The sequence below is a fragment of the Pseudomonas sp. NBRC 111130 genome (genome assembly GCF_001320485.1).
Classification (GTDB): domain Bacteria; phylum Pseudomonadota; class Gammaproteobacteria; order Pseudomonadales; family Pseudomonadaceae; genus Aquipseudomonas; species Aquipseudomonas vlassakiae.
The window spans coordinates 1-57,501 of sequence record NZ_BCBG01000011.1; the positions used below are offsets into that span (position 1 = coordinate 1).

Consider the following 57,501-nt stretch of genomic DNA (forward strand, 5'->3'; position numbering starts at 1 on the left):
GGGCGGGTGGGGTGGATCTAGGCATTAGTGCTCCGGTACGCCGAGCGGCTGCTCGGACGGTTTGTCAGTGGGGGCAGGCAGTGGCTTCTGTGGCACTTTCGGGCCAACGGTGACAATCACCAGCTTATCGGCTGCCAGGTGCTTGTTCATCGCTGCCTTGACCTGTTCGACGGTCAGCGCCTGGGACTGCTGCATGAAGTCCTCCAGCCAGGTCAGGGGCAGGTTGTAGAAACCGATGGCGCCGAGTTGGCCGACGATGCTGGCATTGCTGGCATTGGACAACGGGAAGCTGCCGGCCAGCTCGCGTTTGGCGTCGTCCAGCTCCTGCTGGGTCGGGCCGCTCTTGAGGTAGTCGGCAAGGATGTCCTGTACCAGCTTGAGCGTGCCTTCACTGAGTTCGGCGCGGGTCTGCAGGTTGATCATGAACGGGCCACGCACCTGCATCGGGCTGAATACCGAGTACACGCCGTAGGTCAGGCCGCGTTTTTCGCGGACTTCGCTCATCAGGCGGGTGCCGAAGGCACCGCCGCCGAGGATCTGGTTGCCCAGCGAAAGGGCCGGCCAGTCCGGGTCCTGGCGGTCGATGCCAAGCTCGGCGAGCATCAGGTGCGTCTGCTTGCTCGGGAAGTCGATATGGGTGACGCCAGCCCTGGGCTCGACCGGCTGGGCCGGTTTGGCCAGTGCCGGGCCTTTGGGCAGGGCAGCGGAGACCTGGGCGGCGACGGCCTCGGCTTCCTCGCGGCTAAGGTCACCGACCAGGGCGATCACCGCGTTGCCAGCGGCATAGGCCTTGGCGTGGAAGGCGCGCAGCTGCTCAAGAGTGATGCCTGGTACGCTCTCGGCGCTGCCATCGCTTGGCTGAGCGTACGGGTGATCGCCGTAGAGCTTACTGAACAGCGCCTTGCCGGCGATCTTGCCAGGGTTTTGTTTCTCATACTCGAAACCGGCCAGCAGCTGGTTCTTGATGCGTTTCAGGGCGTCTTCCGGGAAGGTTGGCTTGCCGGTCACTTCGGCGAACAGCTGGAGGGCGGGCTCGCGTTTGTCCCGGGCGCTCAGGCTGCGCAGCGAGGCCACGGCCATGTCGCGATAGGAACCGTTGCCAAAGTCAGCACCCAGGCCCTCGAAGCCCTCGGCGATGGCGGTCACGTCCTTGCCGGCCACGCCCTCGTTGAGCATGGCGTTGGTCAGGCTGGCCAGGCCAGGGGTGTGGCCGTCCTGGCTGCTGCCAGCGGCGAAAGTCACGCGCAAGTCGAACATCGGCAACTCGCGGGCCTCGACGAACAAGACCCGGGCGCCTTCGGCGGTGGTCCAGTTCTGGATGTTCAGCTGGCGCCTGCTGGGTGCCTTGCCGTCAAGCTCGGCCAGCGATTGCAGGGTGTTGGCCGGGCGGGCGGGGCTGCTTTCGGCCTCGGAATGTGCCGGCCGGGCGAGCACGGCGGCCACGGCCACTACCAGCGCGATGATGCCCGTGCCGATCAGGGTGTAGCGTGGTGCGCTGCGATCACTCATGAGCGGACTCCTCAGGCAATACATGGGCAACGCTCAGGCGTTCGCGGGTGAAATAGGTGCGTGCGGCGTTTTGCACGTCTTCCGGGGTGACGCGCTTGAGTTCGTCCAGCTCGCTGTCGATCAGCTTCCAGGACAGGCCGACGGTTTCCAGCTGGCCGATAGTGGTGGCCTGGCTGCTGATGGAGTCGCGGTCGTAGACCAGCCCGGCGATGACCTGCGCGCGCACGCGCTCCAGCTCTTCGGCGCTTGGCGGAGTGGTCTTGAGTTCGTCGAGCAGCTGCCAGAGGCCTTTTTCGACGTCAGCCAAGGTTTTCTGTTTTTGCACGTTCGGCGTGGCCGAGATCAGGAACAGGCTGTCGCCTCGGGTAAAGGCGTTGTAGCTGGACGAGGCACCGGCCACCAGTTCCTGGCCACGCTCCAGGCGTGCCGGCATGCGCGCGCTGTAGCCGCCGTCGAGCAGGGCCGAGATCAGCCGCAGGGCATGCACGGTGCGTGGCTCCTTGGCAGTGGCCAGGCCCGGTACGTTGAAACCGTAGATCAGGCTCGGCAACTGGGTGCGTACGTGCAAGGTCAGCTGGCGCTGGCCCGGTTCGGCCAGTTCCAGCGGCAGTTTGGCGGGTGGCACGGCGCGCTTGGGGATGCTGCCGAAGTATTTTTGTGCCAGGCCTTTGACCTCATCGGCGGTGACATCGCCGACCACCACCAGGGTGGCGTTGTTCGGTGCGTACCAGGATTCGTACCAGTGACGCAGTTCCTCGACCTTCATGCGTTCGAGGTCGGCCATCCAGCCGATGGTCGGGGTGTGGTAGCCGCTGGCCGGGAAGGCCATGGCGCGGAACAGCTCGAAGGCCTTGGAGCTTGGCTGGTCATCGGTACGCAGGCGGCGCTCTTCCTTGATCACCTCGATTTCACGGGCGAACTCGTCGGCAGGCAGGCGCAGGCTGGCCAGGCGGTCGGCTTCGAGCTCAAGGGCCACTGGCAGGCGGTCGCGGGCCAGCACCTGGTAGTAGGCGGTGTAGTCGTCGCTGGTGAAGGCGTTTTCTTCCGCGCCGAGGTCACGCAGGATGCGCGAGGCCTCGCCAGGGCCGATCTTGGCGCTGCCCTTGAACATCATGTGCTCCAGGGCATGGGACAAGCCGGTCTGGCCTGGGGTCTCGTAGCTCGAGCCGACCTTGTACCAGATCTGCGAGACGACCACAGGGGCACGGTGGTCTTCGCGCACGACCACTTTCAGGCCGTTGTCGAGGATGAATTCGTGGGTCGGTTGCACGTCGGCGGCGAACGCCGCGAGCGGCAGGCAGAGCGTGCCGAGCAACAGGCCAGCGGCGCGGCGGGCTAGAGCATTCATACGGAGATTAACCTGTTCGGCGGCCCGCTGGTTTAGCGTCGGCGGGCCAGGAGGTGCTAGGATACTGATCCGGTTGCCTGGCGACCATGCCTGTCGCCGTTCTGGCCCGCAGGCCCATTAAGACAAAACATTGCGCATGAACCAGTCGGATTCAAAATAGTCTGTTCTGCGTTTAGAGAATTCCTGATGTGCCAGTTGCTGGCTCATCGCTACCCTGAGATAGCCGTCTTCCATGTTTGGTTCCAACGACGACAAAAAAGCGCCGGCCGAGGCTGGCGAGAAAAAAGGCCTGTTCAGCTGGTTTCGCAAGAAGCCGCAGCAACCTGTCGCCGAACAGCCTCAAACGCCTGAGCTACCAGCGCCCGAGGTGCAGCCAGCCGAGCCGGTAACGCCGCAGCCCGCCGCCGAGCAGCCACGTGTCGAAGTACAGCCGCCTGCGCCGGTCGAGCCTATGCCTCCGGTGGTCGAAGCGCCTGTGCCAGAGCCAGTCGCTTCCACGCCAGTAGTGGCGCCCGAGCCTGAACCGGTCGCTTCCGAGCCGCTGGTCGCTCCGCTGCCCGAGCCAATCGCTTCCATGCCTGTACAAGCAGCGCCGGTCGAGACTGCCCCGGTGGTCGAGCACGCAGCCCCTGTCAGCAACCTGGTGCTGCCGGTAGCCGAAGAGCCTGTGGCGCTGGTGCCGGACCTGCAGCCGAAGGCGCCGCCCGTGATTCCGGAGCGTCCCGCACCAGAACCGGTGGTCGTGGCGCCAGTCGTGGCCCCTGCACCTGTGGAGCCGCAACCCGCTCCCGAGGTCGCTGCCCCGGTCGCCACCGAGCAGTCCAAACCCGGTTTCTTCGCCCGCCTCAAGCAGGGCCTGTCGAAGACCAGCGCCAGCATCGGCGAGGGCATGGCCAGCCTGTTCCTGGGCAAGAAGGTCATTGATGACGACCTGCTCGACGAGATCGAAACCCGTCTGCTGACGGCCGACGTCGGCGTCGAAGCCACCTCGGCCATCGTTCAGAACCTGACCCAGAAGGTCGCCCGCAAGCAGCTGGCCGACGCCGACGCGCTGTACAAGTCGCTGCAGGAGGAGCTGGCAGCACTGCTGCGCCCTGTCGAGCAGCCGCTCAAGGTCCAGGCGCAGAACAAGCCCTATGTGATTCTGGTCGTCGGCGTGAACGGTGCCGGCAAGACCACCACCATCGGCAAGCTGGCCAAGAAGCTGCAACTGGAAGGCAAGAAGGTCATGCTGGCTGCCGGTGATACCTTCCGTGCCGCTGCCGTGGAGCAATTGCAGGTCTGGGGCGAGCGTAACCAGATCCCGGTGATTGCCCAGCACACTGGCGCCGATTCCGCCTCGGTGATCTTCGACGCGGTACAGGCTGCCAAAGCCCGTGGTATCGACGTGCTGATCGCCGACACCGCTGGCCGGCTTCACACCAAAGACAACCTGATGGAGGAGCTCAAGAAGGTCCGCCGGGTCATCGGCAAGCTCGATGCCGAGGCACCCCACGAGGTGCTGCTGGTGCTCGACGCCGGTACCGGGCAGAACGCCATCAGCCAGGCCAAGTACTTCCACCAGAGCGTCGAGCTGACCGGCCTGGCGCTGACCAAGCTGGATGGCACTGCCAAAGGTGGGGTGATCTTCGCCCTGGCCAAGCAGTTCAAGCTGCCGATCCGCTTCATCGGGGTCGGTGAAGGCATCGACGACCTGCGCACATTCGAAGCCGAGCCGTTCGTCAAGGCTCTGTTCGCCGAGCGAGACTGACCATGATCCGATTCGAACAGGTTGCCAAGCGCTACCCCAACGGCCATGTCGGCTTGCACGAGCTGAGTTTCCGCGCGCGCCGGGGCGAGTTCCTGTTCGTCACCGGGCACTCGGGTGCTGGCAAGAGCACCTTGCTGCGCCTGTTGCTGGCCATGGAACGCCCGACCAGCGGCAAGCTGATGCTGGCAGGGCAGGACCTGGGCCAGATCAGCAATGCGCAGATCCCGTTCCTGCGTCGGCAGATTGGCGTGGTGTTCCAGAACCACCAGCTGCTGTTCGACCGCACCGTGTTCAACAACATCGCCCTGCCGCTACAGATTCTCGGCTTGTCCAAGGCCGAGATCGCCAAACGCGTTGATTCGGCGCTGGAGCGGGTGTCGCTGGCCGACAAGGGCGAGCTGTTCCCGGCCGACCTGTCCACCGGCCAGCAGCAGCGGGTCGGTATTGCCCGCGCGATAGTTCACCAGCCGGCCTTGCTGCTGGCGGATGAGCCCACCGGTAACCTCGACCCGCGGCTGGCCGCGGAGATCATGGGTGTGTTCGAGGATATCAACCGCCTGGGCACCACGGTTCTGATCGCCAGTCACGACCTGGCACTGATTGCGCGCATGCGCCACCGCATGCTGACCCTGCAGCGCGGTCGTCTGATCGGCGATGGGGAGGCCGGGCAATGAGCACTACACGTACACCAAAGGTTTCCGAGCGCGTTGCGCCCAAGGCTGCCGACCCGCAGCCGGCCAGGAAGAAGGGCGGCGATCACGATGACGACGGCCCGGACTTCCGCACCCTGCTGCAGGCCTGGCTGGAAAGCCATCGCGCCAGCTTGGCCGACAGCCTTCGACGGCTGGGCAAGCAGCCGATCGGCAGCTTTTTCACCTGCCTGGTGATGGCCGTGGCCCTGAGCATGCCCATGGGGCTGTCGCTGCTGCTGAAGAATATCGAGGTGCTGGGTGGCTCATGGCAACGCGCCGCACAGATTTCGCTGTACCTGAAGCTCGATGCTGGTAGCCAGCAGGGTGAAGCCCTGCGTGACGACATCAAGCGCATGCCGGGGGTCGCCGACGCCCAATACGTCAGCCCCGGGCAGGCCCTGCAAGAGTTCCAGCAGCAGTCCGGGCTAGGCGAGGCCCTTCGCGAGCTGCCTGACAACCCGTTGCCCGGTGTGGTGGTGGTGACCCCGACCGAAGTCGATAAACCGGCCCTGGAAGCCCTTCGTCAACGTCTTTCGGAGCTGCCGAGGGTTGAGAATGCACAACTTGACCTGGTATGGGTCGAGCGGCTGGCGGCGATCCTCAAGCTGGGCGACCGTTTTGTCTTCGGCCTGGCGGTAATGCTGATTTCCGCGCTGCTGTTAGTAATCGGTAACACAATTCGTCTACATATCGAAAACCGCCGCATCGAGATCGAAGTGATCAAGCTGGTGGGCGGTACAGACAGCTACGTTCGCAGGCCTTTCCTGTACATGGGCGCCTTGTACGGCCTGGGTGCGGGGGTGCTGGCCTGGGCCATCCTGGCCTTTGGCCTGAACTGGCTCAACGAGGCCGTGGTAGGGCTTTCCGGGCTGTATGGCAGTGACTTCGCCCTGGGCGGGGTGCCGGCGTCCGATGGTCTGTCGCTCTTGATCGGAGCGGTGCTGTTGGGGTATATCGGTGCATGGATCGCAGTCGCCCGCCATTTGAACGAGCTGGCGCCGCGATAGTTTTTACGTGCCAGCATTGACATTTCCTTCACGATGGAACTTGTACGGTCGTTCCGGGTCAATGTTGGCAGCGCTCACAAGGCGCGAGTTTTGTAAGTCGGAGGTTCTTGAATGACCACATCGTTGCAACCTGCCTATGCCCTGGTGCCCGGTGCAAACCTGGAAGCCTACGTGCACACGGTCAACAGCATCCCGCTGCTGTCTGTCGAGCAGGAGCGTGATCTGGCCGAGCGTCTCTACTATGAGCAGGATCTCGAGGCCGCTCGGCAAATGGTGATGGCCCACCTGCGTTTCGTTGTGCATATCGCACGTAGCTATGCAGGGTACGGTCTGGCGCAGGCTGACCTGATCCAGGAAGGCAACGTCGGCCTGATGAAGGCGGTCAAGCGTTTCAACCCGGAAATGGGTGTGCGCCTGGTGTCCTTCGCCGTGCACTGGATCAAGGCAGAGATCCACGAATTCATCCTGCGTAACTGGCGCATCGTCAAGGTGGCCACCACCAAGGCCCAGCGCAAGCTGTTCTTCAACCTGCGTAGCCAGAAGAAGCGTCTGGCCTGGCTGAACAACGACGAAGTGCATCGCGTGGCGGAAAGCCTCGGCGTCGAGCCGCGCGAAGTGCGCGAGATGGAAAGCCGCCTGAGTGGCCAGGACATGGCCTTCGACCCGGCAGCCGAAGCGGATGACGACAGCGCCTTCCAGTCGCCAGCGCATTATCTGGAAGACCACCGCTACGATCCGGCTGTGCAGCTGGAGGATGCCGACTGGAGCGACAACTCCACCAGCAACCTGCACGAAGCACTGCAAGGCCTGGATGACCGGAGCCGCGATATCCTTTACCAGCGCTGGCTGGCGGAAGAAAAGGCCACGCTGCATGAGCTGGCTGACAAGTACAGCGTTTCTGCTGAGCGTATTCGCCAGCTGGAGAAGAATGCAATGAACAAGGTCAAGGCGCTGATCACCGTCTGACCTGACCTGGCTGCATTGAAAAGCCGCTGACCCGAGAGGGTGAGCGGCTTTTTTGTCGGGGTTACGGCCTGCGCGAGCTGTCCAGTTGCATCAGGTAGCTGGGCCCGCCCAGCTGGCTCATCTGCCGGCGAATCCAGCCCGCCCGGCTTGCCACATAGGCGCTGGGCCGGCTGGCACTCCACTTGATCGGGCTCGGCAGCACGGCGGCCAGTTGTGCGGCCTGCTGGCGGGTCAGCCGGCTGGCATCGACACCAAAGTGATAACGCGCCGCGGCCTGGGCGCCGAACACGCCTTTGCCCCACTCGGCGCTGTTCAGGTAAACCTCAAGAATCCGCTCCTTCGACCAGAACAGTTCGATCAGCCCCGTGAACCAGGCCTCCAGCCCCTTGCGGAACCAGCTGCGTCCCGACCACAGGAACAGGTTCTTGGCTACCTGCTGGGTCAGGGTGCTGGCACCACGAATGCTGCCGCCACGCTCGTTGTACGCCAGCGCCGCCTGGATGGCCGGAATGTCGAAGCCCCAATGGCTGGCAAACTTCTGGTCTTCACCGGCGATGACTGCCACCTTGAGTTCGTCGGAGATGTTCTCCCATGGCTCCCAGTCGCGTTGCAGTTCAATCGGCTCGCCACTCACCCATGATTGCACCTTGCGTTCGAGCATCAAGGCCGTGCCAGGCGGTGGTACCCAGCGAAACACCAGCACCAGCACGATGCTGCCGGCAGCGAACCAGAGCAGGGCGCGGGCGAGGCGGCGGAGAATGGATGACAGCATGGCGATGGCTTGGCCGGACCGGTGGAACGGGCCATTATACAGACCCGATACAAGGAGTCGTCCCATGCTTCGCAGCTTCCTCATGCTCGCTGCCTTCTTCGGCTTTACCGGCGTCGCCCTGGGCGCGTTCGCCGCACATGGCCTGAAGGACCGTCTGACGGCTGATTACCTGGCCATTTTCCATACCGGGGTCACCTATCAGCTGGTGCATGCCTTGGCGATCTTTGGTGTCGCCGTGCTTTCGGCGCACCTGCCGGGGCGCCTGGTCGGCTGGGCTGGCGGTCTGTTCGCCCTGGGGATCGTGCTGTTCTCCGGTAGCTTGTACCTGCTGACGCTCAGCGGCCTGGGCAAACTGGGCATCATCACCCCCTTCGGCGGCCTGTGCTTCCTTGCCGGTTGGCTGTGCCTGGGCATGGCTGCCTGGCGCCTGGGCTGACCAAGCGGTCCACAATCGCGACTAATGGCGTGCAGCGCCCTTGGGTTCACGCGTGGATCGGCGCTAGAATGCGGGCCCCCAAAGAACAATGGTGGCCGTGCGCATGCGCATTCAACTGAACGGTGAACCTTACGAATTGCCCGCTGGCGAAAGCGTCGCGGCCCTGCTGGCCCGCCTGGAACTGACCGGGCGCCGGGTGGCGGTGGAACTCAACATGGATATCGTGCCGCGTAGCCAGCACGACAGCACGCAGCTGAGCGAAGGCGACCAGGTCGAAGTGGTCCATGCCATTGGTGGCGGCTGAAACCGGGCCGGCGTTTACCTGCAAGCCCCGCAATCTTTTCCCGAGGAACAACGATGAGCAACGTTCGTAGCGACAAGCCCTTCATCCTGGCCGGTCGCACTTTCCAGTCGCGCCTGCTGGTCGGCACCGGCAAGTACCGTGACATGGAAGAAACCCGCTTGGCCACCGAGGCTTCGGGTGCCGAGATCGTCACCGTGGCCGTGCGCCGGACCAACCTTGGCCAGAATGCGGGTGAGCCGAACCTGCTCGACGTGCTGTCGCCCGACAAGTACACCATCCTGCCAAACACTGCAGGTTGCTTCGATGCTGTCGAGGCGGTGCGTACCTGCCGTCTGGCCCGCGAGTTGCTCGATGGCCACAAGTCCCACGAGTCGCGCACCCTGGTGAAGCTGGAAGTGCTGGCCGACCAGAAAACCCTGTTCCCCAACGTGATCGAAACCCTCAAGGCCGCCGAAGTTCTGGTCAAGGATGGCTTCGACGTGATGGTCTACACCAGCGACGATCCGATCATCGCCCGCCAGCTGGCCGAGGCCGGCTGCATCGCGGTAATGCCGCTGGCCGGTCTGATCGGCACTGGCCTGGGTATCTGCAACCCCTACAACCTGCAGATCATCCTTGAAGAATCGAAGGTGCCGGTGCTGGTTGACGCGGGTGTTGGTACGGCTTCCGACGCCACCATCGCCATGGAAATGGGCTGTGAAGCCGTGCTGATGAACTCCGCCATCGCCCACGCTCAGCAGCCGGTGCTGATGGCCGAGGCCATGAAGCACGCCATCCTCGCTGGCCGCATGGCCTACCTGGCCGGCCGCATGCCGAAAAAACTGTACGCCAGCGCCTCTTCGCCGCTGGATGGTCTGATCAAGTAAGAGCCCCCGATGACTGACTCGCAAGATACGCCGATCCCCACCGACGGCGACCAGCGCCCACACCGCCGCATCAAGAGCTTCGTGATGCGCGCCGGGCGCATGACCGAAGGCCAGCAACGTGGCCTCGACCAGGGCGGCCCGCAGTTCATCCTGCCGCTGGCCGACAGCCCGGTGGACTACGACCAGGTATTCGGCCGTTCGGCGCCGCGTACCCTGGAGATTGGCTTCGGCATGGGCCATTCCCTGCTGGAAATGGCCGCTGCCGCGCCTGAACAGGACTTCATCGGGGTCGAGGTACACCGTCCAGGTGTCGGCGCGCTGCTCAACGGCGTGCTGACCCAAGGCCTGAAGAACCTGCGGGTGTATGACTGCGATGCGATTGAAGTGCTCAACCGCTGCGTGGCCGACAATAGCCTCGACCGCCTGATGCTGTTCTTCCCTGACCCATGGCACAAGGCACGTCACCACAAGCGCCGCATCGTTCAGCTGGAGTTCGCCGAACTGGTGCGGCGCAAGCTCAAGCCTGGTGGAGTGTTCCACATGGCCACCGACTGGGAGCCGTATGCCGAGTACATGCTGGAAGTGATGAGCGCCGCCCCGGGCTATCGCAACCGTGCTGAAGATGGCACCTATGTGCCGCGCCCCGAAGAGCGCCCGATCACCAAGTTCGAGCGCCGCGGCGAGCGGCTGGGGCATGGGGTTTGGGATTTGAAGTTCGAGAAAGTGGACTGAACCTGCAACGTACCCCGTATGCAAACCGAAAACCGCCTCTAGAGAGGCGGTTTTTTTCAGGTTCCTTAATTGAGTATCAGGGTAAGGAAATCCAGGCTGGCCCGTCTCTTCGCCACGACAGTCACTTCAAACGCCTTGATTCGCTTGCCCGCAGCGCTGAAATTCACCCAGCTGTTGCGCTCCGTTACCGGGTGGGACCCGATCGTTTCGCCGTCAGCCGCGAAGAATGTCACCAACTGGCCCGGCTGGTTGGCAAGCATACTGGTTAGTGAGAACTTCACCCCGACGCATTCATAAGCAAGATCGAAGCGAACGGTTTGCTGCTCGGCAATCGAGCCGTCATTGATGCAGACGTTCTTGCCTTCGGTCATGCCATCGATAGGCCCTACCGCATGTATGTGGACCTGGCCTTGCTGATCATTGCCCAGGCTGATGGTCACGTGTGCGGTCTGTTGGCTGTTGCCTGGCCGGATGATCGGTGTCGGAGTGATATCGTTGAAGTCTTCGACAATGCTGTTGGTGGTCGAAAGCCAGGCGTTTTCGACCAAGAATGCCTGGGCCTTGGCATTCGCCCCGCCCGGGGCCTCAATGCTGAAGGTGTGGCTAGCTTGCCTGGCAGTGAAAATGCGTTCGACATCCTGCCATTCTTCACCGAGCAAGGTAGGCGCCTCGGAAAAGACATCGCTGATGCCCAGCTGCACCGAAGCCTGGCTGCCGGCCTGGCTGCGGGCCTTGACGCTGAAGCGGTAATTGTTGCCTGCGGTCAGCCCTGATACTGTTTTTTCCAGCAGGATGCCGGTGTCGGTCTGCTCGACACCGTGTCTTGGCGCAATACGGTACAGGCCATCGGCGCTCTCCAGTTGCAGGTCGATGGCCGCAGCGGTCTTGCTCCAGCCATTCCAGTCATCGCAGCCGAACTGGTCAGCTGCCTGACGCAGGTGCGATGCAGTGGCAGCAGGCGTTTCGGTGAGCAAGCGAATACTGTCGATGAAGGTGCGGTTGCCGCAGGTGAGTTCAACCCGCTTGATCAACGTTTCTCGACGGGCGACCAGTTCGACATGGGCGTTGGTCGTTTCGCCCGGCTGTGGGCTGATAGACTGCGTGGCAACTTCTTCACCGGCTTCATTGAACGCTTTGGCTGAAGCCTGCTGACCAATACCTGCCCAATTGAATGCCACCGCATGATAAGTGCCGACCAGTTCCAGGTGGGTGGTTTGAGCGGGGAAAATGTTGCCGCCGTTATGGGCCAGGCAAAGCACTTTTTTCAGATTGGCCTTACCCTCTTCGGGTAGCACCGGGTGGATAGCGATGCTGCCGGGGGCGCTGTCGGCAAGGCCAATCGACATGTGGTCGGCGTTGAACACCTCGCGCGGCAAGAGGTGGATGTCCTGGTACTGGTCGAAGCGCTCTGTGTGTTCGCTCAGCTCGTAGACGCGGATGAAGTCCAGGGACATGTCTCGGGCTCGTCCCAATGTTCCAGGCTCATTCACATCTTCGCTGTTTTCGGCAAGCCGATCGCGCGCGATGATCATCAAGCGGTGCTCGGTGGCGGTGGCAGTGAAGTCCAGCGAAAGGGTATCCCAATCGAAACGCGTCAAGGTCCGATCGGCCAGTTGCGCGACGCCGATGACATCAAGCGTAACGTCGGTGCGAAACAAATCATCGCCGGGGATCGTACGGAAATCTACACTAAACCGGTAGCGGCTACCCGGCTTGAACCCGGTGACGGTCTTGTCGAGCAGGGGCCCCAGCACGTTGCCTTCCCAACCTTCCGGGAAGCGCACAAAGTAATTACCATCATCCTCTCGGTCGGTTATCAACTCCCATCCGTTGCTTTGTTTGTTCCAACCGTTGAAGTCGCCTTCGCCGAACGGCGAAAAATCGACATAGGGTGCAGTAGCCATGTTCGAAAACCTCGCGAAAGACTGATTAATGTGGTCTGGCGCTGATAATCGCGGCAGCGCGAGCCTGCATTAGAAGTTGATCGCGGGATCTTCGAAACTGGCAAAAATGCTAGGTGTACCTCTCTAGGCAGTGTTTCGCAGCGAGGTTCAGCCGCGCCGATCGGCCACCACGCCGATAAGTACCAGCACCACCAGCAACACCGGCGCCAGCGCATAGTTGTTGAACTGCCCCAATCCCTTCACCACCCAGGGCGTGGCATAGATCAACGCTGCACCACTGCCGATCATCACCAGGGCAGCCATCACCGGTACCCGCAGCGCGCCCGCCAGGGCACCCAGGCGCTGGTCCACCCAGCCTTTGATGTCGGTGCCGAACAGCACCAGCAGGCAGCCTACCAGGGCCAGGGAAATCTCAGACAGATTGCTGCGGCTCCAGCGCGAAACCGTGGCGAGCAGATCAAGTACCAGATCCATGGGTCATCCTTAGGTCAAGAAATACTGCAGCAGGTCATTGAGGAACAGCTGGCCGCGTGGCGTGGCCACCAGTCGATCCGGTTCGACCTGCAAAAGGCCCTTTTGTTCGGCGGCGCGGCGGGCTTCGGCCAGCTGTGCCAGGGGCAGCCCGGTGCGCTGGGTGAACAGCTCGGCTTCCACACCATCGGTGAGGCGCAGGGCGTTCATCAGGAACTCGAACGGCAGCTCATCCACCGGCAACAGCTTCTCGCCGGCCTTGAACGGCTTGGCCAGGTTCAGGTAGTCCTTGGGCAGACGGGTCTTCCAGGTGCGCAGGATGCGGCCATCGGCGAACGTCAGCTTGCCGTGGGCGCCGGCACCGATGCCGATGAAGTCGCCGAAGCGCCAGTAGTTGAGGTTGTGCCGGGCGGCACGGTCAACCTGGGCATAGGCCGAAACTTCATACTGCTTGAAACCGTTGGCCGCCATCAGCGCCTGGCCGGCTTCCTGGATGTCCCAGAGGATGTCGTCTTCAGGCAGCTCTGGCGGCTGGTTCCAGAACACCGTGTTTGGCTCGACCGTCAGCTGGTACCACGACAAGTGCGTCGGCCCGAGGTCGATGGCCTGACGCAGATCGCCCAACGCGTCATCCAGCGACTGGTCAGGCAGGCCGTGCATCAGGTCCATGTTGAAGTTGTCGAAGCCGGCCGCGCGCGCCATGCCAGCGGCGCGGATCGCTTCGTCGCCATTATGAATGCGGCCCAGCGCTTGGAGTTTGGCCGGCTGGAAGCTCTGTACACCGATGGACAGGCGATTGATACCGGTCTGCCGGTAGGCCTCGAACTTCTCTTGCTCGAAGGTACCGGGGTTGGCCTCAAGCGTGATCTCGATGTCTGCCGCGAACGGGATGCGTTGCTCCACGCCGCGCAGCAGACGCCCCAGGGCCTTGGCACTGAACAGGCTCGGGGTCCCGCCGCCGAAGAAAATCGACGACAGGGGCCGGCCCTGCACGGCGGCTTGCTCCAGGTCGAGGTCAGTCAACAGCGCGTCGACGTAAGCCTCTTCCGGCAGCTCGGGCCCGGCGGCGTGGGAGTTGAAGTCACAGTACGGGCATTTGCGCACGCACCACGGGATGTGGATGTACAGGGCCAACGGCGGCAGGCGGGTGAGCGCCACCGCGTCGACTGCGGACAGCGTTGCGATCATGCCAGGCCCAGACGTTGACGCAGCAGGGCCATGGCGCGGGCGCGGTGGCTGAGCTGGTTCTTATCCTCAGGCGCGAGGTCGGCGCTGGAGCACTTGCGCTCCGGCACCCAGAACAGCGGGTCATAACCGAAGCCATGCTCGCCGCTGGCCTCGAACAGGATGCTGCCGTGCCACAGGCCTTCACAAAGAATTGGTAGTGGGTCGTCGGCATGGCGCACCAGCGCCAGAACGCAGACGAACTGGGCACCGCGCTGTTCTGGCGGCACGTCCTTCAACGCCTCGAGCAGCTTGGCGTTGTTCGCCGCATCACCCTTGCCATCGGCATAGCGCGCCGAGTAGATGCCCGGTGCGCCTCCGAGGAAGTCAACTGCCAGGCCGGAATCGTCGGCCAGCGCCGGCAGGCCCGAGATGCGCGCAGCGTTGCGGGCCTTTAGGATGGCGTTCTCGACGAACGAAAGGCCGGTCTCTTCGGGTTCGACCTGGCTGAACTCACCGATCGAGCGCAGCTGCACGGACTGGCCGAGCATGGCCTGGAGTTCCTTGAGTTTGCCGGCGTTATGGCTGGCCAATACGAGTTGCTGGAAATTCATCATTCGCCTGGGAACACTTCCTGGTTGAAACTGAGTTGATGGCTGACCCCGCCGGTTTCGACATTCAGGTCGAAGGTCAAGGTTTCGGCCTGCTCGATCTTGAACTGGGCGATGTAATACACCGCGCCCTGGTCGGTTATCTGCTTGAACGACAGCGGGCTTGTGCGCCCGGTCAGGTCCTTCACCGTGCCGCTGACCACCGCCATGGCCGGCTTGTCGGCCTTGAGCACAGCGATGTTGAGCACGCCTTGGTTCTTGCTCCGGTTGAGCCCGGTGGCAGCGGCGATGTCCGGTTGCAACAGGCTTGAGGTGAAGGCGCTGTAGTGCACCGTCACGTCGCCAAACACTTCCTTGCGCTCAGGTCGGGCGGCATCGGCTGCCATCGCTGGCAGGGCCAGGCACAGGCTGATCAGGAACAGGGCTAGGCGACGCATGGTGCGAGTCCTCCGGTGGGCGTCAGACCGCCAGTTGATGCTCCTGCAGGCCCGGGCTGCTGACGCGATAGATGCCGATTTCACCTAGAAGATTAGGCCAAAGCCGCCCGCCCCACCCGTTACGGTGCAAGTGGTCGACGGCCAGGCGGTCAAGAACCTTGGCGCGGCGCTCATGGCACAGCTCTTCGAAGTCGGCGAAGGTGCAGAAGTGGATGTTCGGCGTGTTGTACCAGGTGTACGGCATGAAGTCCGAGACCGGCATGCGCCCCTTGGTGGCCAGGTACCAGCGGCAGCGCCAGTGGCCGAAGTTGGGGAACGTGATGATGCACTGGCGGCCCACCCGCAGCATCTCATCGAGGATGCGGTCTGGGTATTCCACGGCCTGCAGGGCCTGGGTCATGATTACCACGTCGAAGCTGTTGCTGGCAAAGTTGCCCAGGCCCTTGTCGAGGTCCTGCTCGATGACGTTGACGCCCCTCGCCACGCAGGCAGCGATGTTGTCGGGGTCGATCTCCAGGCCATAGCCGGTGACCTGTTTGCGGTCGCGCAGCGAGGCCAGCAGCTCGCCGCTGCCGCAGCCCAGGTCGAGTACCCGGCTGCCGGCGGGAATCCAGTCGTGGATGATTTCCAGATCGGCTCTCATGCTGTCCTCAGATGACGATGCGGTTCATGTAGTTCGCGAAACCCTGCATGTAGCGAGGCGTGGGTATCAGGAAGGCATCGTGGCCGTAAGGCGAATCGATCTCCAGATAACAGACGTTCTTGCGGGCCGCCATCAGGGCGTCGACGATCTCCCGCGAGCGGGCCGGCGAGAAGCGCCAGTCGGTGGTGAACGACATGATGCAGTAATCCGCCTTGACGTGGGCCAGGGTTGCAGCCAGGTCGCCGCCATTGGCAGCGGCCGGGTCGAAGTAGTCCAGGGCCTTGGTCATCAGCAGGTAGGTGTTGGCGTCGAAGCGGCCGGAAAACTCCTCGCCCTGATAGCGCAGGTAGCTTTCGACCTGGAACTCGACACTGTGGAAGTCGTAGTTGAGCTTGTCGCTCTTCAGCTCGCGGCCGAATTTCTCACCCATCGAGTCGTCGGACAGGTACGTGATGTGGCCGACCATGCGTGCCAGCATCAGGCCGCGCTTGGGGATCACGCCCTGGTCCTGGAACGAACCGCCGTGGAACTCAGGGTCGGTAAGGATGGCCTGGCGTGCCACTTCGTTGAAGGCGATGTTCTGCGCCGACAGTTTGGGGGCCGAGGCGATATCCACGCAGTGGCGCACGCGATCAGGGTAGGTGATGGTCCATTGCAGGGCCTGCATGCCCCCCAGGCTGCCACCCACGATGGCAGCCCACTGCTGGATGCCCAGGCGATCGGCCAGGCGCGCCTGGCTATGCACCCAGTCTTCAACGGTCAGTACCGGGAACTCGGCGCCATAAGGCTTGCCGGTGGCCGGATTGACGCTGCTCGGGCCGGTGCTGCCATTGCAGCCGCCGAGGTTGTTCAGGCTGACCACGAAGAAGCGGTTGGTGTCGATCGGTTTACCGGGACCGATGCAGCTGTCCCACCAGCCCGGCTTGCGGTCGGTGGCGGCATGGTAGCCCGCGGCATGGTGATGGCCGGACAGGGCATGGCAGATCAGCACGGCATTGCTCGCGCTGGCATTCAGGGTGCCATAGGTCTCGTAGACCAGCTCGTAGCTGTTCAGCGAACGGCCGCAGGCCAAGGCCAGCGGTTCATCGAAGCTGGCAATTTGCGGTGTAACCAGACCGACGGAATCTTCGGGAAGGACAGTGGACATCGACCCTGCTCACGCTTGACGGAGGCGTAAGTCTAAAGAGCACTCCCCCCAGCGGCAAGCGAAGGCTTGCCACTGGAGGTAAGCAGCAGTCCTTGGGCTCAGATCATCCGCCACAGTTCCTGTGGCATGCCGGCATAGGCGGCCAGAGGCGGCATGACGAATGACTGGATCACCTGGATCGCCAGGAAGGCGAAGATCGGCGAGATGTCCATGCCGCCCAGGTTGGGCACGATACGGCGGAACGGTGCCAGCACCGGTTCGCTGATCTGCCAGGCCAGCTCGGCAGCCGGGTTGTGGCTGTTCGGTGCGACCCAGGACACGATCACCATGACGATCATCGCCACCCAGAAGATTTTCAGGAACAGCGAGGTGATACCGATGATGGCCCACATCAGCAGGTGCAGCACGTCGCCGAAGGTGCCGTAGGTGACCATCAGCACGAAGCCCATCAGCAGCGCCTGGATGACGATCGCCAGCAGCAGCGACGAGGTGTCGAGGCCGCCGATGCTCGGAATCACCCGGCGGATCGGCTTGAGCAGTGGCTGGGTTGCGCGCACGGCGAACTGGCTCAGCGGGTTGTAGAAATTGGCTTTGACCAGTTGCAGCACGAAGCGCAGCAGGACGATCACCAGGTACAGGCTGACCAGGGTTTGCACCACGAAGATCGCGGCGCCGGACAATGCATTCATCAACGGCTCCTTATTTGCCCAGTTGTTCGGCCAGCTCGGCAGAACGCTTCGACGCCGCCTCCAGCGCCTGCTCGACGATGGCTTCGAAACCATTGCCCTGGAACGACTTGATCGCCGCCTCGGTGGTGCCGGCTGGCGAGGTGACGCGGCGGCGCAGCTCTGCGGCGTCGACATCGCTGGCCACCGCCATGCGCGCGGCGCCCAGGGCAGTTTGCAGGGTCAGTTGCGAGGCGGTTTCGCGTGGCAGGCCGAGTTTTTCGCCAGCAGCGGTCATCGCTTCGATCAACAGGAAGAAATAGGCCGGGCCGCTGCCGGAGACCGCAGTGACGGCGTCCAGTTGTTGCTCTTGCTCAAGCCACAGGGCGGTACCGACTGCCGACAGCAGCTGTTCGGCCTGCTGGCGTTGTTCGGCGGACACTTCAGCGGTGGCGTACAGGCCGCTGACACCCTGGCGCAGCAGCGCTGGCGTGTTGGGCATGCAGCGCACCACCTGACGGGCGCCGAGCCAGGTCTGCAAGCTGTCGCAGGTGATGCCGGCGGCGATCGAGACGATCAGCTGGCCAGCAGCCAGGTTAGGCTTCAGTGACTCGCACACGGCCTTCATGACTTGCGGTTTAACCGCCAGCACGACCACGTCGGCACCGGCAATCGCCTGGGCGTTGTCTGCGAAAGCTTCGATGCCGTGCTCGGCCTGGATGCGGGTGCGGGTTTCGGCGCCGGGGTCGCTGGCACGGATCTGCGCCGCGTCCATGCCCTGGGCACGCAGGCCGCCGATCAGGCTGGCGGCCATGTTGCCGGCGCCGATAAAGGCAATACGTGTCTTGCTCATGTCAGGTCCTTGAAGGAAAGAGTGAGTAAAGCATGGAATCAGACGGGGCCGTAATGGCGTGCGCCGAACAGGGCGGTGCCGATACGTACCCAGGTCGCTCCTTGGGCAATGGCCGCTTCCAGGTCGTGGCTCATGCCCATCGACAGGGTGTCGAGGCCAAGGCCCAGGTTTGCCTGTAGCTGGTTCAGGCTGGCGAAGGCGGCCTCCTGGGCGGTACGGTCTTCGGTCGGCTCAGGGATCGCCATCAGCCCCCGCAGGCGCAGGTTTGGCAGTGCCGCCACGTCCCTGGCCAGTGCGGGCAGGTCGACCGGGGCGCAACCGGATTTGCTGTCTTCGCCGCTGACGTTCACCTGCAGGCAGATGTTCAGTGGTGGCAGGCCCGCAGGGCGCTGTTCGGACAGGCGTTGGGCGATCTTCAGGCGGTCCACGGAGTGTACCCAGTCGAAATGTTCGGCAATGGCTTTGGTCTTGTTCGACTGAATGGGGCCGATGAAGTGCCAGATCAAGGGCAGGTCACGCAGTTCTTGCTGCTTGGCCAGGGCTTCCTGCAGATAGTTTTCACCCACGTCACGCACACCGGCAGCGTAGATTTCGCGTATGGCGCTGGCCGGTTTGGTCTTGCTTACGGCCAGCAGCCGGACGCTCGCCGGGTCACGTCCGGCAGCCTGGGCGGCGCTGTGGATGCGGGCGGCAAGGGCGGTAAGGTTGTCTGCTATGGTGGACATGGATCGATGCCGTCGGCTCTGGAGATCTTCGGCATTCTACCTGCTTGATGGCTATTGGGGAGTCTCATGGACGCGACCGACCTGTTGGCCCGGGCCGTGGAGGCAGGGGCGAGCGACCTGCATCTGGCGGCGGGCGAGATACCGATGCTGCGCGTGGATGGCGAGCTGCGGCGCATGGCGCTGCCGAGCCTGACCTCAGCAGCAATGAACGACGCGCTGTCAGCGCTGCTCGACGAGGGCCAGTGCCGGCAATGGTTGCAGGGCGATGAACTGGATCTGGCCCTGGAGTTGGCATCTCTGGGGCGTTTTCGTCTCAGCCTGTTTCGACAGATAAACGGCCTGGCTGCAGCGTTTCGTCTGATTCCGCAACGTATTGCCAGTATCGATGAGCTTGAACTTGAAGAAGTGTTTCAAGCCGTTGCGCAGCACACGGATGGCCTGGTGCTGGTGGGCGGCCCGACCGGTAGTGGCAAGTCGAGTACCCTGGCGGCTCTGATCGACCGGCTTAATCGTGAGCAGGCACTGCACATCATCACTCTCGAAGACCCTGTCGAGGTTGTCCACAGCAGCCAACGCAGCCTGGTCAATCAGCGCGAGATCGGCCGGCATTGTCGTGACTTCGCTCAGGGGCTGCGCAGCGCCCTGCGTCAGGACCCGGATGTGATCATGATCGGCGAACTGCGCGATCTGGAAACCGTCCGCCTGGCGTTGCGCGCAGCGCAGACGGGGCATCTGGTGCTGGCAACGGTGCATACGCGGACGGCGGCAAGCAGCATCGACCGGCTGGTGGAGGTGTTCGCGGCAGAAGAGAAGCCCTTGGTGCGGGCGATGCTGGCGGAGTCGCTGAGATTGGTGGTGGCGCAGGTGCTGGTCAAACGTGGGGGCGGCGGCCGAGTGGCCGCGCGCGAAGTGCTGGTGGCGACACCTGCGGTGCGCAATCTGGTGCGAGAGGGGAGAATGGCGCAGTTGTGTTCGGTGATGCAGACCGGAGCGGCAGAAGGAATGCGGACGATGGAGGGGGCGATGCGAGGGCTGAGGGATAGGGGACTGATCAGCGATCTTTAGCGCCTGTTCAGGCTTCTGCGTGGGTAAACCCGCTCTAACAGGGGCAGCGCAGGTTTCGAGAGCTGTGCAGTCCCTTTGGGAGCGGGTTTATCCGCGAAACGGCCAGCCCAGGCAGGCGCCGATAGGATCAGCGCTTGGCCAGGCTCAGCTGTTGCTGCTCTTTGGGCAGTACCCGCTTGGCAACCACATAATGCTGTTGCCAGTACGGCTTGCTCAGGCTGTCGATGCTCACCCGCTTGCCCGTGCGCGGCGCATGGATGAAGCGGTCGTTGCCGAGGTAGATGGCAACGTGATTGACCCGACGGCTCTTGATGTTGAAGAAGATCAGGTCGCCTGGCTTGAGCTCGCTCTTGGCGACTTTCACTCCGTGGCCCTGGGCCATGGCATTGGATGTACGCGGCAGGTCGACGTCTGCCACGTCGTTGAAGGCGTACTTGACCAGCCCGCTGCAGTCGAACCCTTTTTTCGGGTTGCTGCCGCCCCAAACATAAGGGGTGCCGAGCACGTTGACCGCACGGCTGAGCACATCGCTGCTCTGCTTCGGCGACATCGCCGCAACGGCAGGCAGGTTGTGGCCCTTGCCCGAATAGTTCGAGCGTGCATGCAGCGTGCTCTGCTTGGCGGGGGTGTGTCTCACCGAGGCATTGCTGGTATAGCCGGTGAAACCGTTGGGAAGACGTTGCTCACGATTGGTGGCGTGGGCGGCCAGGGGCAATAATAGGCAGAGGGTCAGCCATGTCTTGAATAAAGGCGGCATAGATGAAGCTCTTGTGAATGTTATGTGTTTGGCGCGCAACTTTATAACAGCTTTTTGCTCTCTTTCAGGGCCGTTGGTCGATTGTCATGCTGCCGTACGTCGGCCTGCGACGGAAAAGTCACATTTTCATTTAGAAAATTTTCGGATAACCCACGAGGGCTATGAATGAACAGTTATCAACAGGGGGCGCCGTATCACGACACCCACAGCAAGGTCATCGGCTACCTGCTGTGGATCTTCGGCTTCACCGGCTCGCACCGCTTCTACTACGGCAAGCCGATCACCGGGACGATCTGGTTCCTCACGCTGGGGCTGCTCGGCATTGGCTGGCTGATCGACCTGTTCCTGATCCCGTCGATGGACCGTGAGGCGGACATGCGCTTCCAGTCCGGGCGCGTCGACTACAACATCGCCTGGATCCTGCTGACCTTCCTGGGGATCTTTGGCGCGCACCGTCTGTACCAGGGCAAGTGGATCTCGGCGATCATCTACTTCTTCACCGGCGGCCTGTTCCTGGTGGGTGTGCTGTATGACTTCTGGACCTTGAACAGCCAGATTTCCGAAGCCAACGCTCGCAGTCGCTAAGGCCACGGACATCCACAAAAAAAGGCCTTGTCGCGGTGTGCGGCAAGGCCTTTTTCGTTACTGGCGGGTCTGTCGCTGCTGCAGGAGCAGGTTGCTGAACCCCGCCCCCGCCAACTGCTTCTGCGCCACGGTCAGCTGTTCGCGGTTGCTGAATGGGCCGACCAGCACGCGGTACCAGGTTTCTTCCTTGACGGTACCCGACTCGACCTTGACCACCTGGCCGAGCAGGATGATCTGCGCGCGGACCTTGTCGGCATCGGCCTGCTTGCGGAACGAACCGGCCTGCAGGAAGTACTGCGTGGTCGCCGCAGGCTTGATCACCGGTGGGGCTGGGGGCGGAGTCTGGCCCAACAGCGCGGCCTGGGCACGGGCGGTGTCGATTTTTGCCGCTTCAGCCGGCGTGACCGGGGTCACCGGCTGCGCGGGCACCGGCGGGGTCTTTTCCGGCACGGCCTCAGGCGGCACGATTACCTCGGACTCCGGCAGCAGGGTGTAGAAGTCGTATTTCGGCTTCACCGGCGGTTGTGGCGTTGCAGGGGTGGCCGACTTGCTGGCTTCGGCCACCTTCTCCGGCTTCTGCTGCTCGGGCTTGGTGCGCTTGATGTCACCTCCACCGGGCTCGAGTTTCATCAAGAAAACGATGAATGCACCGACCGTCAGGCCGACCGCCAGCCATACCCAGCCGGGGATCGGCTGCTTGGCAGGGGCCGTCTGACGGCTGGCGCCGCGTTTGGGGGCAGGTTTTTTCTTGGCAGCCAACTTACATGCGCTCCAGGGTTTCCAGGCCGAGCAGTTCCAGACCTTGCTTGAGGGTGCGGCCGGTCAGCGCAGCCAGGCGCAGGCGGCTTTGCTGCTGTTCCGGCGTCTCGGCGGCGAGGATCGGGCAGTTCTCGTAGAAGCTCGAGAACAGGCCGGCGAGGTCGTACAGGTAGCTGCACAGCACGTGCGGGGTGCCCTTTTCGGCGACGCTGTTGAGGATCTCGCCGAACTGGGCCAGGCGCGCAGCCAGGTCTTGCTCATGAGCGGCCTGCAGCACGATGTTGCCGTCGACCTCGTCGAAGCCCTTGCCCAGCTTGCGGAATACGCCGGCCACACGGGTGTAGGCATACAGCAGGTATGGCGCAGTGTTGCCTTCGAAATTGAGCATCAGTTCGAAGTTGAAGCTGTAGTCGCTGGTGCGGTGCTTGGACAGGTCGGCGTATTTCACCGCGCCGATACCTACCACTTCACCGATGTGCCGCAGTTCGTCTTCGGCCAGGCTCGGGTTCTTTTCCTTGACCAGCGCGTAGGCGCGCTCCTTGGCCTCGGTGAGCAGATCAATCAGCTTCACGGTGCCGCCGTCGCGGGTCTTGAACGGGCGGCCGTCGGCGCCGTTCATGGTGCCGAAGCCCATGTGCTCCATCTGCATCGGGTGGCCGACGAAGCCGGCGCGGCGGGCAACTTCGAACACCTGGTTGAAGTGCAGGGCCTGGCGCTGATCGACGAAATACAGGGCGCGGTCGGCCTTGAGCACGTTGCTGCGGTAGCGCACGGCAGCCAGGTCGGTGGTGGCGTAGAGATAGCCGCCATCAGCCTTCTGCACGATCACCGGCAGAGGCTCGCCTTCGCTGTTCTTGAATTCCTCGAGGAATACGCACTGGGCGCCCTGGTCCTCGACCAGCAGGCCCTTGGCCTTGAGGTCGGAAACCACGTTGGCCAGGTCGGCGTTGTAGGCGCTTTCGCCCATCACGTCGGCCATGGTCAGCTTGACGTTGAGCAGCTCGTAGGTCTTCTGGCAGTGCGACAGCGAGATGTCCTTGAAGCGCGTCCACAAGGCCATGCACTCAGGGTCGCCTGCCTGCAGCTTGACCACCAGGCCACGGGCGCGGGTGGCGAACGCTTCGGATTCGTCAAAACGCTTCTTGGCGGCGCGGTAGAAGTTCTCCAGGTCCGACAGCTCGTCGCTGGTGATCGGGTTTTCTTCCAGATACGCCAGCAGCATGCCGAACTGGGTGCCCCAGTCGCCCACGTGGTTCTGGCGGATCACTTCGTCGCCAAGGAACTCCAGCACGCGCGCGACGCTGTCACCGATGATGGTCGAACGCAGGTGGCCGACGTGCATCTCCTTGGCCAGGTTCGGTGCCGACATGTCGATCACCACCTTCTGCTTGGGCCCGGCCTTGCGCGCGCCCAGGTGGGCGTCGGCGAGGGCGGCATCCAGGCGGTTGGCCAGGGCATCGGTGTTCTGGAAGAAGTTCAGGAAGCCTGGGCCGGCGATTTCGACCTTGCTGATGTCGGCGCTGGCCGGCAGGGCATTGATCAGCTTCTCGGCCAGGTCGCGCGGTTTCATGCCGGCCGGCTTGGCCAGCATCATGGCGATGTTGCTGGCGAAATCGCCGTGGGTCTTGTCCCGGGCGTTTTCCACCTGAATCGCCGGCGACAGCCCTTCAGGCAGCACACCGTCGGTGACGAGTTGGGTGAGGGCTTGCTGGATCAGCTGGCGAATGGTGTCTTTCATGGGGATCTCTTTTCGACCGCAAGCGCGGTGGAGCGCCTGGATGCGCAGGTGGAAAAACTGGGCATTATCCGTTGCCAGGGGCGGGTTGCCAACCTTTGGGGCCGAAGCTTAATAAAGGTCAACCGGGTCGACATCCAGAGACCAGCGTACCTGGCGCCCGCTCGGCAGTTGCTCCAACACTAGCAACCAGGCACTGATCAGTCGATGCAAGGGGGCTCGGGTGTTGGCCTGAATCAACAATTGCGCCCTGAAGCGCCCGGCGCGCCGCTCCATGGGTGCAGGCACCGGCCCCAGCAGTTCGATACCGGGCAGGCACTGTTCGGCGACCAGGCGCTCGGCAGCGGCGCAGGCTTCGTCGAGGAAGCCTTCGGCCTGGCCGGGCTTGTGCGCTTCGGCCCGCAGCAGGGCAAGGTGGGAGAATGGCGGCAGCCCGGCGTTGCGGCGTTCGTCCAGGGCTTGCTCGGCGAAGGCGAAGTAGCCTTGCTCGGTCAGTTGCACCAGCAGCGGGTGGTCGGCCAGGTGGGTCTGGATGATCACCTTGCCAGGCTCTTCAGCGCGCCCTGCTCGCCCAGCAACCTGGACGATCAGCTGGGCCATGCGCTCGCTGGCGCGGAAGTCCCCCGAGAACAGCCCGCCATCGGCGTCGAGAATGGCGACCAGTGTCACCCGCGGGAAGTGGTGACCCTTGGCCAGCATCTGGGTGCCGACCAGGATGCTTGGCTGGCCTCGCTGAATGGTGCTGAACAAATGGTGCATGGCGTCCTTGCGCGCCGTGCTGTCGCGATCAACGCGCAGGATTGGGTAATCCGGGAACAACACCTTCAGTCGCTCTTCGGCGCGTTCGGTACCGGCGCCCACCGGCCGCAGGTCGACGTGGTTGCACTGCGGGCACTGCTGCGGCAGACGCTCGTCGTAGCCGCAGTGATGGCAGCGCAGCACGCCAGAGCGCTGGTGCACGGTCATGCGGGCATCGCAGCGTGGGCATTCTGACAGCCAGCCGCAGTCATGACACAGCAAGGTCGGAGCGAAGCCACGACGGTTGAGGAACACCAGGACTTGCTGGCCGGCTTCCAGGGTCTGGCGGATGGCCTGCTGCAATGGGCCACTGATACCGCTGTCCAGCGGCAGGCTTTTCACATCCAGGCGCAGCATGCGCGGTGGACGTGCGCCGCCCGCGCGCTGGTTCATGCGCAGCAGGCGATAGCGGCCGGTGAGCGCGTTGTGCAGTGTCTCCAGCGACGGCGTGGCGGAGCCGAGCAGGATCGGAATGTTTTCCTGATGGGCGCGCACCAGCGCGAGGTCGCGGGCGTGGTAGCGCAGGCCTTCCTGTTGCTTGTAGGACCCATCGTGCTCTTCGTCGATGATGATCAGGCCGGGGGTCTTCATTGGCGTGAACAGCGCCGAACGTGTGCCGATGATGATGTCGGCCTCGCCGTCGCGGGCAGCCAGCCAGGCATCGAGGCGCTCGCGGTCGCTCACGGCCGAATGCAGCAGGGCGATGCGGGCGTTGAAACGCTGCTCGAAGCGCGCCAGGGTCTGCGGGCCGAGATTGATCTCGGGGATCAGCACCAGCGCCTGCTTGCCGGCTTCGAGGGTTTCACGAATCAGTTGCAGGTACACCTCGGTCTTGCCGCTGCCGGTGACGCCGGCCAGCAGGAAGGCGCCGAAGCCGCCAAAACCCTCGCGCACCGCGTCGAAGGCTTGGCGCTGTTCTTCATTGAGGGGCAGTTCCGGCTGCGCCAGCCAGTGCTCGTGGCGGTGCGCCGGCAGGTGGCGGCGTACCTCGACCTGAACCAGCTCCTTGGCCAGCAGCAGGTCAAGGCTGTCCTTGTTCAGGTTGAGCTTGCCCAGCAGGCTGTGCGCTACGCCGTGGGGGTGCTGGGCCAGGGTCTTGAGGGCGTCGCGCTGGCGCGGGGCACGGGCGATGCGAGGGTCCTCCAGGCGTGCGCCGGGTGCCACGTGCCAGAAGCGCTCCTGGCGCATCTCGGCAGGTTCGCCCTGGCGCAGCAGCGTGGGCAGGGCCCAGCTCAAGGTGTCGCCCAGGCTGTGCTGGTAGTACTGGGCAGTCCACAGGCACAACCTGAACAGCGATGCCGGGATCGGCGAGACCGGGTCGAGCAAGGCACTGGCAGGCTTGAGCTTCTCGGCCGGCACCTCGCTGTGCTCGCACACTTCCACCAGTACGCCAATCATTTCGCGGCGCCCGAAGGGTACGCGGATGCGCATGCCCGGGGTCAGCACCTGGCGCGCCATGCTCGCTGGCGCCCGGTAATCGAACAGGCGGCGCAACGGGGAGGGCAGGGCAAGGCGCAGGATGACGTCGGACACGCGGAAGGTCTCAGAGGGTGTTTCAAAGACTGGCGAGCCTAGCAGACGACGGTCGGTGCAAGCGACAACTTGCGTTGGCGTGATGCTCTGGTATTATTCGCCGCCTAATTACGTGCGGTATTCAACAATAGGTGTTGGGTGGCGGCACGCAGCTCGAGGAAGTGACCATGAAAGAAGGTATCCACCCGAACTACGAAGTAGTTGCAGTCACCTGCAGCTGCGGTAACAAGTTCGAAACTCGTTCGACCCTGGGCGACACCCTGGCGATCGACGTTTGCAACCTGTGCCACCCGTTCTACACCGGTAAGCAGAAAGTCCTGGACACCGGTGGTCGCGTACAGAAGTTCGCCGATCGCTTCGGTATGTTCGGTACCAAGAAGTAATCATGCGCATGGCGAATCCTTCGGGCTTCGCGTTGTTGCTGAAAAAGGCGCCCCTCGTGGGCGCCTTTTTTGTGGGCGCAATCTGGCAGCTACCGGCCCTGGCGTTCTGCCCCGTGCCAGACAAACCACAGCAGGTGGCGGTGCGCCGGGTAGTGGATGGCGACACGTTGCGCCTGACCGACGGTCGCAGTGTTCGCATGATCGGCATCAATGCCCCGGAAATCGGGCGCAGGGGGCGCACCAGTGAACCTTATGCCGAGGCTGCCAGGCAGCGACTGCAAGCGTTGGTCAAAGCCAGTGACGGTCGCGTCGGGTTGGTGCCCGGTGTCGAGGGCAAGGACAAGTACGGACGCACCCTGGCGCACATCTATGGCCGTAATGGCGACAATATGGAGGCACGGCTGCTCAGCGAGGGCCTTGGCTACCACGTAGCGGTTGCGCCAAATGTGCGCCTGGCAGGTTGCCAGCAAGCAGCCGAGCGGGTGGCACGCCAGGCGCGGGTCGGGCTGTGGCGCAGCTCGCCAGTGCGCAGCGCTGCCGATGTGCGGCAATCCGGGTTTGCCGTTGTCAGCGGCACCATCCGTAGCATTGAGCGCAATCGTGGCGGGATCTGGCTCGAACTGGACGATGCTGTTGTGCTGCAGATCCCCGCTCGTCTGCAACGCACCTTCCCCGCCAGCTTCTTCACTAATCTCAAAGGACGCCAGGTCGAGGCGCGCGGCTGGGTGCTGGATCGTTCCCGCAAGGGAGGGCTCAAGCCGGGGCAGCGACGCTGGGTATTGCCGTTGACCGATCCCGGGATGCTGGAGCGCATTTCAGGCTGAAAAGATGTAGACATTTCGCTATCGGATTGTACACACTGTGAGCCGAATGCCCCCGTGCGTGATAGCTTAAAGTCGTAGGCCAAAGGCCTTGACACAAGTGACTGACCAGTCTTGTGGCTCCCCGGCTCTTTGCGTATCCTCGGCGGTCCGTCAGAACAGTAAATAGCGGAATGCCCACCATGTCAGACCTGAAAACCGCCGCTCTCGAATACCACGCTCAACCTCGTCCGGGGAAACTGAGCGTCGAGCTCTCCAAGCCCACCGCCACCGCCCGCGATCTCGCCCTGGCCTACAGCCCAGGCGTTGCAGAACCCGTGCGCGAAATCGGCCGTGATCCTGAGCTGGCCTACAAATACACTGGCAAGGGCAACCTGGTCGCTGTAATTTCCGATGGCACCGCCATCCTCGGTCTGGGTGACCTCGGCCCACTGGCCTCCAAGCCAGTGATGGAAGGCAAGGGCGTTCTGTTCAAGCGTTTCGCCGGTATCGACGTGTTCGACATCGAAGTCGAATCGGAAAGCCCGCAGGCTTTCATCGACACCGTTCGCCGCATCTCCATCACCTTCGGTGGCATCAACCTCGAAGACATCAAGGCCCCAGAGTGTTTCGAAATCGAACGCACGCTGATCGAGCAGTGCGACATTCCGGTGTTCCACGATGACCAGCACGGCACCGCAATCGTCACCGCGGCCGGCATGATCAACGCCCTGGAAATCGCCGGCAAGAAGCTGGAAGACGCCAAGATCGTCTGCCTCGGTGCCGGCGCTGCCGCCATCTCCTGCATGAAGCTGCTGGTCAGCATGGGTGCCAAGGTCGAGAACATCTTCATGATCGACCGCAGCGGCGTGATCCACGCTGGCCGCGACGACCTGAACCAGTACAAGGCCCAGTTCGCCCACGCGACCGACAAGCGCACCCTGGCCGATGCCCTGGACGGTGCTGACGTGTTCGTAGGCCTGTCCGGCCCGAACCTGCTGAGCCCGGAAGGCCTGAAGTCGATGGCTGCCAACCCGATCGTGTTCGCCTGCTCGAACCCGGACCCGGAAATCTCCCCAGAGCTGGCTCACGCCACTCGCAGCGACGTGATCATGGCTACCGGTCGTTCCGACTACCCGAACCAGGTCAACAACGTACTGGGCTTCCCGTTCATCTTCCGTGGTGCCCTGGACGTTCGCGCCAAGCGCATCAACGAAGAAATGAAGATCGCTGCCGCCATCGCGCTGAAAGACCTGGCCAAGCTGCCAGTGCCGAAAGAAGTCTGCGAAGCCTACGGTGTCGAAGGCCTGGAGTTCGGCCGTGAGTACATCATTCCGAAGCCACTGGACGCTCGTCTGATTACCGTCGTTTCCGACGCTGTGGCCAAGGCTGCCATCGAGTCCGGCGTAGCTACCCTGCCGTATCCGAAGCACTACCCGCTGACCAGCGTGGATGAAGTGTTCAACGGCTGATTGCAGCTGTAGCGACACAAAAAAGCCCCGGCTCGCAAGAGCCGGGGCTTTTTTGTTTGCCAGTGTCCCGGCTGACGTGGCCCGCTGTAGGAGCGGCCTCGCGTCGCGAGAGGGTCGCAGAGCGGCCCCGGCACGCTTTGCTCGGAGCATGAATCCTGGGGGCGCTACGCACCCCTTTCGCGACACAAGGCCGCTCCTACAGGGGCGGGGTTAGTCTGCGAATCAGAACAGATCCATCGGCGCTGCTTCGTCCGCTGGCAGTGGGCTGCCCGGCGCAGTGCCGTTGCCCAGTTCATCCACCGACGGTGGAGAGTCCTCGGCCTTGAACAGCTCGAAGTAGGCATCTGGCGTGCTTGGCGAAGCGGCACGGCCACTGACCGGGTCCACCCGCAGGCTGAGGATGCCTTCCGGTTCCGCCGGTGCATGGCTTGGCTTGTCCTTCAGTGCCGCACCCATGAAGCTCATCCAGATCGGCAGGGCTGCCGTACCGCCGTACTCACGGCGACCGAGGGTTTCAGGCTGGTCGAAACCGACCCATACGGTGGTGACGTAATCGGCGTTGTAGCCGGAGAACCAGGCGTCCTTGGATTCGTTGGTGGTACCTGTCTTGCCGGCCAGGTCGGTACGGCCCAGGGCCAATGCCCGGCGGCCTGTGCCGCGCTTGATCACATCCTGCAGCATGCTGGTGAGGATGTAAGTGGTGCGGCCATCGACGATCTGTTCGGCAACAGCTGGCGTCTGCGGTGGCGGGGCGATCTGGCCCAGGGCGGACGGCGCCTCGCCAGGCAGGGCAGCGGTGCTGATCGGCTGCTCTGGTGCTGCGAGGCCGGCATGGTCTTCGGCGCCTTGCGGCACGCGGGCGGGGTTGGCGATGAACAGGGTCTCGCCGCTGCGGCTCTCGATGCGATCGATCAGGTATGGATTGATCTTGTAGCCGCCGTTGGCAAAGGTGCTCCAGCCCGTGGCGATTTCCATCGGCGTCAGGGTTGCAGTGCCCAGCGCCAGCGAAAGGTTGCGCGGCAGGTCCTGCTTGTTGAAGCCGAACTTGGCGATGTAGTCGATGGTACGGTCCACGCCCATGGCCTGCAGCAGGCGGATCGACACCAGGTTGCGCGACTTGTACAGCGCTTCACGCAGGCGGATCGGGCCGAGGAAGGTGTTGGTGTCGTTCTTGGGTCGCCATTCATTGTTCTGGTACTGGTCGAAGAACACGATTGGCGCATCGTTGACCAGGCTGGAGGCAGTGTAGCCGCTGTCCAGTGCAGCACTATAGATGAACGGCTTGAAGCTCGAGCCTGGCTGGCGCTTGGCCTGCATGGCACGGTTGTAGTTGCTCTGCTCGAACGAGAAGCCGCCGACCAGGGCGCGGATGGCGCCGTTCTGCGGGTCGAGGGAGACCAGCGCACTCTGTGCTCCTGGTACCTGGCTGAACTTTAGCTTGCCGTCATTCAGGCGCTGCAGGCGTACCAGATCACCCACTTGGGCAACGTCGGCAGGCGATTGCGGTGCGCGGCCCTGCGAATTGCTGTTGATGAAGGGGCGGGCCCACTTCATGGTGTCCCAGCTAACCTCTTCTTCGCTGCCTGCGCGGGTCAGCACTTTTACACCGCTCTTTTCCACGCGCGTGACGATGGCAGGTTCCAGGCCGCCCAACGTGCGTTGCTTGCTCAGCTCCTGTTGCCAGGCGGCCAGGGTCTTGCCCGGGAAGCGAGCTTCAGGGCCGCGGTAGCCGTGGCGCTCGTCATACTCGGACAGGCCGTTGAGGATGGCCTTGTTGGCCATCTCCTGCATGTCGCTCGGCACCGTGGTGGTGACACGGAAGCCTTCGGTATAGGCGTCGCTGCCATAGCGGCCAACCATTTCGGCACGGGCCATTTCGGCGACGTACGGCGCGTTAACTTCGGGGGCGGGCACGTGGTAGCTGGCATTCAGCGGCTCGGCCAGGGCGGCCTGATAGCTCGCCTCGTCGATCTTGCCGAGTTTGTACATGCGACCGAGGATCCAGTCGCGACGCTCTTTGGCGCGCACCGGGTTGGCCAACGGGTTGAAGCGCGACGGTGCCTTGGGCAGGCCGGCGATCATCGCCATTTGCGCCAGGCTTACGTCACGGATCGACTTGCCGTAATACACCTGCGCAGCCGCATCGATACCGTAGGCGCGGTTGCCCAGGTAGATCTTGTTGACGTACAGCTCGAGGATCTCGTCCTTGGTCAGCTCACGTTCGATCTGCAAGGCCAGGAGAATCTCGTTGGTCTTGCGCGAGAAACTGCGCTCGCTGCTGAGGAAGAAGTTCTTCGCCACCTGCATGGTGATGGTGCTGCCACCCGTCTGGATATGACCGGTTTTCACCAGCTGGGTCGCGGCGCGCATCAGGCTGCTCGGGTCGACCCCGTAGTGATTGAGGAAATTGTCGTCTTCGGCTGACAGAAGCGCCTGAATGAACTGTGGCGGAATTTCCGCGAAACGGATCGGCGAGCGGCGCATTTCGCCGAATTCTGCGATCAGCTTGCCGTCGCTGCTGTACACCCTGAGGGGAATCTGCAACTGAACGCTTCTGAGCGAATCGACCGACGGCAGGTTGGGGCTAAGATACAGAAACGCACCGCTCACACCGAGTACGAGCGCGCAGATGACTGCGACAAAAGACCACCAGAAGAACTTCAGCAGGCGTATCAAGGCTTTTCGGTGTCCAGATTGAGGGGTGAATTGCGCACGGGGCCGGCGGACGAAAAAACGCTGGGCATTATAAGCATTTTTCGTCTCGCCGGGTGACCGGCCAGGCGGCCCGCTGCACCGTCTGGCCGGTCAGGCCCGGCAATGCGGCGGTTCATGGTTGTAGCAAGGAAGTCGCCATGCTTGGACGTTTTGGCAAGGATGCCAGTTCACTGTTGGGGGTGGAAATCGCTTCCGACTCCATACGTATTGCACAGCTGCGGCGCCACAGGGGGCGTTACCAGCAGTTGGTCTGGGCGGTCGAGCCGTTTGCGCCTGGCAACGGCTGGCAGGACCCTGAGCGTATTGTCGCTGCCCTGCGCAGCGCTCATCGGCAATCCGGCAGTCGCGAACGCCGGGCAGCCGTAGCGCTGCCTGCCTCACAAGTGATTTGCAAGCTATGCCAACTTCCAGGCGGCCAGGCTCCAAGTCAAATGGAGGCGCGACTGCTGGCAGAAGCAGACCGGCTGTTCCCCTTCCCCCTTGAAGACCTGGTGCTGGATTTTCAGGTGCTGGGTGCCTCGTCGCAGCATCCCGGTAGCCTGGATGTCTTGGTCGCAGCCAGTCGGCAGAGTGCACTGCAGCCCGTGCAAGCTGCATTCGAAGCAGCCGGGCTTGAGCTTGAAGTCGCCGAGGTAGACAGCATTGCCTTGCGTCGCCTGATGCCCTGCCAAAGCAAAGGCCAGGCAGCGCTGCTGCGCATCGAGCCGGGCGGTTCGACGCTGCATGGCTGGCTTGGCGACGCGCTGCCTTTGAGGCGGGAGTTGCTCCCGGAGGCGTTACCTGACTTGCCTGGGGAGGTTTTCGCTGCAGAGGCAGGGCCGGAAGAAGTGCTTGTGGTCGGCGCGCCGGAGGCTGGGCAATACCCGCTTGGCCGACTGAGCGAGCGTCTCGGCTTGCCGTGCCGGCCTTTGCCGACCGTGGCTGGGGTGGATTGCCGCGACGGCCGGATGGCCTTGGCGTTTTCGCTGGCAATGGGGAGCGTGCATTGATGTTGCGCCTGAATCTGATGCCGTGGCGAGAGCGGCAGCGCCTGGCAGCGCTCAGGCGTTTGCGCCTGATGGTGGTGGGGGCGGCTGTCGTGGCGTTGTCTGCGGTGCTGCTTATAGACCAGTTGGCTCGTCAGCGAGCTCGTCAGCAAGCCGCTGCCAACAATAGTCAGCAAGCCGCTATCGATGTACTTGAAGTGCACAGGGGTGAGCATGATCGTATCCGGCAATCCTACGAGCAAGTGCGAGCGCAGACGGCGGCCTTGGCTGACTTGCGTGCTGGACAGGGGCGGGTGACAGCCGTGTTTGCGGATCTGGAGCGGGCGCTGCCGGAGGGCGTCCAGCTGCTTAGGCTCGAACTGCAGGGCTCCCAGGTGCGCATGGTCGGCGTGGCTGCCTCCGGCGCAGTCGTAGCCCAGCTGATGCGTGAACTGGAACGTTCCGGTGCGCTGCGTGAACTGGAGCTCAAAAGCCTGAAGAGTGAGCCGGGCGGCGACGCGTTCATATTGTTGGCCCGCATGTCGGCGCTCTGGTCGTGAATCTGTTGCAGAAAGGCGAATGGCTGGCCCTCATCGAGCGTTCGCAGCTCGTTCGCCGCGCGCTGCCGTTCGCCGTAGGCCTTATCGTGGTGGGGGGCGGTTGCCTGTTTCGTTTGCCGTACTGGTTGCAGCTTCAGGAGGAAGAACAGGCCAGGCAAGTTCGCCTGCTCCAGGTGCATGAAGCCAGGGCTGCCGAAGTGCTGGCGTTGTCACGGATGCGCGAGGGCCTCGATGCTGCACGACAGCATCTGCAGGATGCTCGCTGGCGCCTTGCCGCCGGGGCCGACATGAGCGATTTGCTGGACCAGCTCGCAGCCTCGGGGCATGCGCATGGCCTGCACTTCGAACGCCTCGATGTACTTGATGAGGTAAACCACCAGCCTGGCTATTGCCAGACATCACTGGACGTGCAGGTCGTTGGGCGCTATTCGGGGCTGCGGATGTGGTTGGACGACTGGCTCGGCCAGGTTCGTCTGTTGCGCGCCGAAGCCTTGTGGCTGGCACCTGCCGAGGACAGGCCCGGGCTGTTGCGCCTGGGCATGCGCGTGCATGCTTATCAAGCCGATGATGAAGTGCCTGAGCCCTCAACCTTGGCCGATAGACCTGCTCGCGGTGAGATGTTGCCGGTGGTGCTCGATCCGTTTTCCGAATGGGCTACGCGAATTGCCCAGGCGGGGCTTGCCAGCGTGCCGCTGGCTCAGCTGCAGATGGTCGGCAGCCTGCAGCGGGGGCCGCAGCGCGAAGCGTTGCTGTCGGCGGCAGGTCGCTTGTATCGCGTGCGCCCCGGTGATCGGCTGGGGCGCGATGGAGGTGTTGTGGTGGAAGTCGGCGAGCGCCAGCTGAACGTGCGTGAGCGGCTGTTCCTCGGGGGCGTGTGGCGTGAGCGCACGGTAATGCTGACGCTCAGGAAGAGCGTGACAATGGAGGCCAGCGACGGTGATGAAATGGCTATTGAAATGGATGACGGTGGCGCTACTCACCAGTCAGTTGTGCATGGCAGCGCCCTATCGGGGTGAGCCCATCTCGCTGAATTTTCAGGATGTCGAGGTGCGCTCGGTACTTCAGGTGCTGGCGGACTACGCCGGGATCAACCTGGTGGCCAGCGATACGGTGCAGGGCAATGTAACCCTGCGGTTGCACGAAGTCCCATGGGACCAGGCGTTGGAGCTGGTCCTTGGTAGCAAAGGGCTGGCTCGGCGCGAAGAGGGGAATGTGCTGCTGGTGGCGCCAGCCGCCGAGTTGGCCGAACAATCCCGCGGTGCCCGCATCGGGCAAGAGCTGGATGCGCAGCTGCAACCCCTGCAGCGTGAGCTGCTGCCGATCCATCACGCACAGGCTGCCGAGCTCGCGGAGCTGTTGCTGGCAACCCTGACGGACGACGGCATTCTGACCGGTCGTGGCAGCCTGAGCGTCGACACTCGCACCAACACCTTGGTCGCCCACCAGCCTGCGGATCGCCTCGCCGATTTGCGGCAGTTGGTCGCTCAGCTGGACGTGCCGGTGCGGCAAGTGGAGATCGAGGCGCGCATCGTGGAGGCCAACGTCGACTATGAGAAAGGCCTGGGCGTGCGTTGGGGGCGGCAGCTATATGGGGAAGCGCCACGATTGGGCAAGGACCTGTTCGTCGACCTGGGCATGGAGCGAGGCAGTGCCGGCATCGGCGTCGGCCTGTTGCGCAGTGGCCTGTTGCTGGACCTGGAGCTCAGCGCCATGGAAAAAAGCGGCAACGGTGAAATCATCTCCCAGCCCAAGGTAGTGACGGCTGACAAGGAAACCGCGAGGATTCTCAAGGGCACCGAGGTGCCTTATCAGGAAACCAGCAAAAGTGGCGCTACCTCGATCGCCTTTCGTGAGGCCTCGCTCTCGCTGGAGGTCACTCCGCAAATCACCCCGGATGGCAAGGTCATCATGACCGTCAAGGTGACCAAGGACGAGCCTGACTTCGTCAATGCCCTGAACGACGTGCCGCCGATTCGCAAGAACGAGGTCAATGCCAAGGTCCGTGTGGCGGACGGTGAAACCATCGTCATCGGTGGCGTTTACTCGACCACGCAAAACAAAGTGGTCGACAAGGTGCCATTTTTCGGCGATCTGCCGTATGTTGGGCGGCTGTTTCGACGCGATGCATTACAAGAGAAAAAATCCGAGCTGCTGGTCTTCCTGACTCCGCGTATCATGAGTGACCAGGCGATTGCTGTGAGTCGTTGATTCTGTGCGAAATTTGATACTTGTAGGACCCATGGGCGCTGGTAAAAGCACCATAGGGCGCCTGTTGGCCAAAGAGCTGCGCCTGCTGTTCAAAGATTCCGACAAGGAAATCGAACTGCGGACCGGTGCCAATATCCCGTGGATCTTCGACAAAGAAGGCGAACCGGGCTTCCGTGACCGTGAGCAGGCGATGATCGCCGAGCTCTGCGCGCTCGATGGCGTGGTGGTGGCGACCGGTGGCGGCGCAGTCATGCGTGCGGAGAACCGCCAAGCCCTGCACAGGGGCGGCCGGGTCATTTATCTGCACGCCTCGGTGGAACAACAGGTCGGGCGCACTGCGCGCGATCGCAATCGCCCGTTGCTGCGCACGGCCAACCCGGAGGCGACCCTGCGCGCCTTGCTGGAGGCGCGCGACCCGCTTTATCGCGAAATCGCCGACCTGGTGGTGGAAACCGACGAGCGGCCACCGCGCATGGTGGTGCTCGATATTCTGGAGCGCCTGCAGCAGTTGCCGCCCCGCTAAGCCGGGACTATTCTCGGCCAGCGCCGAGGCGAGGTTCAACGTTACCGCGCGGGTCGAACAGCCGGCGCCGCGCCAAAGTACATTGTGGGGATACATGCAGACACTTAAGGTCGACCTGGGCGAGCGTAGCTACCCGATCTACATTGGCGAAGGCCTTCTGGACCAGGCCGAACTGCTGGCGCCGCATATCCGCGGGCGGCAGGTCGCCATCGTTTCCAACGAAACCGTCGCGCCTCTGTATCTCCAACGCCTGAGCAACACCCTTGGCGCCTACTCGGTGCTGCCGGTGATCCTGCCGGACGGCGAAGCCCATAAAAACTGGGAGACCCTGCAACTGATCTTTGACGGTTTGCTGACGGCGCGACATGACCGCCGTACTACCGTGGTCGCCCTCGGCGGCGGCGTGATCGGTGACATGGCCGGCTTCGCCGCAGCCTGCTACCAGCGTGGCGTCGATTTCATCCAGGTGCCGACCACCCTGCTGTCTCAGGTTGACTCCTCGGTGGGGGGCAAGACCGGCATCAACCACCCGTTGGGCAAGAACATGGTCGGTGCTTTCTATCAGCCCAACGCGGTACTGATCGATACCACCAGCCTCAAGACCCTGCCTGCGCGCGAGCTGTCGGCGGGCCTGGCTGAAGTGATCAAGTACGGCCTGATCTGCGACAAGCCATTCCTGGGCTGGCTCGAAGACAATATCCAGGCTCTGCGCGCCCTCGAACCCGCTGCCCTGACTGAAGCGATCCGTCGCTCTTGCGCTGCCAAGGCAGCCGTTGTCGGCGCCGACGAGCGCGAGTCGGGCGTGCGCGCCACGCTGAACCTGGGGCATACCTTTGGCCATGCCATCGAAACGCACATGGGCTACGGCGTGTGGCTGCATGGTGAAGCCGTGGCCGCAGGGACGGTCATGGCCCTGGAAATGTCCATGCGCCTGGGTTGGATCGACCAGGCCGAGCGTGATCGTGCAATCCGCCTGCTGCAGGACGCAGGTTTGCCGGTGGTGCCACCACAGGAAATGACCCCGGCGCATTTCATGGAGCATATGGCGGTCGACAAGAAGGTACTCGATGGCCGCCTGCGGCTGGTGCTGCTGCGCCAGCTGGGCGAGGCCGTGATTACCGACGACTATCCGAAAGAGATTCTTCAGGCCACGCTGTCGGCGGATTACCGCGCGATCGTGGCCCAGCTTTGAGGTTGTGACAGCGTAATGACCAGTTTGCATGCCGATGAGGCGTTCCTCGAACATTACCAGTTGAGCCACGATCCGTTCGCACCGCGTGTGCCCGGCTTCAAGTTCTTCCCCGCCCAGCGCAAGCCGGTGCTGGGCCAACTTCATCACTTGGCCCGCTACAGCCAGCTGATGTTGGTGGTTACCGGCCCGGTTGGCAGCGGCAAGACCCTGCTGCGCCAGGCCCTGGTGGCCAGCACCAACAAGCAGACGGTGCTGAGCGTGGTGGTGTCGGCCCGTGGTGCCAGCGACGCTGCCAGCGTGCTCGGTCAGGTGGCGCAAACACTTGAAGTGGCCCAGCCTGAAGTGCAGGCGATCCTGAACAAGGTGGTGCAGCTGGCGCTGACCGGTCAGGAAGTCTATTTGCTGGTGGACGATGCGGAACAACTCGACGAGTCGGCACTCCAAGCGTTGCTGGAACTGGCGGCCGGGCTACCGGAAGGGCGCCCGCACGTGTTCCTGTTCGGCGAGCCTTCGCTGATTGCCGGGCTGGATGAGATTCAGGTCGAGGAAGAGCGCTTCCATATCATTGAACTCGCCCCCTACAACGAGGAAGAAACCCGCGAGTACCTGGAGCAACGCCTGGAAGGCGCTGGCCGGGGCATCGAGGTGTTCACCCGTGAACAGCTGGTCGATATTCATGAAAACTCCGACGGATGGCCTGGCAACATCAACCAGGTCGCCCGCGATACTTTGATCGAAGCCATGATCGCCAGCCGTACCACGGTCAAGCGACCATCCATGGGGTTCAAAATGCCTAAGAAACACGTACTCGCGCTGTCCGCTGTCGTCGTGGTCGCCGTAGGTGCTGCAGTTCTGATGCCGAAGAAAGGCGACAAGGCGCCAGCCGAAGCGCCTGTAGCCCAGGCCCAGCTGCCGCTGGGCGAGGGCCAGCCAGGCGCCGCCCAGTCCAACAACGGCAGCCCGGCCATCGAATTCTCTGGCCAGTCGCAGCCGATGCCGCTGCCGCTGGTCGGGCAGTCCCAGCCCGTGATGCGCGAGCCGCTGGCGCAAGCTGCCGGCATGGGTGATGGCGAAGAAGGTGGCCCAGCGGGCAACACCGCCCTGCAGCCTGGCAATCCGCCGACCGTGACCACCATCGCACCGCCACAGGGCGTGCCTGCCGGCCCGGCGCCGAGCATGGCCCAGGCTGCCACGCCTGTGCAGCCGGTTGTACCTGCGCCGAAGCCTGTCGCTACCCAGCCAGTGAAGCCGGTTGCGCCTGCCAAGCCGGCCCCGGCACCCACTCAGGTCGCTGTTGCCAAGCCAGCCGCCAAACCGGTGGAAAAGCCGGTCGCCAGTGGCAGCGCCAGCGGCGGTTGGTATTCGGGCCAGAAACCCGGCAACTACGTGGTGCAAATCCTCGGCACCAGCTCCGAAGCATCGGCCCAGGCCTTCGTCAAGGAGCAGGGTGGCGAGTATCGCTACTTCAAGAAAAACCTCCAGGGCAAACCGCTCTACGTGGTCACCTACGGCAATTTTGCCAGCCGCGACGCAGCGGTTGCGGCAATCAAGAACTTGCCAGCGAAGGTCCAGGCTGGTAAACCTTGGCCACGTACCGTCGCCAGCGTCCAACAAGAGCTGGCCTCGGCCCGCTGATACCTTCCGGGCGGCAACACCCCGCCGCCCAGTTGCTGAGCGATTAACGACATCCGACTAGCCTGCTGCGCCTGCGCGCGGCAGGCTTTTCTGTCCCAGACTGCCGGCCACAAGCCTCTGTTGCAGACCTGGCTGAAACGCTTCAGACTCGAGCCAAGCCGCTATCACGGCGCATGGCGCAAAAACATTCAAAATTGCGACATAAATTTTCAATGGTGAGACATGAAAATTTGTGGGTATGACTGTCGCTGTGCAACAATGGTTTTCCATGGCCACCGCAAAAAAGCTGGCGTTTGATCGGCGTGGATGGTAAGTGGTTGTACATAAAAGAGATTTACCTCCGGTTGAGAGGTGAACCTGGTGAGAAAGTGTCTATGAAAACAGGTCTGTACCATCCCGAAGAATTCAAGGACAACTGTGGTTTTGGCCTGATCGCCCATATGACGGGCGAGCCGAGTCACCACCTTCTGCAAACCGCCATGCAGGCACTGACCTGCATGACCCACCGCGGCGGTATCAACGCCGATGGCAAGACCGGTGACGGTTGCGGTCTGCTCATGCAGAAGCCTGATCAATTCCTGCGGGCCGTGGCCCAGCAACACTTCGCCGTAGAGCTGCCCAGGCAGTACGCCGTCGGCATGGTGTTCTTCAACCAGGACCCGGTCAAAGCCGAAGCCGCCCGCGCCAACATGGACCGCGAAATCGTCGCGGCCGGCCTCAAGCTGGTCGGCTGGCGCAAGGTCCCGATCGACACCAGCGTGCTCGGCCGCCTGGCCCTGGAGCGCCTGCCGCAGATCGAGCAGGTATTCATTGGCGGTGAAGGCCTGAGCGATCAGGAATTCGCCATCAAGCTGTTCAGTGCCCGTCGCCGCTCGTCCGTGGCCAACGCCCACGACGCCGACCACTACATCTGCAGCTTCTCGCACAAGACCATCATCTACAAAGGCCTGATGATGCCGCGCGATCTCGCGGCGTTCTATCCGGACCTGGGTGACGAGCGCCTGCAAACCGCGATCTGCGTGTTCCACCAGCGCTTCTCCACCAACACCCTGCCGAAATGGCCGCTGGCGCAGCCGTTCCGCTTCCTCGCCCACAACGGCGAAATCAACACCATTACCGGCAACCGCAACTGGGCCATGGCCCGTCGCACCAAGTTCGCCAACGACCTGATCCCCGACCTCGAAGAGCTCGGTCCACTGGTCAACCGCGTCGGTTCCGACTCGTCGAGCATGGACAATATGCTGGAGCTGATGGTCACCGGCGGCATCGACCTGTTCCGCGGCGTGCGCATGCTGGTGCCGCCAGCCTGGCAAAACGTCGAGACCATGGACGCCGACCTGCGCGCCTTCTACGAATACAACTCCATGCACATGGAGCCGTGGGATGGCCCGGCCGGTATCGTAATGACCGAAGGCCGCCACGCGGTGTGCCTGCTCGACCGTAACGGCTTGCGTCCGGCGCGCTGGGTGACGACCACCAACGGCTACATCACCATCGCCTCGGAAATCGGCGTGTGGGGCTACCAGCCTGAGGACGTCCTGGCCAAGGGCCGTGTCGGCCCGGGTCAGATCCTTGCCGTGGACACCGAGACCGGCCAGATCCTCGACACCGACGCCATCGACAACCGTCTGAAGTCGCGCCACCCGTACAAGCGCTGGCTGCGTCAGCACGCCCTGCGCATCCAGGCGACCCTGACCGACGACCAGGGCGTGGCCAGCTACGACGCTGACCAGCTCAAGCAGTACATGAAGATGTTCCAGGTCACCTTCGAAGAGCGTGACCAGGTGCTGCGCCCACTCGGCGAGCAGGGCCAGGAAGCGGTCGGCTCGATGGGTGACGACACGCCGATGGCGGTGCTTTCGCAGCGCGTGCGTTCGCCATACGACTTCTTCCGCCAACAGTTCGCCCAGGTGACCAACCCGCCGATCGACCCGCTGCGCGAAGCGATCGTCATGTCCCTGGAAATCTGCCTGGGCGCCGAGCGCAACATCTTCCAGGAGTCCCCGGAGCACGCTTCGCGGGTCATCCTCAGCTCGCCGGTCATCTCGCCCGCCAAGTGGCGTTCGCTGATGAACCTGGAGCGCGAAGGCTTCGACCGCCAGCTGATCGACCTCAACTATGACGAGAGCGTCGGCCTGGAAGCGGCCATCCGCAACATCGCCGACCAGGCTGAAGAAGCCGTGCGCAGCGGCAAGACCCAGCTGGTACTGAGCGACCGCTACATCGCCCCGGGCAAGCTGCCGGTACATGCTTCGCTGGCCGTGGGTGCCGTACACCACCGCCTGACCGAGCAGGGCCTGCGTTGCGACAGCAACATCCTGGTCGAAACCGCCACTGCTCGCGACCCGCACCACTTCGCCGTGCTGCTGGGCTTCGGTGCCTCGGCCGTTTACCCGTACCTGGCCTACGAAGTGCTGGCCGACCTGATCCGTACCGGCGAAGTGCTCGGCGATCTCGACGAAGTCTTCAAGTACTACCGCAAGGGCATCTCCAAGGGCCTGCTGAAGATCCTGTCGAAGATGGGCATCTCCACCATCGCCTCGTACCGTGGCGCCCAGCTGTTCGAAGCCGTGGGCCTGGCCGAAGAAGTGGTTGGTCTGAGCTTCAAGGGCGTATCCAGCCGTATCAAGGGTGCGCGTTTCGTCGACCTCGAAGGTGACCAGAAGCTGCTGGCGGCCGAAGCCTGGAGTGCGCGCAAGCCAATCCAGCAAGGTGGCCTGCTTAAGTTCGTCCATGGTGGCGAATACCACGCCTACAACCCGGATGTAGTCAACACCTTGCAGGCCGCCGTGCAGCAGGGCGACTATGCCAAGTTCAAGGAATACACCACGCTGGTCGACCAGCGCCCGGTGTCGATGATCCGTGACCTGCTGAAGGTCAAGGTCGCCGACGAGGCCCTGCCGCTGGACCAGATCGAACCGCTGGAGGCCATCCTCAAGCGCTTCGACTCCGCCGGTATCTCGTTGGGGGCTCTGTCGCCGGAAGCTCACGAAGCCCTGGCCGAGGCGATGAACCGCCTGGGCGCACGCTCCAACTCCGGTGAGGGCGGTGAAGACCCGTCGCGCTACGGCACCATCAAGAGCTCGAAGATCAAGCAGGTGGCTACCGGCCGCTTTGGCGTGACCCCGGAATACCTGGTCAACGCCGAAGTGCTGCAGATCAAGGTTGCCCAGGGCGCCAAGCCTGGTGAGGGCGGCCAGCTGCCAGGCGGCAAGGTCAACGGCCTGATCGCCAAGCTGCGCTATGCGGTACCGGGCGTGACCCTGATCTCGCCGCCGCCGCACCACGACATCTATTCGATCGAAGACCTGGCCCAGCTGATCTACGACCTCAAGCAGGTCAACCCGCAGGCCCTGGTTTCGGTCAAGCTGGTGGCTGAGGCCGGCGTTGGCACCATTGCCGCCGGCGTGGCCAAGGCCTATGCCGACCTGATCACCATCTCCGGTTACGACGGTGGTACCGGTGCTTCGCCGCTGACCTCGATCAAGTACGCTGGCGCCCCGTGGGAGCTGGGCCTGGCCGAAACCCACCAGACCCTGCGCGGCAACGACCTGCGCGGCAAGGTGCGGGTGCAGACCGACGGCGGCTTGAAGACCGGCCTGGACGTGATCAAGGCAGCGATCCTCGGCGCCGAGAGCTTCGGCTTCGGCACCGCGCCAATGATCGCCCTGGGTTGCAAATACCTGCGTATCTGCCACCTGAACAACTGCGCCACCGGCGTTGCCACGCAGAACGAGAAGCTGCGCAAGGACCACTACATCGGCACCGTCGACATGGTGATCAACTTCTTCACCTTCGTCGCCGAAGAAACCCGTGAGTGGCTGGCCAAGCTGGGCGTGCGCAGCCTCGGCGAGCTGATCGGCCGTACCGACCTGCTCGACGTGCTGCCAGGCGACACCGAGCGCCAGCAGTACCTGGACCTGACCCCGCTGCTGGGCAGCTCGCACATTCCGGCCGACAAGCCGCAGTTCTGCGAAGTCGACAACAACCCGCCGTTCGACAAGGGCGAGCTGGCCGAGAAGATGGTCGAGATGGCCCTGCCTGCAATCCGCGACCAGGCCGGTGGCGAGTTCAGCCTCGACATCTGCAACTGCGACCGTTCCATTGGTGCCCGTATCTCTGGCGAAATCGCCAAGCTGTACGGCAACCAGGGCATGGCAGACAAGCCGGTGACCTTCCGCTTCAAGGGTACCGCTGGCCAGAGCTTCGGCGTGTGGAACGCCGGTGGCCTGAACCTGCACCTGGAAGGCGACGCCAACGACTACGTCGGCAAAGGCATGACCGGTGGCAAGGTGACCATCGTGCCACCCGCCGGCAGCCCGTTCGCCACCCAGCACAGCGCCATCGTCGGCAACACCTGCCTGTACGGCGCCACCGGCGGCAAGCTGTTTGCCGCAGGTACCGCGGGCGAGCGCTTCGCTGTGCGTAACTCCGGCGCCCACGCTGTTGTCGAGGGTACCGGCGATCACTGCTGTGAATACATGACCGGTGGCTTTGTCTGCGTTCTGGGCAAGACCGGTTACAACTTCGGTTCTGGCATGACTGGCGGCTTCGCCTACGTGCTCGACATGGACAACAGCTTCGTCGACAAGCTCAACCACGAGCTGGTGGAAATCCAGCGGATCAGTGGTGAGGCGATGGAAGCCTACCGCAGCCACCTGGCGCGGGTCCTTGGCGAATACGTGGAAGAGACCGGCAGCGAGTGGGGGCGTGAGCTATTCGAGAACCTGGACGACTACGTGCGACGCTTCTGGCTGGTCAAGCCGAAGGCGGCCAACCTCAAGCAACTGCTGTCCAGCACCCGTGCCAACCCGCAGTAAGAACAGCTGCAAGTGACGGCCCCGTGCGCGGGGCCTGTCGTGCTCAAGTGATCGTCTTGCAGCTTGCAGCCTGAGGCTGGCAACTGCGGTAAAGAGGTTTTGAAAAATGGCTGAACGTCTGAACAACGACTTCCAGTTCATCGAAGTGGGCCGCAAGGACCCCAAGAAGAAGCTGCTGCGCCAGCGCAAGAAGGAGTTCGTGGAAATCTACGAACCGTTCAAGCCGCAGCAGTCCGTGGAGCAGGCGCACCGTTGCCTGGGCTGCGGCAACCCGTATTGCGAGTGGAAGTGTCCGGTACACAACTTCATCCCCAACTGGCTGAAGCTGGTCTCCGAAGGCAACATCCTGGCCGCGGCCGAACTGTCGCACCAGACCAACACCCTGCCGGAAGTGTGCGGCCGTGTTTGCCCGCAGGACCGTCTGTGCGAGGGGGCCTGCACCCTGAATGATGGGTTCGGCGCTGTGACCATCGGCTCGGTGGAGAAATACATCACCGACACGGCGTTTGCCATGGGCTGGCGCCCGGACATGTCCAAGGTCAAGCCAACCGGCAAGCGCGTCGCCATCATTGGTGCCGGCCCGGCTGGCCTGGGCTGCGCCGACGTGCTGGTGCGGGGTGGCGTGACCCCGGTGGTGTTCGACAAAAACCCGGAGATCGGTGGCCTGCTGACCTTCGGCATCCCGGAGTTCAAGCTGGAAAAGTCCGTGTTGAGCAATCGCCGCGAAGTCTTTACCGGCATGGGCATCGAGTTCCGCCTGAACACCGAGGTGGGCAAGGACATCACCATGGAACAGCTGCTCGCCGAGTACGATGCAGTGTTCATGGGCATGGGCACCTACACCTACATGAAAGGGGGGTTCCCGGGTGAAGACCTGCCAGGCGTGCACGATGCGCTGGACTTCCTGATCGCCAACGTCAACCGCAACCTGGGCTTCGAGAAGTCGCCGGAAGACTTCGTCGACATGCAGGGCAAGAAGGTCGTGGTGCTGGGCGGTGGCGACACCGCGATGGACTGCAACCGCACTTCGATCCGCCAGGGCGCCAAGTCGGTGACCTGTGCTTATCGCCGTGACGAAGCCAACATGCCGGGTTCGCGCAAAGAGGTGAAGAACGCCAAGGAAGAAGGCGTGAAGTTCCTCTACAACCGCCAGCCCATCGCCATCGTCGGCGAGGACAAGGTCGAAGGCGTGAAGGTGGTCGAGACCCGCCTGGGTGAGCCGGATGCCCGTGGCCGTCGTAGCCCCGAGCCGATCCCAGGCTCCGAAGAGATCCTGCCGGCCGACGCCGTGGTGATCGCCTTCGGCTTCCGCCCGAGCCCGGCACCGTGGTTCGAGCAGCATGGCATCCAGCTGGATAGCCAGGGCCGCGTGGTGGCGCCGGAGAAAGCCAAGTTCAAGCATCAGACCAGCAACCCGAAAGTGTTCGCCGGTGGCGACATGGTGCGCGGTTCGGACCTGGTAGTGACGGCGATCTTCGAAGGCCGCAACGCCGCCGAAGGGATCCTGGATTACCTGGAAGTCTGACTTTCGACCTCTTCGCGGGCACGCCCGCTCCCACAGGGTTCAGCGCAGAACCTGTGGGAGCGGGCGTGCCCGCGAAGCTTTTGTATACAAAAACGCTTGATCTGTGGCACCCAATAGACAAAACGCATGGCCTTGACCGTGCCTTTTGCGCTGGCGTCTGAGAAAATGCCCGCACTATTTTTCCGGATGCCGACATGACTGCCCTGAAGAACGATCGTTTCCTGCGTGCGCTGCTCAAGCAACCCGTTGACGTCACCCCTGTCTGGATGATGCGCCAGGCCGGCCGCTACCTGCCGGAGTACCGCGCCAGCCGCGCCAAGGCCGGTGATTTCATGAGCCTGTGCATGAACCCGCAGTTCGCCTGCGAGGTGACCCTGCAGCCGCTGGACCGCTACCCGCTTGATGCGGCGATCCTGTTCTCGGACATCCTCACCATCCCCGACGCCATGGGCCTTGGCCTGTACTTTGAAACCGGCGAAGGCCCGCGCTTCAAGAAGACCATCACCACCCCGGGCGACATCGAAGCGCTGCCGATCCCTGACCCACAGAAAGACCTCGGCTACGTGATGGATGCGGTCAGCACCATCCGTCGCGAGCTCAACGGCCGTGTGCCGCTGATTGGTTTCTCCGGTAGCCCGTGGACCTTGGCCACCTACATGGTCGAAGGCGGCTCGTCTAAGGACTTCCGCAAGACCAAGGCCATGGCCTACGACAACCCGCAAGCCCTGCACTTGCTGCTGGACAAGCTGGCGCAGTCGGTTACCAGCTACCTCAATGGCCAGATCCTCGCGGGTGCCCAGGCGGTGCAGATCTTCGACACCTGGGGCGGCAATCTGTCGGCGGCGGCCTACCAGGAGTTCTCCCTGGCCTATATGCGCAAGATCGTCAGCGGCCTGATCCGCGAGCACGAAGGGCGCAAAGTGCCGGTGATCCTGTTCACCAAGAATGGTGGCCTGTGGCTGGAAAGCATCGCCGATGCCGGTGCCGACGCGCTGGGCCTGGACTGGACCTGTGAGATCGGCGACGCTCGCCGCCGCGTCGGCGACAAAGTTGCGCTGCAAGGCAACATGGACCCGACCGTGCTGTACGCCAAGCCCGAAGCCATCCGCCAGGAAGTGGCGCGTATCCTGGCCAGCTATGGCAAGGGCACTGGCCACGTGTTCAACCTGGGCCATGGCATCACCCCGGAAGTCGACCCGGAACATGCCGGCGTGTTCATCAACGCCGTGCACGAGCTGTCGGCGCAGTATCACCAGTAAGCGCTCTGAAACGAAAAGCCCGGCCAATGTGCCGGGCTTTTTCTACTCTGACTTCGGGTGAACCCGCTCCCACAGGTACAGCGCTGAGCTCCAGTTAGGCGCGGTCCCTGTGGCAGCGGGTTCACCCGCGAATGGGCTTCAAGCCGTTTTCGGCTGAAGCTTGCTCAGGTGCAGTGCCACCAGCAACGCCACCGCCAGCAGGCTGCCAATGAACAGGCCGATGCCGTTCCAGCCCCACTGGTGCCAGAAAACCCCACCGGCCGTACCGGCCACGCTGGACCCTGCGTAATAGCTGAACAGGTACAGCGACGAAGCCTGCCCCTTGGCCTTCAGCGCGCGGCGGCCGATCCAGCTGCTGGCCACCGAGTGCGCACCGAAGAAGCCGAAGGTGAACACCAGCATGCCAACGATAACCAGCGCCAGCGGGGTCGCCAGGGTCATCAGCAGGCCTCCCGCCATTACCACGATACTGGCCCAGAACACCTTGCGCCGGCCCAGCTTGTCAGCCAGTGCGCCGACCTGCGCCGAGCTGTAGATCCCCGACAGGTACACCACCGACAGCAAGCCGACCAGCGCCTGATTCATGTGATACGGCTCGGCCAGCAGGCGGTAACCGATGTAGTTGAACAGGGTGACGAAGGCACCCATCAGCAAGAAGGCTTCGAGGAACAGCCAAGGCAGCCCGGCATCCCTGAAGTGCATGACGAAACCGTCTAGCAGGCTACGCGGGCTCATCAGCTGAGGGCGGAAGTTGCGCGACTCCGGCAGTACCCTCCAGAACACCAGCGCCGCCACCAGGGCCAGCCCGCCGATGGTCAGCATCGCCGTGTGCCAGCTGACGAAATCGATCAGTACCCCGGTAATCAGCCGCCCGCTCATCCCACCGATGGCGTTGCCGCCGATGTACAGGCCCATGGCCAAGCCGATGTGCTGCGGGTGGATTTCTTCACTCAGGTAAGTCATCGCCACCGCCGCCAGGCCACTCAGCGAAAGGCCCACCAGGGCGCGGGTGGCCAGCACCAGCTCCCAGCTCGGCATCACCGCGCTGGCCAGGGTCGACAGGGCGGCACAGACCAGGGCAAAGACCATTACCGGCTTGCGGCCGATGCGGTCGGAGATCGGACCGGTGATCAGCAGGCCGAACGCCAACATTGCAGTGGACACCGACAGCACCAGGCTGCTCTGCGCCGCGTTGATGGAAAACTCCTTCGACAGCAGCGGCATCATCGGCTGTACGCAGTACAGCAGGGCGAACGTGGCGAAGCCGCCGCTGAACAGGGCCAGCACGGTCTTCATGAAGGCGGGGGTGCCTTTTTCGATCCACATGTCGTTCAGGGGGGCGGGTTCTGGGCCGGCAGGAAGGGGGGCTACAGCAGTTTTCACGGGCGGTACCTCTGGCGCAATGAAAAAAGCATATAGCTGGCTAATGATTAGATCGAATATATTATTCGACCTATTTGAGACGTTTAGCGACCTGATTGGAGCCGATCATGGAACTGCGCCATTTGCGTTACTTCATCGCCGTTGCCGAAGAGCTGCACTTCGGCCGTGCGGCCCAGCAACTGGGGATCTCCCAGCCGCCGTTGAGCCAGCAGATCCAGGCACTGGAACAGGAACTGGGCGCCCGCCTGTTCGAGCGGACCAATCGTCGGGTCGAGCTGAGCGAGGCGGGTCGCCTGTTCCTTGAAGAGGCGCGCCAGGTGCTGGCGCAGGTGGAGAAGGCGGCCGATGTGGCGCGCCGTGCGCAGTTGGGTGAACTGGGTGAGATGAAAATTGGCTTCACCTCGTCGGCGCCGTTCACGTCGAAAATTCCCAAGGCCATTCATGCCTTTCGCCAGCGCTTCCCTGCAGTGCACCTGAACCTCAAGGAAATGAGCAGCCGGGATGTCGCAGAAGGGGTGTTCGACGAATCCATCGAAGTCGGTCTGATGCGGCCGATGCCGCTGCCGGAGGGCCTGGTGGCCACGGAGCTGTTCCGCGAGCCGCTGGTGGCAGTGATCAATGCCTCGCATCCGTTGGCGCAAGGCACGGAACATGGCGTGCACATGGCCGCCCTGGCCCATGAACCGTTCGTGTTCTTCCCGCGCAGCTATGGCAGCGGGCTGCATGCCCAGTTGTTGAGCCTGGCGCGCCAGGCCGGGTTCAACCCCCATTTCGCCCAGGAAGCGGGGGAAGCGATGACTATCATCGGCCTGGTGTCGGCGGGGCTTGGGGTCTCGGTGCTGCCGGCATCGTTCCAGCGCATGCGCATCGAAGGCGTGGTGTACCGCACGCTGCTGGATGAAGGGGCGATGTCGGCAGTGTGGCTGGTGCAGCGTGAACGTGGCGGTTCGGCGATGGCCCGGGCGTTTGCCGAGTTGCTGACGGGACTGATGGCGGCCTGAGCCGGCGAACGGGCAAATGGCACTGGCCATTGCCGCTGCGCCGCCACATACTCGGGCATTCGTTGATACACGGAGGTCAATCATGCGGCGCGTGGTGTTCAATCAGAAAGGTGGCGTGGGCAAGTCGAGCATCGCTTGCAACCTGGCGGCTGTGAGTGCCAGCGAAGGTTATCGGACCTTGCTGATCGACCTGGATGCCCAGGCCAACTCGACCCAGTACCTCACCGGCCTCACCGGCGACGATATCCCCATGGGTATTGCCGACTTCTTCAAGCAGAGCCTGTCCAGCGGGCCGTTCAGCAAGAAGAACAAGGTCGATATCTACGAAACCCCGTTCGACAACCTGCATGTGGTCACCGCCACGGCGGAGCTGGCCGACCTGCAACCCAAGCTGGAAGCCAAGCACAAGATCAACAAGCTGCGTAAGTTGCTCGACGAGCTGGACGAGGACTACGACCGGATCTACATCGACACGCCGCCAGCGCTCAACTTCTACGCGGTTTCCGCATTGATCGCCGCTGATCGCGTGCTGATTCCCTTCGACTGCGACAGTTTCTCGCGCCAGGCACTGTACGGCCTGCTGGCTGAGATCGAAGAGCTCAAGGAGGACCACAATGAAGACCTTCAGGTTGAAGGCATCGTGGTCAACCAGTACCAGTCCCGCGCCAGCCTGCCTCAGCAGATGCTCGAAGAGCTGCTGGGAGAAGGGCTGCCGGTGCTACCGGTGTACCTGGGCAGCTCGGTGAAAATGCGTGAATCGCACCATGCCAGCCTGCCGCTGATTCACCTGGAGCCGCGGCACAAGCTGACGCAGCAGTTTGTAGAACTGCATTCACTGCTTGAAGAAAACGCTTAGACCCCTTGGCTACGCACCCACTCCAGCAACGACTGGAGTGGGAACGCCCCGGCCTGGCGGCTGATTTCGCGGCCGTTCTTGAACAGGATCAGGCTTGGGATCGAGCGGATACCCAGCTGCCCGGCCAGGTTGCGGTGGGCTTCGCTGTCGAGCTTGGCCAGGCGGCAGCGGCCGCTGAGTTGGCGGGCAGCCTGTTCGAAGGTCGGGGCGAAGGATTTGCAGGGGCCGCACCAGTCAGCCCAGACGTCGATCAGCAGCGGCAGGTCGCCCTTGATCTGGCTGGCGTAGTTGGCTTCGCTGAGTTCGAAAGGCTGGCTCAGCAGCACGTCCTGTTTGCAGCGGCCGCATTTCGGGGCGTCACCCAGGCGCGCCGCCGGCAGGCGGTTGAGGCCGTTGCAGTGGGGGCAGGGGATTACCAGTGGGTCGGACATTTCTTCTCCTTGAGATTTTTGGGTCTGCTGCGCAGCCCTTTCGCGACACAAGGCCGCTCCTACAAGGATTCGCGCCGTTCTGTAGGAGCGGCCTTGTGTCGCGAAAGGGGCGCGCAGCGGCCCCAGGATTTATGAAGAACAGCTGATTTCCAAATGCTTGCCCCACTCAGGTGGGCGCTCGGCATAGGCCTGCATGCCAACTTGCTCCTCGAACGGCTTGCTCAGCACCTGATGCAGGCGGCGCACCTCACTGTAATCCCCCGCTTCGGCCGCTTCGATGGCCTTCTGCGCCAGGTAGTTGCGCAGCACGTACAGCGGGTTCACCGCATGCATGCGCTCGCGACGGCCTTCGGCATTGCCCGCCTCGCGCTCGCAGCGGGCCAGGTAGTCCGCGCTCCAGGCATCGAACCCGGCAAGGTCGATGAAATCATCGCGCACGCGCTTCACCGCTTCGGCCACGGGCTGGTCACCCAATTTGCGGAAGAACAGGTTGTAGTCCACGCCGCCGCTCTGCATGCGCTGCAGCAGGCGCTCGACCAACGCCATGTCGTCGTCTTCGGCGCTGGTCAGGCCCAGGCGCCGGCGCATCAGGTCGAGGTAGTGCGCTTGATACAGCGGCAGGAACAGGCCCAGCGCTTCCTTCAGCGGTTCCACCTCGATCACCGTGGTCAGGGCCTGGGCCAGGGCGCTGAGGTTCCAGTGCGCGATCGGCACCTGGTTGGCGTAGCTGTAGCGGCCACGGTCGTCGGAGTGGTTGCAGATGAAGTTGGCGTCGAAATCGTCGAGGAAGGCGTAAGGGCCGAAATCGAAGGTGATACCGAGGATCGACATGTTGTCGGTGTTCATCACCCCGTGGCAGAAGCCATAGGCCTGCCAGCGGGCGATCAGCTCGGCGTTGCGCTCGACGATGGTGCGGAATATAGCCAGGTAAGGCTGCTCGGCATCGCGGCATTCGGGGTAGTGCTGCTCCAGCACGTGGTCGATCAGCACGCGTTGCTGTTCCGGCTGCTTGGTGTAGTAGAAGTACTCGAAATGCCCGAAACGCACATGGCTCTGCGCCAGGCGGGTGAGCATTGCCGCGCTTTCGCGGGTTTCGCGCCACACCGGGGTGCTCGAGCCGATCACGCACAGGGCCCGGCTGCTGGGGATGCCCAACGCGTGCAAGGCTTCCGAAGCGAGGAACTCGCGGATTGACGAGCGCAGCACGGCGCGGCCGTCGCCCATGCGCGAGTAAGGCGTCTGGCCGGCGCCCTTGAGGTGCAGGTCCCAGTGCTCGCCCTGGTCATTCAGCACTTCGGCCAGCAGCAGGCCGCGGCCGTCACCCAGGCGCGGGTTGTAGGAGCCGAACTGGTGGCCGGAATAGACCATCGCCCGCGGGTCGGCCTCTTGCCACAGCTTGTGACCGCTGAACAGCTCGGCGAACAACGGCAGATCGGCCTGGTCCGGGGCAAGGTCGAGCAGGCTCATGGCCGCCTCGCTCGCCACCACCAGGCGCGGCTCGGCGATCGGCTCGGGCAGGACCTGGGTGGAGAACGCATCGCCCAGGCGGGCGAAGCGGTTGTCGAAGGTGAGTTGGTCGAGGGCTTTCACGGGCTGCTCCTGGAGATCGGTGCCAAGGGGCCGCTTTGCGGCCCTTCGCGGGCAAGTCCGCTCCCACAGGTAATGCGCGGTCCCTGTGGGAGCGGGTTTACCCGCGAACGAGGGCGTAGCCCTCGCAAGGATTCAGCACAGAATAAAGCATTCGAGCCCACTCAGGCCGGTGCAGTGCCATCCGGTTTAGGTTGCTCCGTCGGGATCAGCTGCTGCTTGCCGCCTTTGGGGTCCATCAGGAACACTTCGACCTGGCGTACCGAGATCTTGATGTTGTGGGCCTTGAACTCGCGGTTGATGTAGCGGTTGATCTCGTCCAGCGTCGGGTTGCGGTCACCAAGGTCACGTACGTGCATGCGCAGTTCGTGGTCCAGCGAGCTCTCACCGAAGTTCAGGAAGTACACGATCGGTTCCGGGTCCTTGAGCACGCGCGGGTTCTCGTGGGCACCCTTGAGCAGCAGGTCGCGCACCAGGTCGAGGTCAGAACCGTAGTCGATGCCCAGCTTCAGCGTCACCCGCGTGACCGTGTCGGTCAGCGACCAGTTGATCAGCTGGCCGGTGATGAAGGTTTTGTTGGGGACGATGATGTCCTTGCGGTCGAAGTCGGTGATGGTGGTGGCGCGGATGCGTATCTTGCTCACGGTGCCGGACAGGTTGCCGATGGTGATGGTGTCGCCGATCCGCACGGGGCGCTCGAACAGGATCATGATGCCGGAGATGAAGTTGGCAAAGATCTCCTGCATGCCGAAGCCCAGGCCCACCGACAGCGCCGCTACCAGCCACTGCAGCTTGTCCCAGCTCACCCCGAGGGTCGACAGGGTGCTGACGATGCCGACACCGACGATGGTGTATGACAGCAGCGTGGTGGTGGCATAGGCGCTGCCCTGGGCCAGGTTCAGGCGCGACAGCACCAGCACTTCCAGCAGGCCCGGCAAGTTGCCCGCCAGGGCGAAGGTGATGCCGACGATCACCAGCGCACCGAGCAGGTCGCCGAGGCTGATCGGCACCATGCTGGCGGCGGCCCCGGTACCGCTGGTGTACTCGTACAGGACGAAATTGTTGAGGTAGGCAAATACCGAGATCAGGTCCGACCAGACCCAGTACAGGCCCGCGATGAAACCACCGAGCAGGGCCAGGCGGATCAGGCGCAGCGACTGCTGGTTGACCTGTTCGATGTCCAGGGTCGGCTCTTCGGTGATGACTTCGCCATCCAGCCCTTCCTTGGCAGCCTGGCGCTTGCTCAGCGCGCGCTGGTAGGCCAGGCGCCGTGCAGCGACCGACAGGCCGCGGACAAAGGCGGCCTCGATGACCAGCCAGAACAGCAGCAGGTAGAGGGTATAGATCAGCCGGTCGGTCAGTTTCAGTGCGGTGTAGTAGTAGCCGAAGCAGACGGCCACGAACAGTGCGATCGGCAGCGCGGTGAAGGCCACCCCGACAGCCCTGCGGAACAGCGACGTGTCGCGGTGCGCCGGGCTGCTCAGCAGCAAACGGCTGAGCAGCCAGGCCATCAGTGCGTAGCAGGTCAGTACCACGCCGATGCCGAGCACGTCGTCGGCCAGGGCCGAAGGCTGGTGCTCGGCGACTGCCACCACGCCAACCAGCGCCAGCACCACGGTGCCCAACCGGCGTACCCAGCCGCGCAGGAATTCGACCTGCGGTTTGTGCCAGCGGAAGTGGACTTCCGCCACGCCGCCAGGCGCGAGGATGCGGTAGGCGGTGTAGAACACCAACCAGGCCTGGGCCAGTTGCCACAGCGCCGCGCCGAGGTTGGCGTTCTGCCCGCGGGCGTCAATCTGCAGGGCATAGCTGCACAGCGCCAGGCCCAGGCTGACCGGCATCGCCAGGAGGATGTTGATCAGAATGGCCTGGGGGGTGTGCCACTGGCTGTCACGGCGGAAGTGGCCGATGTCCTGGTGCACCTTGCCCAGCCGCTGGTAGAGGTACTTGCGCCGCCACAGCAGGGCGCCGATCGCCAGCAGCAGCGGCAGGAACAGCAGCGGCCGCTGGCTCAGGCCGTCGGCCAGTTCCTTGATGCCCGAGCCCCAGGGCAGGCTGGCAACCTGTTCGGGGAAGCGTTCCGGCACCAGGCGCAGCCAGTCCCAGTCCAGCGGCTTGTTGCTGGGGATCCAGAACATCTGTTCGTCGAGGGTGTTTCGCAGGCCCTGAGCGGTGCCCAGCAGCTGCTTCTGGTTGAGCTGCAGGGTGATCGATTCGTTGAGCAGCGCCGACAGCTCGCGGTTCAGGCGTTCGAGCAGGTCGCTGCGGGTGATCGCCACTTCCAGCAGGGCCTTGCGCAGTTGCGGCGTGACGTCTTCCTGCGGCTGGCTGGCCAGCAGCTTGTCGACGTAGGCCACCGGGTTGCTCATCTGCTCGCGCTGCTGGTTGATCTCGAACTGGTAGAGGCGGATATCGGCGATCTGGTCGGCCAGGTCGCGGTCGAGCTTCAGGTGCGGCAGTGCTTGCTTCTGCTTGTAGAGGATCTTCGACAGCAGCAGGCTGCCCTTGAGCACGTTGATCTGCTCATCCAGTGCCTGGTCGGCCTGGGTCAGGCTGTCGAGCTGCTGCTTGGTGCGCAGGTTCTGCTGGGTCAGCTCGTTGAGGCGGTCGGTGCTTTTCAGCAGATAGTCGGAGAGCTTCAGGTTGGCCGCGCTCTCGGTGGCCAGCAGGCTGCTGCCGCCGGCCTTTTGCGCTTCGATCGACTGCTGGGTAACGGCTTCCTGGGACTGGGCCAGGCGTTTTTCGTTGATCAGCGTCTGCAGGTCCTGGATTTCCTGCTCCAGACGCGCGGCGCGTTCGATCAGCAGGTCATGGCGGGCGTTGCCGAGGTCTTGCAGCAGGCCGTTACCGGCCAGCTCCTGGCGGCGTAGCAGGGTCAGCGCGTTGAGCGAGGCCAGTTCGGCATTGAGCTGGTTGCGCTGGTCGGCGTTGATCGGCTTGCCGCCGTCCTTGCCGCTCTTGAGGCTGCTGTTGATCTGCTGGGTGCGGGTCTGGTTGTTGCTGATCTCGGCCTGGGCCCGTTCGGGGCGGGTCTGCGAGTTGATGATCAGGCTGTTGGCTTCGGACAGCGCCTTCTGCAAATCACCCTGCTGGGTGTTGCGTTCGCTGAGCATCTGCTCGAGCTGTGGCACGCTCAGGCTGGCATAGCGCTGGGCGACCGGCTGGGGCTTGCTTTGCTTGAGCTTGGCCAGTTCCTTCTGGCTGTCGCTGGTTTCCTTGGGGGCGCTGGCCAGCTGCTGCTTGAGCGCGGCAAGCTTCTTCTCGCTGTCTTCCTTGCTGTTGAGCAGGTTCAAGGTCTGCTCGAGCACCTGCTGCAGGGCCTTCTGGTCGGCCTCGGGCAGCTTGCGCTCGGCGATCTTGTCGAGGCTGTTCTGGATGCTGGCGGTGGTCGGGGCTTCTGCCGCGTTGACCGCGAAAGAAATGGACAGGCACAACCCCAGCAGGGCTGTGCGAAGGTACACGCGCAGGGACATAGGCAGACTACTTGTGGATCAGGCAGAAACGGAGTTTAGAGGAACAATCCTGGTCCGGGTCGCGTTCCCTCGGGGAATCTGACGCCGACTTTCTGGATCTTGTTCCCGTCCATGGTCGCCACGGTCCAGATCGTGCCGTGCCATTCGACCTGGTCGCCTACTACTGGAGCGCCTCCGACCTTCTGTCGGATGAACTGCGCCAGCGGCATTTTCGCGTCCAGGCCATCCAGTTTGAGGCCATAAAGTGCGGCCACCGCGCCCAGTTCGGCATCGCCTTCGAGCACGAAGTCGCCAAAGAAACGCAGGTCCAGACCGCGCTGCGGTGCCTGGCTGAACAGCTTGCCCAGCGCCGGAAGGTTATGTTCGTGGCCGATCACGCAGAGCATGTCGCCTACCTCCAGTACCGTACTGCCAGACGGGTGCAGCAGTTGTTCGCCCCGGAACAGCGCGGCGATACGCGTGCCTTCGGGCATCTTGAGCTCGCGCAGGGCGGCGCCGATGCACCATTTTTCCGCACCCAGGCGGTAGACGAACAGCTCCCACTCGCTGGTGATGTGCACTTCCAGCGCAGAGCGGGAAATCGGCGCTGGGTCTGGCGGTACGGTGACCTTCAGCAGCTTGGCCATCCACGGCAGGCTGGTGCCTTGCACCAGCAGCGACACCAGCACGATGAAGAACGCCAGGTTGAAGAACAGCTGGGCGTCAGGCAGGCCGGCCATCAGCGGGAACACCGCCAGAATGATCGGCACCGCGCCGCGCAGGCCAACCCAGGAAATGAAGCCTTTCTCACGACCATGGAAGGCTTTGAACGGCAGCAGGCTGGCGACTACCGACAGAGGGCGCGCCACCAGGATCATCCACAGCGCCAGGCCCAGCGCGGGCAGGGCGATCGGTAGCAGGTCGTGGGGCGTGACCAGCAGCCCCAGCACCAGGAACATGCCGATCTGGGCCAGCCAGGCCATGCCGTCGAGCATGTGCAGGATGCCGTGGCGGCTGCGGATCGGCTTGTTGCCCAGCACCAGGCCGCACAGGTATACGGCAAGGAAGCCGCTGCCGTGCAGGGCATTGGTCAGCGAGAACACCACCAGGCCGCCGGCAACCACCAGAATCGGGTACAGGCCGCCGGCCAGGTTGATGCGGTTGACCAGCTGCAGCATCACCCAGCCGCCACCCAGGCCAAGCAGGCCGCCAATACCAAACTCACGCAGCAAGTGGCCCAGAAGGCTCCAGTGCAAGCCAGTCTGGCCGCTGGCGATCATGTCGATCAGGGTGACGGTGAGGAACACCGCCATCGGGTCGTTGCTGCCCGATTCGATTTCCAGCGTGGCGGTAACCCGCTCGTTCAGGCCTTTGCCGCCGAGCAGCGAAAACACCGCGGCGGCGTCGGTGGAGCCGACGATGGCGCCGATCAGCAGGCCCTGGATCAGGCTCAGGTTGAACAGCCAGGCAGCTACCATGCCGGTTAGCGCGGTGGTGATCATCACGCCGACGGTGGCCAGGGACAGTGCCGGCCACAAGGCCACGCGAAAGCTCGCCACCCGCGTGCGCAGGCCACCGTCAAGGAGGATCTCGGCCAATGCCAGGTTGCCCACCAGGTAGGCGGTCGCGTAGTTGTTGAAGATGATGCCGCCACCATCGACACCGGCGACCATGCCGACGGCGAGAATGATGACCAGAATGGGGATGCCCAGGCGCGATGACAGCGAGCTGACCAGGATGCTTGCGCCCACCAGCAATGCGCCGATCAAGAACAGGCTGTTGATGGTGCTGGCATCCAAAGGCAGGTACTCCGGGATATCGCGGGAAGGGGGCTTGGCTCCTTGACTTGGCAAGTCGCGTGCCAACTGATTCTAACCTGATGAATTGGCAGGCTGTAAAGCGTTTCTGCAGATGTGCAAAAGGCACCTCGAAGGGTGCCTTTTGTGGAGTTGCCTATGCGGGCCCTTTCGCGGCTAAAGCCGCTCCCACAGGTACTGCACAATCCGTGTGGGAGCGGCTTTAGCCGCGAAGGGGCCGGTGCAGGCTCACGCCTGCTTCACTTCACGCATTGGCTTGCCTTTGACCGGTGCACCGTTGGCCACGTAGTACTTGGCGGTGCTGCGCGGCAGCGGCTTGCGGTTGCGAATCTTGTCCGAGATCTTCTCGGCGATCATGATCGTGGTGGCATTGAGGTTGCCGGTGATGATGATCGGCATGATCGACGCATCGACCACACGCAGGCCCTTCATGCCGTGCACGCGGCCTTCGCCGTCGACCACGGCCATCTCGTCGGTGCCCATCTTGCACGAGCAGGACGGGTGGAAGGCGGTTTCGGCGTGTTCGCGGATGAACTTGTCCAGCTCTTCATCCGTCTGCACGTGCTCGCCCGGGCTGATCTCGCGACCGCGGTACGGGTCCAGCGCCGGCTGGGCCATGATTTCGCGGGTCAGGCGAATGCCGTCACGGAACTCCTGCCAGTCCTGCTCGGTGGCCATATAGT

The 57,501-nt window shown here is 63.3% G+C and carries 49 protein-coding genes (1 of these 49 only partly in view); 25 read left to right on the forward strand and 24 right to left on the reverse strand.

Annotated features, from left to right (window positions below; all coding sequences use genetic code 11):
* Positions 1-24: 24 nt before the first annotated feature.
* Together APH33_RS05565 and APH33_RS05570 are read right to left on the reverse strand one after the other, a co-directional pair.
* Positions 25-1,509 (reverse strand): pitrilysin family protein, encoded by a 1,485-nt coding sequence (locus APH33_RS05565; protein ID WP_054884199.1) that lies wholly within the window; start codon positions 1,507-1,509, stop codon positions 25-27.
* A complete protein-coding gene (locus APH33_RS05570) occupies positions 1,502-2,857 on the reverse strand; it encodes a pitrilysin family protein (RefSeq protein WP_054884200.1) in 1,356 nt (451 codons plus the stop codon). The genes APH33_RS05565 and APH33_RS05570 overlap by 8 nt, the downstream gene beginning before the upstream one ends.
* A 232-nt stretch (positions 2,858-3,089) precedes the next feature.
* Between APH33_RS05570 and ftsY the strand changes: the two genes are divergently transcribed.
* From ftsY to rpoH, 4 genes are all read left to right on the forward strand, one after another.
* A complete protein-coding gene (ftsY, locus tag APH33_RS05575; protein WP_054884201.1) occupies positions 3,090-4,607 on the forward strand; it encodes a signal recognition particle-docking protein FtsY in 1,518 nt (505 codons plus the stop codon).
* 2 nt (positions 4,608-4,609) lie between these two features.
* Positions 4,610-5,281 carry a cell division ATP-binding protein FtsE gene (gene ftsE, locus APH33_RS05580; protein WP_009684915.1) on the forward strand — a complete coding sequence of 224 codons (672 nt, stop codon included), beginning with the start codon at positions 4,610-4,612 and terminating at the stop codon, positions 5,279-5,281.
* Positions 5,278-6,306, forward strand: coding sequence for a permease-like cell division protein FtsX (gene ftsX / locus APH33_RS05585; protein WP_054884202.1), 1,029 nt, complete (start codon positions 5,278-5,280; stop codon positions 6,304-6,306). Before ftsE ends, ftsX begins: the two co-directional genes overlap by 4 nt.
* Positions 6,307-6,417: 111 nt before the next feature.
* The gene (gene rpoH / locus APH33_RS05590) at positions 6,418-7,272 is read left to right on the forward strand and encodes an RNA polymerase sigma factor RpoH (RefSeq protein ID WP_054884203.1); all 855 of its coding nucleotides are present in this window, start codon (positions 6,418-6,420) and stop codon (positions 7,270-7,272) included.
* 61 nt (positions 7,273-7,333) lie between these two features.
* Here the strand turns inward: rpoH and mtgA are convergent, their stop codons facing one another.
* Positions 7,334-8,044, reverse strand: a complete 711-nt coding sequence (gene mtgA, locus APH33_RS05595) for a monofunctional biosynthetic peptidoglycan transglycosylase (RefSeq protein WP_054884204.1) — start codon at positions 8,042-8,044, stop codon at positions 7,334-7,336.
* 64 nt (positions 8,045-8,108) lie between these two features.
* On the opposite strand from mtgA, the gene APH33_RS05600 reads away from it, so the two are divergent.
* From APH33_RS05600 to trmB, 4 genes are all read left to right on the forward strand, one after another.
* The gene (locus APH33_RS05600) at positions 8,109-8,480 is read left to right on the forward strand and encodes a DUF423 domain-containing protein (RefSeq protein ID WP_054884205.1); all 372 of its coding nucleotides are present in this window, start codon (positions 8,109-8,111) and stop codon (positions 8,478-8,480) included.
* 103 nt (positions 8,481-8,583) lie between these two features.
* Positions 8,584-8,784, forward strand: coding sequence for a sulfur carrier protein ThiS (gene thiS, locus APH33_RS05605; RefSeq protein WP_054884328.1), 201 nt, complete (start codon positions 8,584-8,586; stop codon positions 8,782-8,784).
* Positions 8,785-8,837: 53 nt separating this feature from the next.
* Positions 8,838-9,650 carry a thiazole synthase gene (locus tag APH33_RS05610; protein WP_027920973.1) on the forward strand — a complete coding sequence of 271 codons (813 nt, stop codon included), beginning with the start codon at positions 8,838-8,840 and terminating at the stop codon, positions 9,648-9,650.
* 9 nt (positions 9,651-9,659) lie between these two features.
* Positions 9,660-10,382, forward strand: a complete 723-nt coding sequence (gene trmB / locus APH33_RS05615) for a tRNA (guanosine(46)-N7)-methyltransferase TrmB (RefSeq protein ID WP_054884206.1) — start codon at positions 9,660-9,662, stop codon at positions 10,380-10,382.
* Positions 10,383-10,447: 65 nt separating this feature from the next.
* Here trmB and APH33_RS05620 read toward each other — a convergent pair whose 3' ends face one another.
* The 10 genes from APH33_RS05620 to APH33_RS05665 all read right to left on the reverse strand — a co-directional run bounded on the left by APH33_RS05620 (position 10,448) and on the right by APH33_RS05665 (position 19,002).
* Positions 10,448-12,286, reverse strand: a complete 1,839-nt coding sequence (locus tag APH33_RS05620) for a carbohydrate binding domain-containing protein (protein ID WP_054884207.1) — start codon at positions 12,284-12,286, stop codon at positions 10,448-10,450.
* Between the two features lie 147 nt (positions 12,287-12,433).
* Positions 12,434-12,760, reverse strand: a complete 327-nt coding sequence (locus APH33_RS05625) for a DUF3392 family protein (protein WP_027920975.1) — start codon at positions 12,758-12,760, stop codon at positions 12,434-12,436.
* Positions 12,761-12,769: 9 nt separating this feature from the next.
* Positions 12,770-13,945 (reverse strand): radical SAM family heme chaperone HemW, encoded by a 1,176-nt coding sequence (gene hemW / locus APH33_RS05630; RefSeq protein WP_054884208.1) that lies wholly within the window; start codon positions 13,943-13,945, stop codon positions 12,770-12,772.
* Positions 13,942-14,538, reverse strand: coding sequence for an RdgB/HAM1 family non-canonical purine NTP pyrophosphatase (gene rdgB, locus APH33_RS05635; protein ID WP_054884209.1), 597 nt, complete (start codon positions 14,536-14,538; stop codon positions 13,942-13,944). The genes hemW and rdgB overlap by 4 nt, the downstream gene beginning before the upstream one ends.
* Positions 14,535-14,969, reverse strand: a complete 435-nt coding sequence (locus APH33_RS05640) for a DUF4426 domain-containing protein (protein WP_054884210.1) — start codon at positions 14,967-14,969, stop codon at positions 14,535-14,537. Before APH33_RS05640 ends, rdgB begins: the two co-directional genes overlap by 4 nt.
* A 22-nt stretch (positions 14,970-14,991) precedes the next feature.
* On the reverse strand, positions 14,992-15,612 hold the full coding sequence (gene metW, locus APH33_RS05645; protein ID WP_054884211.1) for a methionine biosynthesis protein MetW: 621 nt from the start codon (positions 15,610-15,612) through the stop codon (positions 14,992-14,994).
* 7 nt (positions 15,613-15,619) lie between these two features.
* The gene (locus tag APH33_RS05650) at positions 15,620-16,759 is read right to left on the reverse strand and encodes a homoserine O-acetyltransferase (protein ID WP_054884212.1); all 1,140 of its coding nucleotides are present in this window, start codon (positions 16,757-16,759) and stop codon (positions 15,620-15,622) included.
* A gap of 98 nt (positions 16,760-16,857) precedes the next feature.
* Positions 16,858-17,448: a YggT family protein gene (locus APH33_RS05655; RefSeq protein ID WP_027920981.1), complete on the reverse strand. Its 591-nt coding sequence runs from the start codon at positions 17,446-17,448 to the stop codon at positions 16,858-16,860.
* A gap of 10 nt (positions 17,449-17,458) precedes the next feature.
* A complete protein-coding gene (proC, locus tag APH33_RS05660) occupies positions 17,459-18,277 on the reverse strand; it encodes a pyrroline-5-carboxylate reductase (RefSeq protein WP_054884213.1) in 819 nt (272 codons plus the stop codon).
* A gap of 38 nt (positions 18,278-18,315) precedes the next feature.
* On the reverse strand, positions 18,316-19,002 hold the full coding sequence (locus tag APH33_RS05665; protein WP_054884214.1) for a YggS family pyridoxal phosphate-dependent enzyme: 687 nt from the start codon (positions 19,000-19,002) through the stop codon (positions 18,316-18,318).
* A gap of 66 nt (positions 19,003-19,068) precedes the next feature.
* Here APH33_RS05665 and APH33_RS05670 point away from each other — a divergent pair, with 66 nt between their 5' ends.
* A complete protein-coding gene (locus tag APH33_RS05670; protein WP_054884215.1) occupies positions 19,069-20,067 on the forward strand; it encodes a type IV pilus twitching motility protein PilT in 999 nt (332 codons plus the stop codon).
* Positions 20,068-20,194: 127 nt separating this feature from the next.
* Here the strand turns inward: APH33_RS05670 and APH33_RS05675 are convergent, their stop codons facing one another.
* Entirely contained in the window at positions 20,195-20,824 is a 630-nt protein-coding gene (locus APH33_RS05675) for a C40 family peptidase (RefSeq protein WP_054884216.1), read from the reverse strand.
* Positions 20,825-20,989: 165 nt separating this feature from the next.
* On the opposite strand from APH33_RS05675, the gene APH33_RS05680 reads away from it, so the two are divergent.
* On the forward strand, positions 20,990-21,409 hold the full coding sequence (locus tag APH33_RS05680; RefSeq protein WP_054884217.1) for a TM2 domain-containing protein: 420 nt from the start codon (positions 20,990-20,992) through the stop codon (positions 21,407-21,409).
* 57 nt (positions 21,410-21,466) lie between these two features.
* Here APH33_RS05680 and APH33_RS05685 read toward each other — a convergent pair whose 3' ends face one another.
* The 3 genes from APH33_RS05685 to APH33_RS05695 all read right to left on the reverse strand — a co-directional run bounded on the left by APH33_RS05685 (position 21,467) and on the right by APH33_RS05695 (position 26,234).
* Positions 21,467-22,168, reverse strand: a complete 702-nt coding sequence (locus APH33_RS05685) for an SPOR domain-containing protein (protein WP_054884218.1) — start codon at positions 22,166-22,168, stop codon at positions 21,467-21,469.
* A 1-nt stretch (position 22,169) separates the two neighbouring features.
* Positions 22,170-23,906 (reverse strand): arginine--tRNA ligase, encoded by a 1,737-nt coding sequence (gene argS, locus APH33_RS05690; protein ID WP_054884219.1) that lies wholly within the window; start codon positions 23,904-23,906, stop codon positions 22,170-22,172.
* 108 nt (positions 23,907-24,014) lie between these two features.
* Positions 24,015-26,234 (reverse strand): primosomal protein N', encoded by a 2,220-nt coding sequence (locus APH33_RS05695; protein WP_054884220.1) that lies wholly within the window; start codon positions 26,232-26,234, stop codon positions 24,015-24,017.
* Positions 26,235-26,401: 167 nt separating this feature from the next.
* On the opposite strand from APH33_RS05695, the gene rpmE reads away from it, so the two are divergent.
* The 3 genes from rpmE (at position 26,402) to APH33_RS05710 (ending at position 28,889) form a co-directional block, all read left to right on the forward strand.
* Entirely contained in the window at positions 26,402-26,617 is a 216-nt protein-coding gene (gene rpmE / locus APH33_RS05700; protein WP_054884221.1) for a 50S ribosomal protein L31, read from the forward strand.
* A 2-nt stretch (positions 26,618-26,619) separates the two neighbouring features.
* Positions 26,620-27,441 carry a thermonuclease family protein gene (locus APH33_RS05705; protein WP_054884222.1) on the forward strand — a complete coding sequence of 274 codons (822 nt, stop codon included), beginning with the start codon at positions 26,620-26,622 and terminating at the stop codon, positions 27,439-27,441.
* Between the two features lie 179 nt (positions 27,442-27,620).
* Entirely contained in the window at positions 27,621-28,889 is a 1,269-nt protein-coding gene (locus APH33_RS05710) for a malic enzyme-like NAD(P)-binding protein (protein WP_054884223.1), read from the forward strand.
* A gap of 222 nt (positions 28,890-29,111) precedes the next feature.
* On the opposite strand, the gene APH33_RS05715 is transcribed toward APH33_RS05710, so the two are convergent.
* A complete protein-coding gene (locus APH33_RS05715; protein WP_054884224.1) occupies positions 29,112-31,565 on the reverse strand; it encodes a penicillin-binding protein 1A in 2,454 nt (817 codons plus the stop codon).
* A 176-nt stretch (positions 31,566-31,741) separates the two neighbouring features.
* Here APH33_RS05715 and pilM point away from each other — a divergent pair, with 176 nt between their 5' ends.
* From pilM to hemE, 10 genes are all read left to right on the forward strand, one after another.
* Positions 31,742-32,593 carry a type IV pilus biogenesis protein PilM gene (pilM, locus tag APH33_RS05720; protein ID WP_054884225.1) on the forward strand — a complete coding sequence of 284 codons (852 nt, stop codon included), beginning with the start codon at positions 31,742-31,744 and terminating at the stop codon, positions 32,591-32,593.
* Positions 32,593-33,129 (forward strand): PilN domain-containing protein, encoded by a 537-nt coding sequence (locus tag APH33_RS05725; RefSeq protein WP_042806286.1) that lies wholly within the window; start codon positions 32,593-32,595, stop codon positions 33,127-33,129. Before pilM ends, APH33_RS05725 begins: the two co-directional genes overlap by 1 nt.
* Positions 33,126-34,145, forward strand: a complete 1,020-nt coding sequence (locus tag APH33_RS05730) for a pilus assembly protein PilP (RefSeq protein WP_054884226.1) — start codon at positions 33,126-33,128, stop codon at positions 34,143-34,145. The genes APH33_RS05725 and APH33_RS05730 overlap by 4 nt, the downstream gene beginning before the upstream one ends.
* Positions 34,069-35,337, forward strand: a complete 1,269-nt coding sequence (locus APH33_RS05735) for a type IV pilus secretin PilQ (RefSeq protein WP_082433459.1) — start codon at positions 34,069-34,071, stop codon at positions 35,335-35,337. Before APH33_RS05730 ends, APH33_RS05735 begins: the two co-directional genes overlap by 77 nt.
* A gap of 4 nt (positions 35,338-35,341) precedes the next feature.
* Positions 35,342-35,860, forward strand: a complete 519-nt coding sequence (gene aroK, locus APH33_RS05740) for a shikimate kinase AroK (protein WP_054884228.1) — start codon at positions 35,342-35,344, stop codon at positions 35,858-35,860.
* Between the two features lie 94 nt (positions 35,861-35,954).
* On the forward strand, positions 35,955-37,052 hold the full coding sequence (gene aroB / locus APH33_RS05745) for a 3-dehydroquinate synthase (protein WP_054884229.1): 1,098 nt from the start codon (positions 35,955-35,957) through the stop codon (positions 37,050-37,052).
* A gap of 15 nt (positions 37,053-37,067) precedes the next feature.
* The gene (locus tag APH33_RS05750; RefSeq protein WP_054884230.1) at positions 37,068-38,687 is read left to right on the forward strand and encodes an AAA family ATPase; all 1,620 of its coding nucleotides are present in this window, start codon (positions 37,068-37,070) and stop codon (positions 38,685-38,687) included.
* A gap of 374 nt (positions 38,688-39,061) precedes the next feature.
* A complete protein-coding gene (gene gltB, locus APH33_RS05755; RefSeq protein WP_054884231.1) occupies positions 39,062-43,507 on the forward strand; it encodes a glutamate synthase large subunit in 4,446 nt (1,481 codons plus the stop codon).
* A 106-nt stretch (positions 43,508-43,613) separates the two neighbouring features.
* Entirely contained in the window at positions 43,614-45,032 is a 1,419-nt protein-coding gene (locus APH33_RS05760; RefSeq protein ID WP_054884232.1) for an FAD-dependent oxidoreductase, read from the forward strand.
* Positions 45,033-45,226: 194 nt separating this feature from the next.
* Positions 45,227-46,291: a uroporphyrinogen decarboxylase gene (gene hemE / locus APH33_RS05765; protein ID WP_054884233.1), complete on the forward strand. Its 1,065-nt coding sequence runs from the start codon at positions 45,227-45,229 to the stop codon at positions 46,289-46,291.
* A 138-nt stretch (positions 46,292-46,429) separates the two neighbouring features.
* Here hemE and APH33_RS05770 read toward each other — a convergent pair whose 3' ends face one another.
* Positions 46,430-47,617, reverse strand: a complete 1,188-nt coding sequence (locus APH33_RS05770) for an MFS transporter (RefSeq protein WP_256218594.1) — start codon at positions 47,615-47,617, stop codon at positions 46,430-46,432.
* 164 nt (positions 47,618-47,781) lie between these two features.
* Here APH33_RS05770 and APH33_RS05775 point away from each other — a divergent pair, with 164 nt between their 5' ends.
* The gene (locus tag APH33_RS05775; RefSeq protein ID WP_054884235.1) at positions 47,782-48,675 is read left to right on the forward strand and encodes a LysR family transcriptional regulator; all 894 of its coding nucleotides are present in this window, start codon (positions 47,782-47,784) and stop codon (positions 48,673-48,675) included.
* 82 nt (positions 48,676-48,757) lie between these two features.
* On the forward strand, positions 48,758-49,531 hold the full coding sequence (locus tag APH33_RS05780; protein ID WP_054884236.1) for a ParA family protein: 774 nt from the start codon (positions 48,758-48,760) through the stop codon (positions 49,529-49,531).
* On the opposite strand, the gene trxC is transcribed toward APH33_RS05780, so the two are convergent.
* From trxC to betA, 5 genes are all read right to left on the reverse strand, one after another.
* Complete coding sequence (trxC, locus tag APH33_RS05785) at positions 49,528-49,962, reverse strand: thioredoxin TrxC (RefSeq protein WP_054884237.1); 435 nt, start codon at positions 49,960-49,962, stop codon at positions 49,528-49,530. The genes APH33_RS05780 and trxC overlap by 4 nt on opposite strands.
* Before the next feature lie 129 nt (positions 49,963-50,091).
* A complete protein-coding gene (gene selO / locus APH33_RS05790) occupies positions 50,092-51,552 on the reverse strand; it encodes a protein adenylyltransferase SelO (RefSeq protein ID WP_054884238.1) in 1,461 nt (486 codons plus the stop codon).
* 161 nt (positions 51,553-51,713) lie between these two features.
* Positions 51,714-55,022, reverse strand: a complete 3,309-nt coding sequence (gene mscK / locus APH33_RS05795) for a mechanosensitive channel MscK (protein ID WP_054884239.1) — start codon at positions 55,020-55,022, stop codon at positions 51,714-51,716.
* Between the two features lie 35 nt (positions 55,023-55,057).
* A complete protein-coding gene (locus APH33_RS05800) occupies positions 55,058-56,800 on the reverse strand; it encodes a potassium/proton antiporter (protein WP_054884240.1) in 1,743 nt (580 codons plus the stop codon).
* 246 nt (positions 56,801-57,046) lie between these two features.
* On the reverse strand, positions 57,047-57,501 hold the 3' end of the coding sequence (gene betA, locus APH33_RS05805; RefSeq protein ID WP_054884241.1) for a choline dehydrogenase. 1,243 nt of this gene lie beyond the right edge of the window; 455 of the gene's 1,698 nt are visible here — the last part of the coding sequence; its start codon lies off the right edge, out of view; the stop codon is at positions 57,047-57,049.

Coding starts and splice junctions, on each gene's coding strand:
- APH33_RS05705 (WP_054884222.1), top strand. CDS start 26,620: ATGCGCATGGCGAATCCTTCGGGCTTCGCGTTGTTGCTGAAAAAGGCG.
- thiS (WP_054884328.1), top strand. CDS start 8,584: ATGCGCATTCAACTGAACGGTGAACCTTACGAATTGCCCGCTGGCGAA.
- APH33_RS05600 (WP_054884205.1), top strand. CDS start 8,109: ATGCTTCGCAGCTTCCTCATGCTCGCTGCCTTCTTCGGCTTTACCGGC.
- mtgA (WP_054884204.1), bottom strand. CDS start 8,044: ATGCTGTCATCCATTCTCCGCCGCCTCGCCCGCGCCCTGCTCTGGTTC.
- ftsX (WP_054884202.1), top strand. CDS start 5,278: ATGAGCACTACACGTACACCAAAGGTTTCCGAGCGCGTTGCGCCCAAG.
- APH33_RS05725 (WP_042806286.1), top strand. CDS start 32,593: ATGTTGCGCCTGAATCTGATGCCGTGGCGAGAGCGGCAGCGCCTGGCA.
- APH33_RS05665 (WP_054884214.1), bottom strand. CDS start 19,002: ATGTCCACCATAGCAGACAACCTTACCGCCCTTGCCGCCCGCATCCAC.
- APH33_RS05680 (WP_054884217.1), top strand. CDS start 20,990: ATGAACAGTTATCAACAGGGGGCGCCGTATCACGACACCCACAGCAAG.
- mscK (WP_054884239.1), bottom strand. CDS start 55,022: ATGTCCCTGCGCGTGTACCTTCGCACAGCCCTGCTGGGGTTGTGCCTG.
- rpoH (WP_054884203.1), top strand. CDS start 6,418: ATGACCACATCGTTGCAACCTGCCTATGCCCTGGTGCCCGGTGCAAAC.
- APH33_RS05655 (WP_027920981.1), bottom strand. CDS start 17,448: ATGAATGCATTGTCCGGCGCCGCGATCTTCGTGGTGCAAACCCTGGTC.
- rpmE (WP_054884221.1), top strand. CDS start 26,402: ATGAAAGAAGGTATCCACCCGAACTACGAAGTAGTTGCAGTCACCTGC.
- hemE (WP_054884233.1), top strand. CDS start 45,227: ATGACTGCCCTGAAGAACGATCGTTTCCTGCGTGCGCTGCTCAAGCAA.
- argS (WP_054884219.1), bottom strand. CDS start 23,906: ATGAAAGACACCATTCGCCAGCTGATCCAGCAAGCCCTCACCCAACTC.
- APH33_RS05640 (WP_054884210.1), bottom strand. CDS start 14,969: ATGCGTCGCCTAGCCCTGTTCCTGATCAGCCTGTGCCTGGCCCTGCCA.
- APH33_RS05760 (WP_054884232.1), top strand. CDS start 43,614: ATGGCTGAACGTCTGAACAACGACTTCCAGTTCATCGAAGTGGGCCGC.
- APH33_RS05780 (WP_054884236.1), top strand. CDS start 48,758: ATGCGGCGCGTGGTGTTCAATCAGAAAGGTGGCGTGGGCAAGTCGAGC.
- APH33_RS05710 (WP_054884223.1), top strand. CDS start 27,621: ATGTCAGACCTGAAAACCGCCGCTCTCGAATACCACGCTCAACCTCGT.
- APH33_RS05620 (WP_054884207.1), bottom strand. CDS start 12,286: ATGGCTACTGCACCCTATGTCGATTTTTCGCCGTTCGGCGAAGGCGAC.
- APH33_RS05675 (WP_054884216.1), bottom strand. CDS start 20,824: ATGCCGCCTTTATTCAAGACATGGCTGACCCTCTGCCTATTATTGCCC.
- APH33_RS05770 (WP_256218594.1), bottom strand. CDS start 47,617: ATGTGGATCGAAAAAGGCACCCCCGCCTTCATGAAGACCGTGCTGGCC.
- APH33_RS05750 (WP_054884230.1), top strand. CDS start 37,068: ATGACCAGTTTGCATGCCGATGAGGCGTTCCTCGAACATTACCAGTTG.
- aroB (WP_054884229.1), top strand. CDS start 35,955: ATGCAGACACTTAAGGTCGACCTGGGCGAGCGTAGCTACCCGATCTAC.
- APH33_RS05565 (WP_054884199.1), bottom strand. CDS start 1,509: ATGAGTGATCGCAGCGCACCACGCTACACCCTGATCGGCACGGGCATC.
- hemW (WP_054884208.1), bottom strand. CDS start 13,945: ATGATCGCAACGCTGTCCGCAGTCGACGCGGTGGCGCTCACCCGCCTG.
- trxC (WP_054884237.1), bottom strand. CDS start 49,962: ATGTCCGACCCACTGGTAATCCCCTGCCCCCACTGCAACGGCCTCAAC.
- ftsE (WP_009684915.1), top strand. CDS start 4,610: ATGATCCGATTCGAACAGGTTGCCAAGCGCTACCCCAACGGCCATGTC.
- APH33_RS05610 (WP_027920973.1), top strand. CDS start 8,838: ATGAGCAACGTTCGTAGCGACAAGCCCTTCATCCTGGCCGGTCGCACT.
- APH33_RS05775 (WP_054884235.1), top strand. CDS start 47,782: ATGGAACTGCGCCATTTGCGTTACTTCATCGCCGTTGCCGAAGAGCTG.
- APH33_RS05650 (WP_054884212.1), bottom strand. CDS start 16,759: ATGTCCACTGTCCTTCCCGAAGATTCCGTCGGTCTGGTTACACCGCAA.
- ftsY (WP_054884201.1), top strand. CDS start 3,090: ATGTTTGGTTCCAACGACGACAAAAAAGCGCCGGCCGAGGCTGGCGAG.
- pilM (WP_054884225.1), top strand. CDS start 31,742: ATGCTTGGACGTTTTGGCAAGGATGCCAGTTCACTGTTGGGGGTGGAA.
- APH33_RS05735 (WP_082433459.1), top strand. CDS start 34,069: ATGAAATGGCTATTGAAATGGATGACGGTGGCGCTACTCACCAGTCAG.
- APH33_RS05670 (WP_054884215.1), top strand. CDS start 19,069: ATGGACGCGACCGACCTGTTGGCCCGGGCCGTGGAGGCAGGGGCGAGC.
- trmB (WP_054884206.1), top strand. CDS start 9,660: ATGACTGACTCGCAAGATACGCCGATCCCCACCGACGGCGACCAGCGC.
- APH33_RS05625 (WP_027920975.1), bottom strand. CDS start 12,760: ATGGATCTGGTACTTGATCTGCTCGCCACGGTTTCGCGCTGGAGCCGC.
- APH33_RS05570 (WP_054884200.1), bottom strand. CDS start 2,857: ATGAATGCTCTAGCCCGCCGCGCCGCTGGCCTGTTGCTCGGCACGCTC.
- metW (WP_054884211.1), bottom strand. CDS start 15,612: ATGAGAGCCGATCTGGAAATCATCCACGACTGGATTCCCGCCGGCAGC.
- proC (WP_054884213.1), bottom strand. CDS start 18,277: ATGAGCAAGACACGTATTGCCTTTATCGGCGCCGGCAACATGGCCGCC.
- gltB (WP_054884231.1), top strand. CDS start 39,062: ATGAAAACAGGTCTGTACCATCCCGAAGAATTCAAGGACAACTGTGGT.
- rdgB (WP_054884209.1), bottom strand. CDS start 14,538: ATGATGAATTTCCAGCAACTCGTATTGGCCAGCCATAACGCCGGCAAA.